Annotated in this window: 59 protein-coding genes and 1 riboswitch (1 of these 60 running past the window's edge); of the genes, 36 read left to right on the top strand and 23 right to left on the bottom strand. The window is 36.2% G+C overall.

Annotated elements, in window-relative coordinates; all coding sequences use genetic code 11:
* The 6 genes from hppD to AC3A54_RS00270 form a co-directional block, all read left to right on the top strand.
* On the top strand, positions 1-833 hold the 3' portion of the coding sequence (gene hppD / locus AC3A54_RS00295) for a 4-hydroxyphenylpyruvate dioxygenase (RefSeq protein WP_335531513.1). Its footprint begins 283 nt before the window's first position; the window shows 833 of its 1116 coding nt (coding positions 284-1116); its start codon lies beyond the left edge, outside the window; its stop codon occupies positions 831-833.
* Between the two features lie 111 nt (positions 834-944).
* Positions 945-1553, top strand: coding sequence for a flavin reductase family protein (locus AC3A54_RS00290; RefSeq protein WP_335545521.1), 609 nt, complete (start codon positions 945-947; stop codon positions 1551-1553).
* A 16-nt stretch (positions 1554-1569) separates the two neighbouring features.
* A complete protein-coding gene (locus tag AC3A54_RS00285; protein ID WP_487652972.1) occupies positions 1570-2502 on the top strand; it encodes a fumarylacetoacetate hydrolase family protein in 933 nt (310 codons plus the stop codon).
* Positions 2502-3659 (top strand): homogentisate 1,2-dioxygenase, encoded by a 1158-nt coding sequence (locus tag AC3A54_RS00280; RefSeq protein WP_487652971.1) that lies wholly within the window; start codon positions 2502-2504, stop codon positions 3657-3659. The genes AC3A54_RS00285 and AC3A54_RS00280 overlap by 1 nt, the downstream gene beginning before the upstream one ends.
* Before the next feature lie 132 nt (positions 3660-3791).
* On the top strand, positions 3792-4406 hold the full coding sequence (locus AC3A54_RS00275; RefSeq protein ID WP_335545525.1) for an NUDIX hydrolase: 615 nt from the start codon (positions 3792-3794) through the stop codon (positions 4404-4406).
* A gap of 175 nt (positions 4407-4581) precedes the next feature.
* Entirely contained in the window at positions 4582-5943 is a 1362-nt protein-coding gene (locus tag AC3A54_RS00270) for an aspartate kinase (protein WP_487652970.1), read from the top strand.
* A 37-nt stretch (positions 5944-5980) separates the two neighbouring features.
* On the opposite strand, the gene AC3A54_RS00265 is transcribed toward AC3A54_RS00270, so the two are convergent.
* Together AC3A54_RS00265 and AC3A54_RS00260 are read right to left on the bottom strand one after the other, a co-directional pair.
* On the bottom strand, positions 5981-6571 hold the full coding sequence (locus AC3A54_RS00265; RefSeq protein ID WP_335545529.1) for a DUF2238 domain-containing protein: 591 nt from the start codon (positions 6569-6571) through the stop codon (positions 5981-5983).
* A gap of 15 nt (positions 6572-6586) precedes the next feature.
* Entirely contained in the window at positions 6587-7156 is a 570-nt protein-coding gene (locus AC3A54_RS00260; protein ID WP_335545531.1) for a DUF2238 domain-containing protein, read from the bottom strand.
* A 149-nt stretch (positions 7157-7305) separates the two neighbouring features.
* On the opposite strand from AC3A54_RS00260, the gene AC3A54_RS00255 reads away from it, so the two are divergent.
* On the top strand, positions 7306-7923 hold the full coding sequence (locus AC3A54_RS00255) for a GntR family transcriptional regulator (RefSeq protein WP_335545532.1): 618 nt from the start codon (positions 7306-7308) through the stop codon (positions 7921-7923).
* 60 nt (positions 7924-7983) lie between these two features.
* Here AC3A54_RS00255 and AC3A54_RS00250 read toward each other — a convergent pair whose 3' ends face one another.
* Together AC3A54_RS00250 and AC3A54_RS00245 are read right to left on the bottom strand one after the other, a co-directional pair.
* On the bottom strand, positions 7984-9549 hold the full coding sequence (locus AC3A54_RS00250; protein ID WP_487652969.1) for an ABC transporter permease/substrate-binding protein: 1566 nt from the start codon (positions 9547-9549) through the stop codon (positions 7984-7986).
* Entirely contained in the window at positions 9550-10674 is a 1125-nt protein-coding gene (locus AC3A54_RS00245) for an ABC transporter ATP-binding protein (protein ID WP_487652968.1), read from the bottom strand.
* Positions 10675-10856: 182 nt separating this feature from the next.
* On the opposite strand from AC3A54_RS00245, the gene AC3A54_RS00240 reads away from it, so the two are divergent.
* The gene (locus AC3A54_RS00240) at positions 10857-11540 is read left to right on the top strand and encodes a M50 family metallopeptidase (protein WP_487652967.1); all 684 of its coding nucleotides are present in this window, start codon (positions 10857-10859) and stop codon (positions 11538-11540) included.
* 61 nt (positions 11541-11601) lie between these two features.
* On the opposite strand, the gene AC3A54_RS00235 is transcribed toward AC3A54_RS00240, so the two are convergent.
* Both AC3A54_RS00235 and AC3A54_RS00230 read right to left on the bottom strand, forming a co-directional pair.
* Positions 11602-11727: a hypothetical protein gene (locus tag AC3A54_RS00235; protein ID WP_487652966.1), complete on the bottom strand. Its 126-nt coding sequence runs from the start codon at positions 11725-11727 to the stop codon at positions 11602-11604.
* Between the two features lie 126 nt (positions 11728-11853).
* Entirely contained in the window at positions 11854-12801 is a 948-nt protein-coding gene (locus AC3A54_RS00230) for an NAD(P)H-dependent flavin oxidoreductase (protein WP_420489842.1), read from the bottom strand.
* Between the two features lie 215 nt (positions 12802-13016).
* Here AC3A54_RS00230 and AC3A54_RS00225 point away from each other — a divergent pair, with 215 nt between their 5' ends.
* Together AC3A54_RS00225 and AC3A54_RS00220 are read left to right on the top strand one after the other, a co-directional pair.
* Complete coding sequence (locus AC3A54_RS00225; protein ID WP_487652965.1) at positions 13017-14267, top strand: DHH family phosphoesterase; 1251 nt, start codon at positions 13017-13019, stop codon at positions 14265-14267.
* 244 nt (positions 14268-14511) lie between these two features.
* Positions 14512-15519, top strand: coding sequence for an acyltransferase family protein (locus AC3A54_RS00220; RefSeq protein ID WP_487652964.1), 1008 nt, complete (start codon positions 14512-14514; stop codon positions 15517-15519).
* A gap of 56 nt (positions 15520-15575) precedes the next feature.
* Here AC3A54_RS00220 and AC3A54_RS00215 read toward each other — a convergent pair whose 3' ends face one another.
* Both AC3A54_RS00215 and AC3A54_RS00210 read right to left on the bottom strand, forming a co-directional pair.
* The gene (locus AC3A54_RS00215; RefSeq protein ID WP_487652963.1) at positions 15576-16097 is read right to left on the bottom strand and encodes a MerR family transcriptional regulator; all 522 of its coding nucleotides are present in this window, start codon (positions 16095-16097) and stop codon (positions 15576-15578) included.
* 102 nt (positions 16098-16199) lie between these two features.
* Positions 16200-17141 carry a MerR family transcriptional regulator gene (locus tag AC3A54_RS00210; RefSeq protein WP_487652962.1) on the bottom strand — a complete coding sequence of 314 codons (942 nt, stop codon included), beginning with the start codon at positions 17139-17141 and terminating at the stop codon, positions 16200-16202.
* Between the two features lie 205 nt (positions 17142-17346).
* Between AC3A54_RS00210 and AC3A54_RS00205 the strand changes: the two genes are divergently transcribed.
* Positions 17347-18219 (top strand): DMT family transporter, encoded by an 873-nt coding sequence (locus AC3A54_RS00205; protein WP_487652961.1) that lies wholly within the window; start codon positions 17347-17349, stop codon positions 18217-18219.
* A 72-nt stretch (positions 18220-18291) separates the two neighbouring features.
* Here the strand turns inward: AC3A54_RS00205 and AC3A54_RS00200 are convergent, their stop codons facing one another.
* On the bottom strand, positions 18292-19080 hold the full coding sequence (locus tag AC3A54_RS00200) for an HAD family hydrolase (protein ID WP_487652960.1): 789 nt from the start codon (positions 19078-19080) through the stop codon (positions 18292-18294).
* 264 nt (positions 19081-19344) lie between these two features.
* Between AC3A54_RS00200 and queC the strand changes: the two genes are divergently transcribed.
* The 10 genes from queC to AC3A54_RS00150 all read left to right on the top strand — a co-directional run bounded on the left by queC (position 19345) and on the right by AC3A54_RS00150 (position 28636).
* Positions 19345-20004 carry a 7-cyano-7-deazaguanine synthase QueC gene (gene queC / locus AC3A54_RS00195; RefSeq protein WP_335548412.1) on the top strand — a complete coding sequence of 220 codons (660 nt, stop codon included), beginning with the start codon at positions 19345-19347 and terminating at the stop codon, positions 20002-20004.
* A 4-nt stretch (positions 20005-20008) separates the two neighbouring features.
* Complete coding sequence (gene queD, locus AC3A54_RS00190; RefSeq protein WP_487652959.1) at positions 20009-20491, top strand: 6-carboxytetrahydropterin synthase QueD; 483 nt, start codon at positions 20009-20011, stop codon at positions 20489-20491.
* The gene (gene queE, locus AC3A54_RS00185) at positions 20484-21212 is read left to right on the top strand and encodes a 7-carboxy-7-deazaguanine synthase QueE (RefSeq protein WP_487652958.1); all 729 of its coding nucleotides are present in this window, start codon (positions 20484-20486) and stop codon (positions 21210-21212) included. The genes queD and queE overlap by 8 nt, the downstream gene beginning before the upstream one ends.
* 85 nt (positions 21213-21297) lie before the next feature.
* Positions 21298-22026, top strand: a complete 729-nt coding sequence (locus AC3A54_RS00180) for a polysaccharide deacetylase family protein (protein WP_487652957.1) — start codon at positions 21298-21300, stop codon at positions 22024-22026.
* Between the two features lie 54 nt (positions 22027-22080).
* Positions 22081-22902, top strand: a complete 822-nt coding sequence (locus AC3A54_RS00175) for a DUF2935 domain-containing protein (protein ID WP_487652956.1) — start codon at positions 22081-22083, stop codon at positions 22900-22902.
* Between the two features lie 179 nt (positions 22903-23081).
* Positions 23082-23429, top strand: a complete 348-nt coding sequence (locus tag AC3A54_RS00170; protein ID WP_413309629.1) for a hypothetical protein — start codon at positions 23082-23084, stop codon at positions 23427-23429.
* Between the two features lie 181 nt (positions 23430-23610).
* On the top strand, positions 23611-25113 hold the full coding sequence (locus AC3A54_RS00165; protein WP_487652955.1) for an aminotransferase class V-fold PLP-dependent enzyme: 1503 nt from the start codon (positions 23611-23613) through the stop codon (positions 25111-25113).
* Between the two features lie 133 nt (positions 25114-25246).
* Entirely contained in the window at positions 25247-27715 is a 2469-nt protein-coding gene (locus AC3A54_RS00160) for a CoA-disulfide reductase (RefSeq protein ID WP_487652954.1), read from the top strand.
* A gap of 63 nt (positions 27716-27778) precedes the next feature.
* Positions 27779-28042, top strand: coding sequence for a metal-sensitive transcriptional regulator (locus tag AC3A54_RS00155; RefSeq protein WP_308083649.1), 264 nt, complete (start codon positions 27779-27781; stop codon positions 28040-28042).
* Positions 28043-28147: 105 nt separating this feature from the next.
* A complete protein-coding gene (locus AC3A54_RS00150; RefSeq protein WP_487652953.1) occupies positions 28148-28636 on the top strand; it encodes a L,D-transpeptidase family protein in 489 nt (162 codons plus the stop codon).
* Between the two features lie 260 nt (positions 28637-28896).
* Here AC3A54_RS00150 and AC3A54_RS00145 read toward each other — a convergent pair whose 3' ends face one another.
* Positions 28897-31278 carry an immune inhibitor A domain-containing protein gene (locus AC3A54_RS00145; protein WP_487652952.1) on the bottom strand — a complete coding sequence of 794 codons (2382 nt, stop codon included), beginning with the start codon at positions 31276-31278 and terminating at the stop codon, positions 28897-28899.
* Between the two features lie 259 nt (positions 31279-31537).
* Here AC3A54_RS00145 and AC3A54_RS00140 point away from each other — a divergent pair, with 259 nt between their 5' ends.
* Positions 31538-32464: an ATP-grasp domain-containing protein gene (locus tag AC3A54_RS00140; RefSeq protein ID WP_487652951.1), complete on the top strand. Its 927-nt coding sequence runs from the start codon at positions 31538-31540 to the stop codon at positions 32462-32464.
* A gap of 66 nt (positions 32465-32530) precedes the next feature.
* Here AC3A54_RS00140 and AC3A54_RS00135 read toward each other — a convergent pair whose 3' ends face one another.
* Positions 32531-33064 (bottom strand): YceI family protein, encoded by a 534-nt coding sequence (locus AC3A54_RS00135; protein WP_487652950.1) that lies wholly within the window; start codon positions 33062-33064, stop codon positions 32531-32533.
* Positions 33065-34280: 1216 nt separating this feature from the next.
* Here AC3A54_RS00135 and helD point away from each other — a divergent pair.
* Positions 34281-36605: an RNA polymerase recycling motor HelD gene (helD, locus tag AC3A54_RS00130; protein WP_487652949.1), complete on the top strand. Its 2325-nt coding sequence runs from the start codon at positions 34281-34283 to the stop codon at positions 36603-36605.
* Between the two features lie 91 nt (positions 36606-36696).
* Positions 36697-37311: a DUF2238 domain-containing protein gene (locus AC3A54_RS00125; RefSeq protein WP_487652948.1), complete on the top strand. Its 615-nt coding sequence runs from the start codon at positions 36697-36699 to the stop codon at positions 37309-37311.
* An 18-nt stretch (positions 37312-37329) separates the two neighbouring features.
* Here AC3A54_RS00125 and AC3A54_RS00120 read toward each other — a convergent pair whose 3' ends face one another.
* The gene (locus AC3A54_RS00120; protein WP_308083657.1) at positions 37330-37464 is read right to left on the bottom strand and encodes a BA3454 family stress response protein; all 135 of its coding nucleotides are present in this window, start codon (positions 37462-37464) and stop codon (positions 37330-37332) included.
* A gap of 166 nt (positions 37465-37630) precedes the next feature.
* On the opposite strand from AC3A54_RS00120, the gene AC3A54_RS00115 reads away from it, so the two are divergent.
* Positions 37631-38098: a GNAT family N-acetyltransferase gene (locus AC3A54_RS00115; protein ID WP_487652947.1), complete on the top strand. Its 468-nt coding sequence runs from the start codon at positions 37631-37633 to the stop codon at positions 38096-38098.
* 22 nt (positions 38099-38120) lie between these two features.
* On the opposite strand, the gene AC3A54_RS00110 is transcribed toward AC3A54_RS00115, so the two are convergent.
* Complete coding sequence (locus AC3A54_RS00110) at positions 38121-38351, bottom strand: hypothetical protein (RefSeq protein ID WP_308083659.1); 231 nt, start codon at positions 38349-38351, stop codon at positions 38121-38123.
* A gap of 231 nt (positions 38352-38582) precedes the next feature.
* Here AC3A54_RS00110 and AC3A54_RS00105 point away from each other — a divergent pair, with 231 nt between their 5' ends.
* The 4 genes from AC3A54_RS00105 (at position 38583) to asnS (ending at position 43061) form a co-directional block, all read left to right on the top strand.
* On the top strand, positions 38583-39311 hold the full coding sequence (locus tag AC3A54_RS00105; RefSeq protein WP_487652946.1) for an SDR family oxidoreductase: 729 nt from the start codon (positions 38583-38585) through the stop codon (positions 39309-39311).
* Between the two features lie 2 nt (positions 39312-39313).
* The gene (locus AC3A54_RS00100) at positions 39314-40342 is read left to right on the top strand and encodes an S-adenosylmethionine:tRNA ribosyltransferase-isomerase (protein WP_487652945.1); all 1029 of its coding nucleotides are present in this window, start codon (positions 39314-39316) and stop codon (positions 40340-40342) included.
* Between the two features lie 227 nt (positions 40343-40569).
* The gene (locus tag AC3A54_RS00095) at positions 40570-41436 is read left to right on the top strand and encodes an alpha/beta hydrolase (RefSeq protein ID WP_487652944.1); all 867 of its coding nucleotides are present in this window, start codon (positions 40570-40572) and stop codon (positions 41434-41436) included.
* 233 nt (positions 41437-41669) lie between these two features.
* A complete protein-coding gene (asnS, locus tag AC3A54_RS00090) occupies positions 41670-43061 on the top strand; it encodes an asparagine--tRNA ligase (protein WP_487652943.1) in 1392 nt (463 codons plus the stop codon).
* Between the two features lie 208 nt (positions 43062-43269).
* On the opposite strand, the gene AC3A54_RS00085 is transcribed toward asnS, so the two are convergent.
* The gene (locus AC3A54_RS00085; protein ID WP_308083664.1) at positions 43270-43437 is read right to left on the bottom strand and encodes a hypothetical protein; all 168 of its coding nucleotides are present in this window, start codon (positions 43435-43437) and stop codon (positions 43270-43272) included.
* 163 nt (positions 43438-43600) lie between these two features.
* On the opposite strand from AC3A54_RS00085, the gene AC3A54_RS00080 reads away from it, so the two are divergent.
* Positions 43601-43819: a helix-turn-helix domain-containing protein gene (locus tag AC3A54_RS00080; RefSeq protein WP_308083665.1), complete on the top strand. Its 219-nt coding sequence runs from the start codon at positions 43601-43603 to the stop codon at positions 43817-43819.
* A 98-nt stretch (positions 43820-43917) separates the two neighbouring features.
* Here AC3A54_RS00080 and AC3A54_RS00075 read toward each other — a convergent pair whose 3' ends face one another.
* Positions 43918-45399 (bottom strand): amino acid permease, encoded by a 1482-nt coding sequence (locus AC3A54_RS00075; protein ID WP_487652942.1) that lies wholly within the window; start codon positions 45397-45399, stop codon positions 43918-43920.
* 108 nt (positions 45400-45507) lie between these two features.
* Positions 45508-45698, bottom strand: a riboswitch (Lysine riboswitch).
* 223 nt (positions 45699-45921) lie between these two features.
* On the opposite strand from AC3A54_RS00075, the gene AC3A54_RS00070 reads away from it, so the two are divergent.
* Complete coding sequence (locus AC3A54_RS00070) at positions 45922-46737, top strand: YitT family protein (protein WP_487652941.1); 816 nt, start codon at positions 45922-45924, stop codon at positions 46735-46737.
* A 45-nt stretch (positions 46738-46782) separates the two neighbouring features.
* Here the strand turns inward: AC3A54_RS00070 and AC3A54_RS00065 are convergent, their stop codons facing one another.
* Positions 46783-47397: a PH domain-containing protein gene (locus AC3A54_RS00065; protein ID WP_487652940.1), complete on the bottom strand. Its 615-nt coding sequence runs from the start codon at positions 47395-47397 to the stop codon at positions 46783-46785.
* Positions 47398-47567: 170 nt separating this feature from the next.
* On the opposite strand from AC3A54_RS00065, the gene AC3A54_RS00060 reads away from it, so the two are divergent.
* Complete coding sequence (locus AC3A54_RS00060; protein ID WP_487652939.1) at positions 47568-48536, top strand: DMT family transporter; 969 nt, start codon at positions 47568-47570, stop codon at positions 48534-48536.
* Between the two features lie 63 nt (positions 48537-48599).
* Here AC3A54_RS00060 and AC3A54_RS00055 read toward each other — a convergent pair whose 3' ends face one another.
* From AC3A54_RS00055 to AC3A54_RS00045, 3 genes are all read right to left on the bottom strand, one after another.
* Positions 48600-49460: a DUF421 domain-containing protein gene (locus tag AC3A54_RS00055; protein WP_335548814.1), complete on the bottom strand. Its 861-nt coding sequence runs from the start codon at positions 49458-49460 to the stop codon at positions 48600-48602.
* Between the two features lie 16 nt (positions 49461-49476).
* Positions 49477-49683: a DUF1657 domain-containing protein gene (locus AC3A54_RS00050; RefSeq protein ID WP_487652938.1), complete on the bottom strand. Its 207-nt coding sequence runs from the start codon at positions 49681-49683 to the stop codon at positions 49477-49479.
* Positions 49684-49751: 68 nt separating this feature from the next.
* Entirely contained in the window at positions 49752-49955 is a 204-nt protein-coding gene (locus AC3A54_RS00045; protein ID WP_335531612.1) for a DUF1657 domain-containing protein, read from the bottom strand.
* Between the two features lie 177 nt (positions 49956-50132).
* Here AC3A54_RS00045 and AC3A54_RS00040 point away from each other — a divergent pair, with 177 nt between their 5' ends.
* Together AC3A54_RS00040 and AC3A54_RS00035 are read left to right on the top strand one after the other, a co-directional pair.
* Positions 50133-50471, top strand: coding sequence for a YmaF family protein (locus tag AC3A54_RS00040; RefSeq protein WP_487652937.1), 339 nt, complete (start codon positions 50133-50135; stop codon positions 50469-50471).
* A 211-nt stretch (positions 50472-50682) separates the two neighbouring features.
* A complete protein-coding gene (locus AC3A54_RS00035; protein WP_487652936.1) occupies positions 50683-51288 on the top strand; it encodes a hypothetical protein in 606 nt (201 codons plus the stop codon).
* A 44-nt stretch (positions 51289-51332) separates the two neighbouring features.
* Here the strand turns inward: AC3A54_RS00035 and AC3A54_RS00030 are convergent, their stop codons facing one another.
* Positions 51333-52586 (bottom strand): erythromycin esterase family protein, encoded by a 1254-nt coding sequence (locus tag AC3A54_RS00030; RefSeq protein ID WP_487652935.1) that lies wholly within the window; start codon positions 52584-52586, stop codon positions 51333-51335.
* A gap of 113 nt (positions 52587-52699) precedes the next feature.
* Complete coding sequence (locus AC3A54_RS00025) at positions 52700-53488, bottom strand: GNAT family N-acetyltransferase (protein ID WP_487652934.1); 789 nt, start codon at positions 53486-53488, stop codon at positions 52700-52702.
* A gap of 1251 nt (positions 53489-54739) precedes the next feature.
* On the opposite strand from AC3A54_RS00025, the gene AC3A54_RS00020 reads away from it, so the two are divergent.
* Positions 54740-55609, top strand: a complete 870-nt coding sequence (locus tag AC3A54_RS00020) for a YitT family protein (protein WP_374121073.1) — start codon at positions 54740-54742, stop codon at positions 55607-55609.
* A 386-nt stretch (positions 55610-55995) separates the two neighbouring features.
* Here the strand turns inward: AC3A54_RS00020 and AC3A54_RS00015 are convergent, their stop codons facing one another.
* A complete protein-coding gene (locus AC3A54_RS00015; protein WP_308083679.1) occupies positions 55996-56247 on the bottom strand; it encodes a sigma-G-dependent sporulation-specific acid-soluble spore protein CsgA in 252 nt (83 codons plus the stop codon).
* 120 nt (positions 56248-56367) lie between these two features.
* Complete coding sequence (locus tag AC3A54_RS00010) at positions 56368-57078, bottom strand: class I SAM-dependent methyltransferase (protein WP_487652933.1); 711 nt, start codon at positions 57076-57078, stop codon at positions 56368-56370.
* Between the two features lie 187 nt (positions 57079-57265).
* Between AC3A54_RS00010 and AC3A54_RS00005 the strand changes: the two genes are divergently transcribed.
* A complete protein-coding gene (locus AC3A54_RS00005; protein WP_487652932.1) occupies positions 57266-57541 on the top strand; it encodes a hypothetical protein in 276 nt (91 codons plus the stop codon).
* Positions 57542-57671: the final 130 nt, after the last annotated feature.

Below are 57671 nucleotides of genomic sequence, written 5' to 3'. Positions count from 1 at the left end.
AAGACGTAGCGTTATTGGTTGATAATGTAGAAAAAGCATTCGAGGAAGCTGTAAATAGAGGGGCAATTGCTATAGCTCCCCCATTTGAAATGAAAGACGGTCAAGGGACTATTAAGAAAGCCGTTCTTGGTACATATGGTGACACCATCCATACGTTAATTGAACGGAAAAACTACCAAGGTGCTTTTTTACCAGGATTTGAACCATATTCAGTTGCATTGCCAATTGAGGATGCAGGATTAATCGGTATTGATCACGTGGTTGGCAACGTTGAAAGCATGGAGGAGTGGGTAGAGTACTATTCAAAAGTAATGGGCTTCAAAGAAATGAAGCATTTCTCTGACAAGGACATTACCACGGAATATTCTGCTCTAATGTCAAAGGTTATGCACAATGGTGGTCGGATTAAGTTTCCTATCAATGAACCTGCGGAAGGGAAGCGAAAATCACAAATTCAAGAGTATCTAGAATTCTATAATGGACCAGGAGTGCAGCACTTAGCGATTTTAACTGAAGATATCGTTTCAACAGTAACCACCTTAAAGAAGAATGGTGTGGAGTTCCTTAAGACACCTGCTACTTATTATGAATCATTAGGTGAGCGGATTGGAAAAATTGATGAGGAGATAGAAAAGCTAAGGGAGTTAAATATCTTAGTAGACCGTGATGATGAGGGATATTTACTGCAGATCTTCACGAAGCCAATCGTGGATCGCCCTACATTATTTATTGAAATCATTCAACGTAAAGGAGCTAGAGGCTTTGGGGAAGGAAACTTCAAGGCACTATTTGAGTCGATTGAGCGTGAACAAGAACGACGGGGCAATCTATAACACTAGAAAATAAATAATATAATGTATTTTTAGGAGAAATATGATCAGAGCAAGGGAGATGTGTTCTCCCTTGTGAAACATATGGTTATCTGAAAGAGTGGTGGACAGGAATTGGAAATCTCACCAGAAACACTTGAATGGAAAGAAGCCTATAAACTTTTAGTCGGATCGATTTTGCCACGTCCTATTGCTTTTGTATCAACAATAGATGCAAATGGCATCGCAAATGCAGCACCCTTCAGTTTTTTCACCGCTATTTGCGCGGACCCCATGCTCATTTGTTTTTCCCCAATGAGGAAGGGTACGGATGGAGCGAAGAAAGATACGTTAGTCAATATTGAAAGTACAGGTCAATTTGTGATTAATATTGTCAGTGAAAGTATGGCTGCACAAATGAACGATTGTGCCATTGAGTTTGCTTCCTCTGTGGATGAAATAGAGGAAGTGAATCTAACAAAGGAACAAAGTATTAAAGTAAAAGTACCGCGAATCAAAGAATCACTCGTTCACTTAGAATGTGAACTCTATCAAGTATTGCATTTTGGTGATAAGCCTGGTGCTGGCAGTCTTGTGATTGGAAAAGTAATACATGTCCATGTAAACGATGAGCTTTATGATAAAGGGAGAATTGATACATCTAAATTACAGCCGATAGGCCGAATGGCTGGTAACACCTTTACTAACCCATTGGCAAAAATATTTGATATGATTCGAAAATAGATAATAGGTGAGTGCCATGAAATTTGTAACCTTTGAAAAAGCAGACAAAACAATTAGATCTGGGTGGCTGGATGGTGACTTTGTGGTGGATATGTACGAGGTATCTGATGGCAAACTGCCTGAAAGCCTGCTGGAGTTTTTAGATAATAGCGAAGAAAATATGAAATTGGTGATGAATCTCGCTCCAGTAACTAGTGAACAAAAAGGAAGGTATCCATTAAGTGAAATTCGGTTAAAAGCACCTCTTCCCATGCCTAGGAGCTTTCGTGATTTTTATGCGTTTGAACAGCATGTTAAAACAGCAAGGGAAAACCGAGGTCTTGAAATGATTCCAGAATGGTACGAAATCCCTGTTTTTTATTTTTCTAATCATCTAGCATTTAAGGGTCCAGATGATGCTATCATGAAGCCAAATGAATGTGAATGGCTTGATTACGAGTTGGAAATTGGCTGTATCATTGGGAAAAAAGGTAAAAACATTCGCGCTGAAGACGCCGATCACTATATTTTTGGTTTTTGCATATTAAATGATTGGAGCGCAAGGGACCTTCAAAGGAAAGAAATGAAGGTGGGGCTTGGTCCGGCAAAGGGGAAGGACTTTTCAACTTCTATTGGTCCATGGATTGTTTCGAAAGAAGAATTGGAGTCGTTTAGGGCCGGCAAGGGTTATGATCTACCAATGAGGGCGCGTGTGAATGGTACCTTGCTTTCGAATGGAAATATGAAGGAACTTCATTATTCTTTTGGAGAGATGATAGAGAGAGCCTCAGCGGGCGTTACACTTTACCCTGGAGAAATGATTGGTTCAGGAACAGTAGGTACTGGATGTATTCTCGAACTTGGTCAAACGGTACACAGATGGCTTTTACCAGGTGACCTAGTAGAATTAGAAGTTGAACATCTCGGTATCCTTTGTAATAAAATTACGGATGGAAATGAGGTGAAATGATGTATTATCGTCAAATGGGAAAAATTCCGCATAAACGGCATACGATGTTTAAAAAAGAAGATGGGAGCCTGTATCGTGAACAGGTAATGGGGACGAGAGGGTTTTCAGGAACCCAATCTATCCTTTACCATCAGTACATGCCAACGGAAATAGTAAAGTCAGAACTAATTAGTACTTATTTGCCTGAATATGAAGAACAGCAGTCTTTGAAGCATCGGCACTTTTTTACTAGTAAGGCGGATAAGCAAGGGGATGGTCTAACTGCTCGAAATTATCTTTTAGGAAATCAGGACTTACTAATTGGAACGGCACAAGTGACTAAACCGATGAAAAGCTTCTATCGAAATGGTGATGGGGATGAAATGCTGTTTATTCATCATGGTACCGGGAAGTTGGAGACAATGTTTGGTACCATTTCTTATCGACCAGGGGATTATATAATTGTCCCCATTGGAACTATCTACCGTGTAGTGCCTAATGAAAAAGAAAAAACACAAATGTTATTCGTGGAGTCCTTTAGCCAGATTACTACCCCTAGACGTTATCGGAATGAATATGGTCAGCTTCTCGAACATAGCCCGTTCTGTGAACGTGACATACGCGGACCTGAAACACTTGTTTCTTATGATAAAAAGGGTGAATTTGAAGTATTAACGAAATCAAGAGGGGCCATTTCTTCTCATATTCTTGGTCATCATCCACTTGATGTAATTGGCTGGGATGGATATTTATATCCTTGGGCGTTTAATATAGAAGATTTTGAGCCTATTACAGGGAGGGTTCATCAGCCACCTCCCGTACATCAGACATTTGAAGGAAATAATTTTGTTGTTTGTTCTTTCGTACCACGCCTGTATGACTATCATCCTGAAGCCATTCCAGCACCGTATTATCACAGTAATGTGAATAGTGATGAGCTACTTTATTATGTGGAAGGAAATTTCATGAGTCGTAAGGGAGTCCAGGAGGGTTCAATCACACTCCATCCAGGTGGTATACCCCATGGTCCACACCCTGGTAAAACGGAGGCAAGTATTGGAAAAAAAGAAACGCTTGAGCTAGCTGTTATGATCGACACCTTCCACCCTCTTAAGATCGTAAAAACCGCACAAGAGATAGAAGATCCCGGCTATATGTTTACTTGGAATGAGAATTAATGATGAGGCTGACTCAGAGTCCTTTGAGTCGGCCTTATTTTTTTACTGTATACGTAAATAAAAAGCGCTTATACTTATAAAAATGGTATGGTAGAAATATCTAAATAGTACAAAAGGAATAGAGGTGAACTCATGGAGCTTGAAAGAATTATTAAGAAACTAACGAGTCATACTCCAACTATTTTAGGCAGTGAGAAGTTTTCGAAATATGCAGTTATGCTGCCGCTCGTACAAAAAGAAGATGAAATTCATGTATTATTTGAAGTGAGGTCGCTTGAATTAAGAAGGCAGCCAGGGGAAATATGTTTTCCAGGAGGAAGGATTGATTTACAAGATATTGATGAAAAGGGGGCAGCCCTTCGAGAGACGGTTGAAGAATTAGGAATTAGTCGTTCAGAAATCACAAACATTTTTCCGCTGGATTATATGATCTCCCCTTTTGGAATGATTGTTTATCCGTTTGTCGGATTGATTACTAATCCTGAAAACATTCACCCAAATCCGTCAGAAGTAGGGGAGGTCTTTACAGTCCCAATTTCTTTTTTTATTCATCATTCTCCATCTATTTACCACATTAACTTTAAAGCAGAGCCTGAAGAGAATTTTCCTTATGAGCTAATAGCGGGTGGAGAGAACTATAATTGGCGGACGAGAGATCTAGAAGAATATTTTTATCTTTATCATGATAAAGTGATTTGGGGGCTAACTGCCAGAATCCTCGCCCATTTTATTGAAATGGTTCGCTAGACAATTAATATAATAAAAAACAGTGAGACAAGTTTAGTTTGCTATTCTCACTGTTTTTTTTGGTTTGTTTTTCTAGAGTGGACAAATGTACGTGTAGAAGGGAAAAAAACACTTGATTATTTTCAGAATTGGAATAAAATTAAGATTATATTTTCGGAGGATAGGGAGATGTAACATGAAAGTAGTTAAGTTTGGAGGTTCCTCATTGGCTTCTGGAAAACAAATGGAGAAGGTATACCAAATTGTAATATCAGACCTTGAGCGAAAAATTGTAGTTGTTTCTGCACCTGGAAAAAGATTTACAAACGATGAAAAGGTAACAGACTTATTGATAAAGTGTGCTGAGGCCGCTTTACAGAACCATACCATAAAGGAAAAGGTAGATGCAGTGATTGAGCGTTATGCTTTTATTGCTGAGGAACTTTCCCTATCGGATACTGTTATTGAAGAGATTCGTGATGATTTAATGGAAAGACTACAAGCAGACAAAGAAAACCCTGATCGGTTTATGGACCGGGTAAAAGCAAGTGGAGAAGATAACCAAGCTAAACTAACAGCAGCCTATTTTCGGAAACAGGGACTTGAAGCCCATTATGTTGACCCTCTTGAGGCGGGGCTCATTGTCAGTGATGAACCAGGAAATGCTCAAGTATTACCAGAGGCTTATGAGAATTTACACTTACTTAGATATCGGTCGGGGATATTGATCTTTCCAGGTTTTTTTGGTTACAGCAAGGAGGGGGAAGTGTTCACATTTTCACGTAGTGGATCGGATATTACAGGCTCTATCCTAGCAAATGCAGTAAAAGCCGACCTTTATGAAAATTTTACTGATGTGGATGCGGTCTATTCCGTAAACCCAAATATTGTGAATAAGCCAAGAGAAATTAAAGAATTAACCTACCGTGAAATGAGAGAACTATCATATGCAGGGTTTACCGTATTGCATGATGAAGCACTAGTACCGGCCTTTCGGGCTGAAATACCTGTTCAGATTAAAAATACTAATAATCCAGCAGCTCCTGGTACAAGGATTGTTAATGAGCGGCACAACACAAATGGTCCGGTAATTGGGATAGCCAGTGACAAAGGATTCTGCAGCATTTACGTAAGCAAGTATTTAATGAACAGAGAAATTGGCTTTGGACGGAAGCTATTGGGTGTGTTGGAGGACTTTGGTCTTTCTTATGAACACACACCTTCAGGAATAGATGATATATCAGTTATTATGAGAGAGAATCAACTAAATGCTAGCCTAGAAGAAAAAATTATCCATCGTATTAAGACAGAATTGCAGGCTGACGAGGTGAAAGTTGAACATAGCTTAGCACTCATTATGGTTGTCGGTGAGGGGATGCGTCATAATGTCGGTACGATGGCGAGAGCATCTAAGGCATTAGCAAGGTATAGTGTTAATATCGAAATGATTAATCAAGGATCATCAGAGGTTAGCATGATGTTTGGAGTTAAGGAAGTGGATGAGAAACGAGCAGTTCAAGCACTTTATGAAGAGTTTTTTGTTCCAGTGACAGTATAATGGAAATAAAAATTAAGGCTGGCTCTTTTACTTTGAGTCAGCCTTCATGAAAATTTTTCTTCTTTAACTTCGCTCGAGTTCTAATACCCGCCACGATTGCTATTACAAGACCACCGATAGTATCTGCAATCAAATCTGTCATGGTGTCTTTGTTACCTCCACCCTGTAGGGTCATATCGAAAAATTGATCAGAGCTAAATTCATATACTTCCCATAAAACCCCCCCAAGTGCTGCAAAGGATAAGGTGAATAAAAAAACAAACCAAGGGGAAATTTCATCCCCTGCATTCCTATGGATTAAGCGTTCGTATAAGGCGATTCCTGAAAAAGCAAGAATGGCTCCACTTACTAAGTGCATAAATGTATCCCACCACCCTAGCCCGTACCAGCCTAGGATTGAACCAAAATATTGGGAGCCAACTAGAAATACTAAATAAGAGATAACAATTGGTAAATTAAATTGAAGTTTGGTGAATAAGGCTAACAATAACGGGACTGCACCACAAATGATTCCACCTATTGCAACTGTTCCTTTAAAGCTCACATTATGAGTAAAATAGTAAACAGCTAATGCTGCCATAAAGAGTACATAAATCAAACTTAAAAGGATAACAAGTTTTCGATTCATTTTCTTCACCTCGCACTATACATTTTGTTTTTGTGTTAAGGAATAAATAGCAACTAAAAGTCCGCCCACTAATCCACAGAGTAAGTCCAGCATGGTATCTGTATTTCCTCCTCGCTGCATGGTATGTGTAATAGGCGTCAAATCCCCTAAAAATTCATAAACCTCCCAAATGACACTTGCTAAAGCAGCAAGTGAAAGTACAAACAAAAAAAGAATCCATTTTGAGAGTGCATCGCGTACCTTTTCAGGGATACAGATTTTATACAAAGTAACGCCGGCGAGAGCAACATACAGCCCTTTATAGAAGTGAAGGGTAGAATCCCACCATTTATAATGAAGATAAAAACTAGATATCGATCCGAGAAACAAGGAACAAAAAATGAAGAGATAATATCCCAATATTAGTGGGACATTAAAGGGATTGTGTTTTTTAAATAACAGTAGAAGTGGAATTGCACTTACGAATATGCCCCCAAGAGATACCTGCCATCTGGAAGAATCTCCTTTTATTAAGTAGAAAACTACCAGGGAAATCATAAAAATGATAAAAACCACACTTAACCCTACGATTAATTTTCGTTTCATGTGTTCACCTCATAATAAAACGCTCTTTACAATTATGTCCAATTAATAAATTTGAAATCATTGATTTAATTCTCGCATCCAAATCTATAAAGAGGTATATTGAATGAGACGATAGAAACAAGTGTGTAGAATGAATAGTGGAGGTTTCTATGCAAAAAGCACAAATACCAACATACGAACGTATTGCAATTGATTTGGCAAATAGAATATATGATGGAAAGTTTAAAGTAGGAGAAAAAATTCATGGAAGATCGACGTTAGCGAGTGAATACAAAGTATCTCCTGAAACAGTGCGGAGAGCGATAAAGATATTAGAGGATGTTGAGATTGTACAGTCCACTAAAGGCAGTGGGATTGTGATCTCATCAAGGGAGAATGCCTATAAATATATTCATCGTTTTTCAAATCTAGAGAGTATTAAAGATCTTGAGAAACAAATGAACACACTTATAGATGAAAGAGATAAACTGGATGAACAGTTATTTGAAACATTAAGAAAAATTATGGATTACTCAGGAAAACTTCGTCATACGAATCCATTAGCCCCTATTGAGGTAGAGGTTTTTCCGGGTTGTACTCATATAGGTCAAACAATTTCGGAGACAAAGTTTTGGCAAAATACTGGTGGAACTGTCATTGGTTTGAAACGAAAGGGTGAATTGATTATTTCACCAGGGCCCTACGCATTAATTATGGAGGGGGATATACTCCTCGTTATAGGTGATGATCAAACATATGATAGGGTGCTTCATTTTTTACACGACTGAACCAAAAAGAAGAGACAGTCTCCTAAGGGACTGTCTCTTCTACGTAGATAGAATGAAATTTTATTTAAGTAAACCTTCTTCTTTCAGGAATTCTTTGGCTACTTTTGCAGGTGACTGTTTGAGACTGTCAACCTTATAATTCAACTCACGCATTTTTTCGTCTGTAAGTTTCCCTGAGAGAGAGTTCAAGACTTTTTTAAGCTCTGGGTGTTCCTTTAAGGTTTCTTCCTTAATAATAGGTACTGCGTAATATGGAGGGAAGAAATTTTTATCATCTTCTAATACCTTTAATTGGAAGGCTTCAAGTAAGCCGTCTGTAGAAAACGCATCAATTACATCACTCTTTTGGTTCTTGAGAGCGGTATAGCGTAATCCACCATCTACTGCTTTCACATCTTTAAATGACATATTATAATTCTTAGAAAGTCCAATTAACCCATCTTCACGATTAGGAAATTCTATCGTTGGTCCCATGATCAATCCGTTGCTCACTCTAGCAAGGTCGGATATGGTCTTTAAATTATATTGTTTAGCTGTGTCTTGTCTCACTGCCAAAGCATAGGTATTATTAAATCCGATCGGTTTTAATAATTCTATATCATATTTTTTCTTAAATTCTTTTTGAACATAATTATATACTTGATCCGGATTACTTTCAGGAGGCTGGTTTAAAATATTAACCAAGCCTGTTCCGGTATATTCCACATATAAATCAATATCCCCGTTTTTAAGTGCACTAAAGGCTACTTGACTACCGCCAAGATTAAGCTTTCTTTCAACTTGGATATCTGTCTTATTTTCGATTAAATCGGCAAGCATGTTTCCTAATATTAATTGTTCACTGAAGTTTTTTGAACCAATGACAATCTTTTCTTTTGCATTTGCTGTTGAATACACTTTAAAGGCGCCAAAAGCTACCAATAGGAAAGACGCAAGGGCAATTATAACTTTTTTTGTCATTTTTCCATTTTTAATAGAATTTGTGGATGTGCTTTTCTTGCTAGTATAAGAAAGTGAAGTTTCAAGTTTTCCGACAACAAAGTCAATTAAGAGGGCTAATATACACGCTGGTATTGCTCCAGCTAAAATCATGTTGTTATCAACAGTTTGTACTCCGGAGAATACTAAATAACCTAGCCCGCCTGCACCTACGAAGGCAGCAATCGTCATTAAACCAACTGCAGTAACTGCTGAAATTCTGATACCCGCCATAATCATCGGGAAGGCAAGTGGTAATTGAACCTTTCTCATCGTTTGACTTTTGGTCAGACCGATGCCTTTGGCGGCTTCCAGAATGTCTCCATCAATGTTTGTTAATCCCGTATACGTATTCTTTACAATAGGGAGGAGAGAATATAGCACGACCATTACAATTGCTGGATTACTTCCAATTCCAATAAATGGTATGAGGAAGCCGAGTAAAGCTAAGCTTGGAACAGCTTGGATAACATTTGTAGTTCCAATTATAGGCTTTGAAAGCTTTGGTTCATTTGAAATTAAGATGCCAAGTGGAATACCGATAATAATAGCAATGAGTACAGAAATGATGCTTAAGTAAAGATGTTGTCCTAGTAATTCGGTAATTTGTTCATAGTTTGAAGTTACATAGTTCCAAAAATTACTCATTTAAAATGCCACCTCCAAATCAATTAATTGGCTGCTTAATGCGGATAATATACTGCTTCTTGTTATAAGACCAGTTAACTGGTTAGTTTGATTAACAACCGGTAAATACCCAATTTTATGTTCATTCATCATTGCTAACACGGAGATTAAATTGGCATCTTGTGAAACGGATAATACCTTTTTCTCCATGACAAGTTCGATTGAAGTGTTCCGATTAAGCAACTGGATGCTTTTTAATGTAACTAGTCCCTTAAGGATGTTGCTTTTGTCAGTGACCATTAAACTATCCACTTTATTTTCTTTCATGATCTCAATCGCCTGCAATACGTTTCGCATTGCATTAATTTTAATTGGATGATGAATCATAATATCCTCTGCCAATAATAATTCAGGATTGTTCCAAACCCTTCTTTTTCCAATAAAGTCTTCTACAAAGTCATTAGCAGGATTTTTAAGAATATTTTCCGGAGTATCATATTGTAGAATATCTCCATCTTTTAATATACAAATTTTGTCTGCTATTTTAATAGCTTCATCCATGTCATGTGTAACAAAGATAATAGTTTTATTAAGTTCCTTTTGCATTTGGAAAAGTTCATCCTGTAGAGAGCTTCTTGTAACTGGGTCTAGTGCGCTGAAGGGTTCATCCATTAAGATGATATCGGAGTTTGTTGAGAAGGCTCTTGCTACACCAACTCTTTGCTGTTGACCACCACTTAACTCTTTTGGGAAACGGTGTAAGTATTCATTTGCTTCTAAACCAACCAAAGAAAGCAATTCCTTTGTCTTTTTCTCAACTGCCTCCGGCTCTTCTCCTTTAAGTTTAGGAATTAATTCTAAGTTCTCTTTAATGGTCATATGGGGAAAAAGCCCGGTGTTTTGAATGACATATCCAATATTCCTGCGGAGTTCTATTGGATTCATTTTTGAAATATCTGTTCCATTGACAAATATATGTCCAGAGGTTGGTTGAATTAATTTATTGATCATTTTAAGCAATGTTGTTTTCCCACAGCCACTCGGCCCAATAAAAACAACTAATTGACCAGCCTCTATATCCAATGAGAAAGGATTAATGATGGTTTTGTTGCGATATTTTTTTACGATGTTCTTAAACTCTATCAAGTTCATTCCCCCTAAATAATTATTACTTACCCAATAAACTAACAACTTAATCATAACATAAAGGTTGTTACTTTGTCGAATCGGGTGGTCTAGTTCTATTTGTTAGAGTTTAAGTTTAGTTGTTATAACAAGTAAATGTTAAAATGAAATTAATATAAATAATTTAGATGAGGGGGATTGTAATGGGCATTATACGTGATAAGTTGAGTATAAAATTTTTTCTTTTTCTATTGTTTGCTTTTTTATTGATTCATGTCCCGCTTTTTGGAAGTTATATAAAAATAATCAATACCCTCATCCATGAATCGGGTCACGCAATGATTGCTTTACTCAGTGGGAAAGTAGAGCGTATTTCTTTATTTATGAATTCTGAGGGAGTTACCTATAGCAGCCAGTCGTCATGGATCGGTAGTTTCGTGACAAGTCTTGCTGGATATATCTTCGCTTCATTTATGGCATTTTTATCCTTTTTACTTATTGGTAAAAATAAACAAACGATTTTAATTGATATTTTGTTAGGGTTTATCTTCTTAAATCTAATTTTTTGGGTACGAAATCCTTATGGGATATTTTGGCTTTGCTCATTCGCAGTGGGTTTTCTTATATTACTCATTAAAGGAAGTCAAAACGTAAGAGATCATTCATTATTATTAATTGCATCTATTTTACTTGTTGACTCGGTCAATAGTGCTTTTGAAATACTATATATAAGCTTTTCTCAACCTTATGCAGCAGGGGATGCGGCAAATCTTGCACGTTTAACGGTGATTATCCCTGCACAAATCTGGGGAATCTTTTTTTTCCTTCAAGCTATTTGGTTTTGTTATTTTGGATTAAAAAGAGGCTATTATAGACTAGGCAAATAAGGAGAAAGCTGACCCAAAAGCTAAGAAGATTCTGGCCATATGAGTCAGCTAATTACCGTAATTATTTCCCTATGTCTTTTTTTGTAATCCCACTTCGAATACTAGTTTCCTTAGAAAATTCGGTGTCTTGTTTCTTATTGTTTGGATATTTATTTTTACGTTCACGGTTATCGTTACGATTTGTCATGATTGTTACCTCCTTTCAGCGTCTTCTGAAATTATTTTTTGCATCGAATGTTTTTTTACTCCCGATTTTTATTTTGTTTCGAAAAGAAAAGCTCGACCGTATCAAAATGATATGGTCGAGCTTTTATTATGATAGTGGTAATATTGAATCCACTTGTGCGGAACGATACTCTTCTGTAAGATTGTCAATAATTTTTTGGACCGGAAGGATGTCTTTAATTTCATCCACCCGGGCTCCAGCGAACACAAGTCCATTTTCAACATCACCCGAAACGGAAGTTAGTAATGAATCTAATGTGCAAAATCGGTAAGAGCAATTTTTTAAACAATCATGGCATTTCGCGATTTTTAATTTATTTGAACCACTAATTAATTTAGTAAAGTTGTTAATTATTGCTCTGCCTTGCAGTCCAACGGTGGTTTTCACTAGGACCAAATCTTCTTTATTTGCGTTTACATACTTTTCCTTAAATGCTAATGGAGCATCACATTCCTCACTCGCTACGAACCTCGTTCCCATTTGTACTCCAGACGCTCCCATGGACAGTGCTTTTGCAATATCATATCCATTCATGATTCCTCCAGCTGCGATAACAGGTATGGATACTGCATCAACAATTTCTGGTAGGATTTCGAACATTGGGCGATCTGTTCCAAGATGTCCCCCAGCCTCAAAACCTTCTACGACCACGGCCGCTGCTCCGAGCCGTTCGGATATTTTTGCTAGTTTTGCTGAAGATACAATGGAAATAACAGGAATTCCAGCTTGTTTTCCCCAAGAATACATATCTCTAGAGATTCCTGCGCCGGAAATAATAAAATCAACCTTCTCTTCTAAAGCGGCTTTCATTTTTTCAGCAAAGTCATTCATGGCAAAAAGGACATTTACACCAATGTACCCTGCACCCTTAATACGTTCCTTGGCTTTACGGATATGTGTTCGCATCTCATCTACGGTTATTCCAGTACCAGATATTATCCCAATTCCTCCTGCGTTTGCGACAGCCGAAGCTAACTTGCTTAGTGAGATACCTACGCCCATGCCACCCTGTAGAATCGGAACCTTTGGCATCATATGTCCAATTTTTAATTGTGGAAAATTCAATTCATTACCTCATTTCAATGTTTAGTTACTTCTCCTGAATCATAACATTCGAATTTATTCATGTCTGTGATTACTATCACCTGGTCATATAAGTAGGTTTTATACTTTGTAAATTTATTTGGATAATAGTAATCTTAAGGTAACAAACTACTAAAAGTTATGGATAGAGATGGGAAGGTGTATATATGGTCAAGCTTTTTACAGATATCGATTTAGACGGACTTGGGTGTGGACTGATTGCAAAAATGGCTTTTGGGGATAAGGTCAATGTATATTATTGTTCATATCGAAATCTCAATCAAAGAGTTGAGTCAGTAATCACAAATCCAGAGAATGCTGAGGAAGAAATCTATATTACCGATTTAGCAGTAAATCAACTTATCGAGAAGAAACTTGAAGAACGTTATCAGCAGGGGAAACAGGTTCAAATGATTGATCACCATGTAACAGCCATGCATTTTAACCAATATAAATGGGGTTTTGTAAAAACAGAATATGAAACAGGAAATCTAACTTGTGCAACATCTTTGTTTTATGATTATTTAATTGAGAATCAAAAAATAGAGCGAAATAATGCTTTAGAGGAGTTTATTGAATTAGTTCGACAGTATGATACTTGGGAATGGGATCAAAACAATAATGTAACAGCAAAACGGTTAAATGATTTGTTTTATATTTTGAATCGGGAAAAGTTCGAAGAAGAAATGCTAAAAAGGATAACTGAAAATAAAGAATCATTTATGTTAAATGAGACTGAAAATTTGCTTCTTGATATTGAAGAACAGAAAATTAGTCGATATATTCATTCTAAAAGCAGGCAAATGGTACAGACCTTTGTTGATGATTACTGCGTAGGAGTTGTTCATGCGGAGCAGTATTTGTCAGAGCTCGGGAATGCCTTAAACAATCTTTATCCCCATTTGGATATGATTGTTCTATTAAATGTGAGTGGTAAGAAAATGGGCTTCCGAACCATTCATGATGAGGTCAATGTGGCAGAATTTGCAAAGAGATATGGGGGAGGAGGTCACCCTAAAGCATCTGGTTCAGAAATGACAAGAGAGGCCTTTAAATTATTTATTGAGAATATTTTTGAATTCATGCCACTTAAACCAGATTCAGATCGAAATGAATACAATGTGAAAAATTCAACATCCGTTACAAGTTATCAAAACCAACAGGGCGAAAATTTTTATGTTTTATCAAAAGAGGATAACGATTTTAGCATTTTACATAATGGAAAGAAATTGGAGGGAAGTTTTAACACATTTACGGAAGCAGAAAGGTTTCTTAAACGAAAAAATTCATGCTGGCTTCGTCCAGATCATGAATTTCTTAAATTTCTTTCGAACGTTCTTGGGGAATCACTTGAAGAGATTAAGGAAAATTACGATGAGATAATAAGCAGCAGAATAATGGATGTTATTGAACATTGAGGAAGAGAGCTTAGTTTACTAAGCTCTCTTTAATATTGGTAAATTTATCGTAGGTATTTCGAATTATTATTTCAGAATTGTAATTGGTGTGCAACAAAATGTAAATTGAACAACACAATTCTGTAATCTTAGAAGGGTAGTATAATAATTAGACCAATATGCTTAATAAATGAAGGTCTACGTTTAGTGGGTAATAAATTTTTTGTATACCTTTAGGGTCAACTATACACAACGGGGTGATAAAATGGCTTCTACTTCAAAAAGGAGTAAATATTTTGATAATGCAAAATTTATTTTAATATTTCTCGTTGTTTTTGGACATCTCATTAGTCCTTTAAAGGAACAGGATGGTTTTCTATTTACTTTATATACAGTCATATTTCTTTTCCATATGCCAGCTTTTATCATGATATCAGGGTATTTTGCAAAAGGTTTTAAAAAGAAAGGCTATTTATCCAAATCAGTAAAAAAAATATTAATACCTTACTTTATTTTCCAAATTATTTATTCCATTTATTATTACTTTAATGGCCAAGAAGAAAGGTTATCTTTTGATTTTTTACATCCCCATTGGTCGCTATGGTTTTTGTTAAGTTTGTTTTTCTGGATTTTACTGTTATATCTATTTGCGAAATTAAAATGGATGGGATTTGCTTTAGCCATTGTAATAGGTATTTGTATAGGTTATGTGGACCAAGCCGGAAGTTTTTTAAGCTTATCAAGAACATTTGTATTTTTCCCATATTTCTTATTAGGATATTTACTTAAAGAAAATCAGCTTAAACGCCTTATTCGAACCAGGTATTCTCTTCCAATTGGCTTAATAATAATTGCTGGAACTCTTATATACTTTGGAGTTGTTTTTCCGAAAGATGCTGTCCCATGGCTGTTAGGAGATACTTCCTATGCGAACATGGGTGGAAAAGAGATTTCAGATGGATTAATTAGAGGTATCCAATATATACTTACATTTATTGTTATTTTCGGATTTATGATGTTAATTCCATCTGGCCAATTCAAAGTAACGAAAATAGGTGAAAGAACAATCTATGTTTATTTATTTCATGGATTTATCATAAAATCCATACAATCCATTATTCCTGAAGAAGTTGTAGATCCTATCATTGGTAATTATTTTCTTCTCATCTTCATCTCACTGATTATTTGTTTAATACTAGGAAGTTTTTTAATAAAGAAATATACGCGACCCTTGGTTGAACTTGAATTTCCCCTTAGTAACAGGGGGGGATAACTAGAAATGAGGCTGACTCAAAAGTAAAGAGTTCAGCCTCATTTTTATTGAATTGATCAGAAGCCAAAAAGGGAACTGATCATATTTTTTCTTTTTCTTCTCTCTTTAGACGAATCAATAACCATTGTTTTTTCCTTTTTGGCTTGGTTTCTCTGTTCAGCCAATTGCTCTTGAAGTAGTCTAAGTTGACTAGTTAATTCACTTACCTGACTCTGTAATTCCTCAATATCGCTGCGATGTTGTAAAAGTTGATAGGAGGCAACAGAATCGGCCTTAGAATTTATGCTAAGTTCTAATTCGTTTACCTTCTTCCACACTTTTTCAAGGGTCTCCTCATTCTCAACTGCTTTTACCGCTCCCTTTCGAGCACTCTTCTTTGTTCGTACCGGAGTAATATCATGCAGGAGAGTACCAGTTTGAAGTTCTTCATGAATTTTTTTTAGTAGGTTAATATCTTCGTTAGAAAAATGATAATGTCCCCGATCATTTTTTTCCATCGGAAGCTCGAGCTGTTTCACCCACCTTTGAATAGTACTAGAGGATACCCCTAATGATTTTGCTACTTCACTTGTATTCATGTCAAAACCTCCTATTGATTAAATAATCCCAAACCACGAGTGACGATAGGCTAAGTAAAACGATTATGAATAAAAGGAGCTTTAACATTTAATGAATGTTCCTTAATTAGCCCAAAATTTCCACCATTTCTTTTCTTTAGCAGCAGCTACATCTCTGAAACCTGTCAGCATTTGTTGGAAAGCTAATTCTCTTTGGGTCACTTCATGACGGTATTGATTGCGCTCCTCAATGAAAAATTCACGGTCTTTTGTTATAGCATCAGTGAGGCTTGAGATTTCGGTATTGGTTACATCAACATAATGTGCTAATTCTTCGGTCGTCTCAGATAATTGCTTTGAAAGTGTAAAAATTTCTTCTGAAGTATCTATGGAAACGTTAGCAATACTTTTGGAAAGGTATTGTAATGATTGTGAGGTATTCTCCGATGTTCTTTCAAGTGACTCCGATAATTCTTGTATATCAGCTTTTGTCGTTGCTGAGGATTTATAAATAGAGTCAGATATGGATTTAACCGTATGATATGTTCCTTTATATATCTCTTTTTTTACTTCTTCAACGACTTCCTTCCGAACTACATTCCTGATTTCTTCTTTTACCTCATTTAAGAAATTTTTCTTATAAGTTTCCATAGCTTCAAAAAATAGTTCTGTATTATTAAAAACATCATCATGGACAGCTACAGGTGTTAGGGAATCAGCAATTACTTCTAATGGTACTTCACTTACAATAGTCTCACTTTCAGGTTCAAATTCTTGTGTTTGCTCTACTTGTTTTTCACTTAGCGGTACCTCGGCTGTAATTGTCTCCATTTCAGCTTCCGAACCTTTCAGTAATTGTTCACGGATAAAAACTTTGCTTAATTTTTTTGAAGCCATTTGTTTTATTTCTAGTAGGAAATCAATTTCTACCTCAGTGTAAATTCTTGCACCTTGTTTTGAACGGGGAATTTCTAATAAATCTTCAAATTCCTTTTCCCATTGGCGTAAGATTCCAGGCGCAACATTTATCTTTTTGGACACTTCTTTTAGGGTATAAGTTTTCATTAAAATCTTTCCTTTCTTTTTGTATCTAGGAAATATTTCTTGATAGATTAACTATTCACCATTAGGCATCCAATTTTCCTGCTACCTGACAAAAGCTATCAAAACAAGACTGAAAACTTGGAAAACCAACATATTTTTGCAAAAGGTGCGCTTTGTTGTAAAAATACTAAAAAAGTGGTTGAGCAAAGAAAAAAAGAGGTTTAATATGGGAGTTGAAATGATAGAAGAGAGAAGGATCTACATGTGGATTGCAGCTGCATTTGTGACAATGGTTAGCTTCGGAGTTAATAATACTATTTTTAAGTGGAGTACTGGACGTGGCCTGTCAAAGGTACATATTCAATTCTTTTTCTATTTTGTCGCCTTTATATTAACACTTGGTTTTGGAATGGTTCATGACGCTGTACATATGAATCTGATAACTATATTACTTGGTTCTCTGATAGGGATATTAAATGCAAACGGAAATATTCAAATGTCAAAAGCATTTGAAAGGGGACCAGCCAGTTTAACTTCTCCCTTAATTGGTATTAATGCCATATTTCCGATACTGTGTGCTGGATTTATTTTTCATGAACATATTACTGTTATCCAGTGGATAGGAATAATTATTATGCTTGTGTCTGCCATGATTATCCAATATTCATCTGATAAGAATAGAAATATAAATTATCTGCCATGGATATTGCGAGTTGGGCTAGCCATATTATCTTTTGGTTTACTCGGAATCTTAATGAAGACGACTTCTTATTTGCATATTAATTCGTTAGAAATCTTAATCGCTATGTATGGTGGGGGAAGTATATATTTAGCAATAAGTAGTTTTACAATGAAGGAAAAATGGAATGGTCTAGTAGTAAATGTGGGTGCACTCGTTGGCCTAATAAGCATTTTAGGCTACAGCAGTTATTTTTTTGCATTAAGAACGGGGACGGCCAGTATTGTATTCCCTATTGTGAGTTTAAATTGCTTAGTAGTTGTCCTTTCAGGCTATTTCATTTATAAGGAAAAATTAAAAAGATATCAGCTCATAGGTGTATTTTCAGCATTAATTGGAATTATTTTTACGAAATTATAATTCAAAATGGGCAAAGAGGTTGACCCCTTTGTTTTGAGTCAACCTCTTTTGATTTAAAATTATTCTTCATATTTATTTTACTAGTTTAAGCTTTTTTAATCCATTATATATACCAGAGTTGGTCACATCTGTGGTTTTATGTTTCGCATATTGAAAAAGCTCTGGATGACCATTCCCCATAGCAAAACTCTCTCCTACATTCTGAAGCATTTCTTTATCATTCATTCCATCACCAAAGGCAATAGAACTTTCTTTATTCAAGTCGAGACGCTTTAAAACCATTTGAACCCCATAGCCTTTGTTCACTTTGTCTCTAATCACATCATAGCAATGCCTCATGCCCTCTACATTGACTTGGGATAAATGGATTCCTTCCTCACTGTTATAAAGAGACGCCTCATTTTCTTGGAGATTGACCAATGTCATCCCTAATACACTGTTGTTAATAGAAGGAGAATAGATTTCATTCTTATGTAAATGGAATTTTTTTATAAATTCATTCATCATTTGTGAGTTTAAATCTGTATAGTAGTTCTTTTCATGCGTATACAGAACTGCCTGATGCTGGTTTGCTGCGGCAATGTCTAGAAAATGTCTCACGGTTTCGCTGTTCATCGGTTCTTGAAAGATATCTTGTCCTTGATATATTGCGTATGCTCCGTTATAGCCAATAAAAGAGTTAATATTCAATTCCTTCGCAAGGTCATCAATTTCGTGAAGCGGACGACCAGTTGCTAGAAAAACTTCTATTCCTTTTTCCTGAATTTGAGAAACAGCCTCTTTGGTTGATTCTTCGATCGTGTCCTCTGGTGTAACTAGTGTTCCATCGATATCTAAAAATAAGATTTTGTAATCGGTCATAAATGGTCTCCTTTTTGTAATCATACAACTAGTTTACCACTTATTTCTTATTTCATAGATATTTCATTCAACGGTGGATAAAAGATAGTTAGAAAAATTTTTCTCTATGAAAATTTATAATTTATGGTATAGTTAGTAGCGGAAAATAAAAATAAAATTCGCTTTTTGCGAAAGAGGTTCTAGCACCCCTCTCAAAAAAAACTAAGAGAAACAGCACTGCTTTCTTAGTAGTGCTGTTTTTCCTATTTAAGGAGAATGAAGGATATGAAAAACAGCAAAGCTTTAGTTGTCTTTAGTGGTGGTCAGGATAGTACTACTTGTTTATTTTGGGCATTAAAAAACTTTAATGAAGTTGAGGTAGTGACCTTTGATTATAACCAGCGTCATAGCCTTGAAATTGAGTGTGCAAAAAGTATAGCAATTGAGCTTGGTGTCAGGCACCATATTTTAGATATGGCTCTCTTAAATCAATTAGCTCCTAGTGCGTTGACGCGGGATGATATAGATGTAAAGGATGGAGAAGAAGGTGGATTGCCATCTTCATTTGTTCCTGGAAGAAATCTAGTGTTTTTAACGTTTGCCGGTATTTTAGCGAGTCAAATTGGCGCTAAACATATTGTCACTGGTGTATGTGAAACGGATTTTAGCGGTTATCCGGACTGTCGAGATATTTTTGTAAAATCGTTAAATGTAACACTTAACTTATCAATGGATTCACAATTTGTCATTCATACTCCACTTATGTGGATCGATAAAGCAGAAACTTGGAAATTAGCCGATGAACTTGGAGCGTTAGAGTTTGTCAGAGAAAAGACACTAACTTGCTACAACGGAGTAATTGCTGATGGTTGCGGGGAATGTCCTGCCTGTAAGCTAAGAAAAAGAGGCTTGGACGAATATCTTAAAGTAAGAAAGGAGTTATAATCTCATGTATGGCTTTCGAATTGTCGATAAACTCCAAAAGATTGATGAAGATATTAAAAAAGAACAGCTGAAATATCATCATAAGCGAGTATTAGTAAGTAAGGAATTTACTTTTGATTCTGCACATCATTTACATTGCTACGAGGGAAAATGTAAGAATTTGCACGGTCACACCTATAAAGTAGTCTTCGGATTAAGCGGGTTTGTCGATGACCGTGGTTTAATGATGGACTTTGGTGATATAAAAGAGATTTGGAAAAATGAAATTGAAATTCACCTTGACCATAAATATTTGAATGAAACACTCCCCCCTATGAATACAACGGCAGAAAATATTGTTGTTTGGATTTATGAAAAAATGGCAGAGGCTCTCCTTAAGGAAGGAAGACAGCAGCAATACCTTGGTGCAAGAGTAGAATTTGTTCGTTTATTTGAAACACCTACTAGCTATGCTGAAGCTAGAAGGGAGTGGATGGAAGTTGAGTAAAATACCAGTAATGGAAATCTTCGGTCCAACCATTCAAGGAGAAGGAATGGTCATTGGTCAGAAAACGATGTTTGTGAGAACGGCAGGCTGTGATTATTCATGCAGCTGGTGTGATTCCTCTTTTACATGGGATGGGACCGGTAAAGATGACACAAAGCTGATGCTGGCAGAAGAAATATGGGAAGAGCTAAGAAATCTTGGTGGAGCTGGATTTTCCCATGTTACTATATCAGGCGGTAATCCTGCTTTATTAAAGAATTTAGCTAACTTAATCGCTCTTTTAAAGAAAAACGATATTAAAATCTGCCTTGAAACTCAGGGGAGTAAATGGCAGGATTGGTTTTTAGAAATTGATGAATTAACCATATCTCCAAAGCCACCAAGCTCAACAATGGTTACAGACTTCACGATTCTAGATTCCATTATAAAGAAGTTGGAAGAGAAGGATTCGTCCAATCGTGTTAGCTTAAAAGTAGTCATATTTGATGAGCGTGATTATGAATATGCAAAAGGTGTGTACCTCCGATATCCGACGATCCCTTTTTATCTACAGGTTGGTAATGATGATATCACAACATCGGATAATCAGGAGCTGATAAGCCGTCTATTAAGTAAATATGATTGGCTAATTAACAAGGTGATGGAGGATCAAGAATTTTCCAATGTAAGAGTGCTACCACAATTGCATACCTATTTGTGGGGAAACAAAAGAGGAGTATAGTGATTAAAAGCTGCAGCATGCAGCTTTTTTTTATAGGATTTTTCACATATGGGATACTATTAAAAAAGAAAAAGTGAGGAATTCTATGAAAAAGTTACTATTCCTGTTCCTATGTTTTTATGTGTTCAGACATGAGGAAATCGCGTATGCTGAGAAAAAAGTGCCAATCTTAGTTTATCATTCTATTGCAGAATACAATGGACATGGATCAAAAGAGCTGTATGTAACCCCTGAAAATTTTGAAAAACAAATGGCGTTTTTACGTGACCATGGGTACACTCTCTTAACATTTGAACGGTGGCAAGAAGTCGATCATGTAACTAAACCCATTTTTATTACCTTTGACGATGGATACAAAAATAATTTAAATGCCTATGCTATTTTTCAAAAATTAAAAACTAGGCACTTTAAACCAATGGGAACTATTTTTGTTATCTCTGATTTTATCGGCAGGTCCAACCGTCTTTCTAACTCAGACTTAAAAATGATGGCAGATTCCGGATTGTTTTCAGTTCAATCACATACAGTCACACACCCTGATTTAACGAAGACAGAGAATGTAGATTATGAATTAAAGAATTCTAAGGATAAAGTCGAGAAAATAACAGGAAAACCAGTAATTGTCCTTTCTTATCCTTATGGAAATACCAATGACAAAGTAATTTCAGAGGCAAAGAAATATTATAGATTTGGTCTTACCACCACACCAGAAGTTTTTTTCCCGTCTGGAATAAAGAATGAGCTTTATTTATTACCAAGAATATATGTTAAGTATTCAACTACCCTTGACGAATTTATTAATTTAGTAAAGTAACTTGATATAGTCGAAGATCCTCTTGAATATGATTTTTTAAGAGGGGGGGAAGCGATGACTACAATTAGTGTGTGGGAAGAGCATTTTTTTTGGTTGGAGATATTACAGGATCATGCGATTTTTGTTCGTGATCATTTGTCTGTTGAAGAACAAAAGGAAATATCAATTGCTGAAAGATTTATCCAATCTTTTGGGATAGTACTTAATAACCTTAGGCAGTTACATTCTGGGATTGAAATTTCGTCTGAAGAACAAATTGCATTGGCAAAGCAAGCATATTCAGTAGCATATGAGTATTACCGGTTTGAAGGCCATATGCAAAATCTAAGAATCCAAAATCAAATTAACCTAAACTTGTCTCCAACGTATTTAAATGGGACATTGAATGAAAATCAAGAATATTTACGTTTATTGTCATACTTCGTAAATGGTCAAATTCCGGAGCCACTAAGGCTTGACCAGCTTTTAGATTTATGGCTGGAGGATCAGTTAGGGCATATCATTTTATTAAGGAATGTACTAGACCCTATTGAAATAGCGATAGAAAGACAATCGGAGGCATTCGCACAGAAGTTCCAAATGTTTATCTTGCAAAATCACCATATAAAAGGTTATTTACGATTTACCGAACAGGGATTCCCACGACAAAAAGAACTTGCATTAGAGGTAGGAAAAGCTGTTATTGAAATGAATTTGTTTGTTAGGTCTTCCGTAGAAAAATACAAAGGGGAAAGAATATTAAATAAAACTACTTTACGGTTTATTGAACATCACTTTCCCGAAACTTGTTATTTTATAAAAAAACTGGCGGATTTTGCCCCAGAACTTCATACAGAGGGTTCTCAATGTTCGTTAAAAAAACCATCTTTTATTTAAATGAATTGGAAAAATGCATCTATAAAATGATGCATTTTTTTCACTAGTGCATCTTAAACTAGTGAATCTATTGAAATGTTCGATTGATAAAACTTTGTAAACTGTCCGACATCTCTATGTAACCTAATATCATTATAATAGTGTAAACGTTATGTAGACTTTAGAAGGCAGGTGTTAATATGGAAGAGACCATAGCAAAATCATATTTGCAAAAGTCACTGGACGAGTGGAAGGATGATATCTCATTAGTCTTAAATGAGATAGCTAATGAATATGATGAAGTTGCGCAGGAACTGAAGGTTTATTCATATAAATATGGAATTACGAAGCAAGTAATACAATCAACGGTTAATGAAGAAATAATAGAAAATATTCGCCAAATGTACCATAAGCCATTTGAGGAAAGTTATAATCAGTTGAAAGAATACATAAAAGATTTAGAGGAAAAAAGAAGAGTTTTTCAAATGTTTATTCAAAAAATTGAAGAAGTAACAAGAAAAGAAACAGCTAAAATTACTACATTTTAAGATAAGGAATCTTATCATTAATCCACTTACAACCCACTCATACCTTGATTGGGTTGTTTTTTGTCTTAATTAAGATTCGTAAGATTTAAAGTCGCAAACTGTTTGGCGGCTTTTTATGAACAAGTGGTTAAGTGTCATGCATATATTGAATAACAGAATTTTTTTGTGAGGTGTGAAACAAATGATCACCGCAACGATTGGAAGTAAAACCTACACAATACCGGATAACCTTGAAAAATATTTTCAAAGATTTCGTTCTCATGTCATTGGGATGGATCAGGAGTTTGATGCTCCTTACGGAAAAAAGAAAATCATCTATGCAGATTGGACGGCAAGTGGAAGACTTTATCGTCCCATTGAGCAGAAAATCTCGGAGATTTTTGGACCTTTTATGGCAAATACACATACCGAATCAAACATTACCAGTTTGATGATGACTGGAATCTATAAGCATTCTAGGAAAATCATAAAGGAACATGTAAATGGGGATCAGCATGATGCGGTTATCCTGGATGGATTTGGAATGACATCAGTAATCAATAAGTTGCAGCGTTTATTAGGTATTCGAGTACATGAGAAATGGAAGCATCGTTTGAACCTAACCGAAAAAGAGCGACCAATTATCTTTCTAACCCATATGGAACATCATTCAAATCAAACATCCTGGCTTGAAACTTTGGGCGACGTGGTTATATTAAGTCCAGATAAAGACGGGGAAGTGGATGTGCAACAACTCGAACAACTGCTTTATCAGTATAAGGACAGACCACTGAAAATCGGTTCGTTTACAGCATGTTCCAATGTCACGGGGATTCAAACACCCTACCACCAATTAGCAAAAATCATGCATCAACATGGAGGTGTGTGTTTTATTGATTTCGCTGCATCTGCACCATATGTAACGATTGATATGCATCCCAAGGATCCATTAGAGAAACTCGATGCAATCTTTTTCTCTCCCCATAAATTCTTAGGGGGACCTGGAACAAGTGGGGTATTAGTTTTTGATACAAGATTATATTTCAATCATGTTCCAGATCACCCAGGAGGAGGGACGGTAACCTGGACGAATCCATGGGGGAAGCATCAGTATTATAAGGATATCGAACTACGTGAGGACGGAGGGACCCCTGGAATATTACAAGCAATCCGAACGGCCCTATGTATTAACTTGAAAAATCAAATGGGGATAACCAATATACTCAAAAGAGAAAAAGAACAGCTTGATAGTTTACTACCTCAATTAGCAGAAATACCTGGACTACATGTTTTAGATGGTCATATAACAAACCGTTTGGGGATTGTTTCATTTTACATGGAGAATATACATTACAATTTAATGGTTCGCCTACTGAATGATCGCTATGGAATCCAAGTACGGGGCGGATGCTCTTGTGCAGGAACCTATGGTCATTATCTATTTGAAATTGATCAGGATTCTTCAAAGGAGATTACTGAAAAAATAAATCTTGGAGATTTATCTGGTAAACCCGGTTGGGTGCGCTTTTCCTTACATCCTATTACGACAAATGATGAAATTATTATGTTTGTAAAAGCTGTGAAGGAAATATCAATAAACATAAATGAATGGAAAAAAGACTATTTTTATGACTCGACGAGCAATGATTACTTCTTTGTTAACCACAAGAGAGAAGACATGGGGAATCTTTTTCGATTTGAATGATTTTATTAAAAATGGTCAATTTATGACCATTTTTTGAACGTTTACCTATACCCCTATACGTACCTATAGTTTGTGCTATACTTCACATATAGTATTAAAAAGTAACTATTCATTCGAAAGAAGGTAATCATAGATGTCTAAGAAAATTGTTATAGTAGGTGGGGTAGCAGGGGGAGCAACAACAGCAGCAAGAATGAGAAGATTAGATGAGCAAGCTGAAATCGTCATGTTTGAAAGAGGGGAATACATTTCCTTTGCAAACTGTGGTTTGCCTTACTATATTGGTGGTACGATTTCAGAAAGAGACAAGCTGTTAGTTCAAACAGTAGAGGGTATGTCTAAAAAATTCAACCTTGATATTCGTAACTTAAGCGAAGTAATAAAAATTAATCGAGAAAGAAAGACAGTAGAAGTAAAACATGTAAGGACGGGTGAAACATACGAAGAATCGTATGACGTGCTTGTTTTATCACCAGGTGCAAGTCCTATTAAACCACCAATCACAGGAATTGAGACAGCGGAATCTCTGTTTACTTTAAGAAATATTCCAGATACAGATAAAATTAAGTCCTATGTTGATACAAACAAACCGAAGAAAGCTACTGTTGTCGGCGGAGGATTCATCGGAATTGAAATGGCAGAGAACCTATGGGATTTAGGAATTGAAGTAACTTTAATTGAAATGTCTAACCAAATTATGGCCCCAATTGATTTTGAAATGGCTACAATTTTACATGGTCACCTTCGTGAAAAAGGTGTGAACTTAATCCTTGAAGATGGTGTAGAAGCATTTGAACAAAATGGTAAAATCGTAAAGTTAACAAGTGGTCAAAAAATGGATACTGACATGATTATCCTAGCTATAGGAGTTAAACCAGAAAATCAATTAGCTATAGGCGCGGGATTACAAGTAGGCGGGCGCGGTGGCATTCAGGTGAATGAATACCTTCAAACAAAAGATCCAAGTATATATGCGATTGGGGATGCCATTGAAGTGAAGGATTATATCAATGGGCAACCAACTCAAATTCCATTAGCATGGCCAGCCAACCGCCAGGGAAGAATTGTAGCGGATCATATCAATGGAATTGCAGTACGTTACAAAGGAACACTGGGAACATCCATCGCAAAGGTCTTTGATATGACCGTTGCCGCTACAGGAAATAACGAAAAGACGTTAAAACGCTTAGGAATTCCTTATGAGGTTGTACACGTACATCCTGGTTCACATGCTGGCTATTATCCAGGAGTTTTTCCAATCGCACTGAAGCTAATTTTTGAAAAAGAAACTGGAAAAATATTTGGTGCACAAGCTGTTTCCTATGATGGGGCAGACAAGAGAATCGATGTGATTGCAACAGCAATTAAAGGCGGGTTAACCATATTTGATTTGCCAGACCTAGAACTTGCTTACGCACCTCCATTTTCATCAGCGAAAGATCCAGTTAATTTGGCTGGCTATGCAGCAAGTAATATTGCGGAAGGAAGAGTTGAAACCGTTCAATGGCATGAAATTGATGAAATTGTACAAGATGGTGGGTTATTAATTGATGTTCGAGAGCCGATTGAAAGAGAAATGGGTTATATAGCAGGTTCCATTAATATCCCTCTTGGAGAATTAAGGGATCGTTTAGAAGAACTGCCTAAGAATCAAACTATCTATTTAACTTGCCAGGTTGGTCTACGCGGTTATTTAGGTGCACGTATCCTCGCGCAAAATGGATTTAAAGTAAAGAATCTTGACGGCGGATTTAAGACTTATTCAAGTGTGTTTGATGATAAGCAAAAAAGTAATGAGGTCAAAATCAATGATTCTGGCATGATCGAGGGGATAAAAGTGAATAAGACCAATGTTGAACCTGTTGATACTATATTAATTAATGCCTGTGGTTTACAATGCCCTGGACCAATCATGAAGGTATACCAAGCAATAGATGGTATGAATGATGGTGAGATTCTGGAAGTTCATGCTACTGACCCTGGGTTTGCTAAAGATATTCAATCTTGGTCAAGTAAAACAGGCAATACGTTATTAAATAGTAAATATGAAGATAAGAAATTTAAGGCTTATATTCAAAAAGGATCGAAGGAAGCGGTGAACCCTGTTCAGGGAACAGCTGTGCCAGCAGCAAAGGATGGAACTACCATGGTAGTATTTAGTGGTGATCTTGATAAAACAATTGCCTCCTTCATCATTGCCTGCGGTGCTGCAGCCATGGGCAAAAAAGTAACCATGTTCTTTACCTTCTGGGGCTTAAATGTTCTGCGACGTAAAGATGCACCTCCTGTACAAAAAGATTTAGTAGAGAAAATGTTTGGTATGATGATGCCAAAGGGTGCTAGTGAGCTTCCTCTTTCAAAAATGAATATGGGGGGAATGGGTGCCAAAATGATTAACCATGCAATGGAAAGAAAGAATGTTGATAGCTTAGAAACATTGATGAAAAACGCAATGGATGCAGGGGTTAAACTTGTAGCCTGCTCTATGTCAATGGACATTATGGGGATTAAACAAGAAGAATTAATCGACGGCGTTGATATTGGCGGAGTGGCTTCCTACCTTGGTGATGCCGAGGATTCTGGATTGAATTTGTTTATTTAATAAGTATTTCGATAGACTTCTGTGGGATTATCGCTTAAAATCTATACAACAGAGGTGAGTATATTGATCTACGACGATAAGGCAATTAATCGTTTGAAACGGGCTGAAGGACAAATAAAAGGCATCTTGAGAATGATAGAGGAAGGTAAGGAATGTAAAGAAGTGATTACCCAGCTATCTGCTGCAAGATCTGCGATTGACAGGACAATCGCTGTTATTGTTAGTTCTAATCTCGAACATTGCATTCGTGAGTCCATGGAAGCCGGCAATGAAGATTCTTCAAAGCTTGTTGAAGAGGCAGTTAATATGCTAGTGAAAAGTAGGTAAATAGGGAAACGTCTATCAATAATTGATAGGCGTTTTTCTTTTTAAAACAAGGCAGGCAACCAGTAACTGTCATGGGCATATGCTATCAGAGAAAGGTGGGATAGCATGATTCATATTGTTAAGCCCGGTGAAACGCTGAGCATTATTTCAGCTAATTACCGAGTAAGTCTCCGCCGCCTTTATGCTGCAAATCCAGGGGTGGGGCATTTGCAGGTGGGGCAGCATATCCAGATTCCTGGTTTGCCAGAGCCAAGCAGCATTCCCTATTCCATCCAAATATCTGTTGGGAAACGAAGACTTACTTTATTCAACAACGGAAGGCTTGTTAAAATTTTTCCAATTGCCGTTGGGAAAATGTTAACACAGACCCCATCGGGTGATTATGTAATTGTTAATCGTCAGTATAATCCAGGGGGTCCATTCGGAGTATTGTGGATGTCATTATCCAAACAGGGGTACGGGATTCACGGAACCAACGATCCAAGTTCTATTGGAAAAGCTGTTTCACATGGCTGTGTAAGAATGTATAACCGAGATGTGATGCAACTCGCAGATATGGTCCCAAATGGTACTCGGGTAATGATTCGTCCATAAGATAAAACGGCTGACTAAAATCAGTCGTTTTAATTATAAGCAACAGTGACAAGCTTCCTTCTTTCATAAAAAGATTCATTCTCAGTGTCCATAGGAAGTAGATTATACCCAGGTTACTATAGAAAAGCCCTCTAATTAGCCGTGTAAAAGTATTGCAAGTAACGCCAATTGACTAAAGCGGTCTCCAACAAAGGAAAAGATTTTTATGTTAAAATTACAAAAAAATCCCACCTTCTAAAAGAAGAGGGTGGGACTGTTAATTATTTATAGATTACAATGGAACCTACGGATTTGTCTTTTGCTTGTCCGTTTACACGAACTTTTAGTCCGTAATTACCGACATTTCGACCTGCATCTGGCATAAATGTATTCATGAAATTATTATTGTCATTAAATAAAGATACAGCTTCCTGACTCGGTTCAACTAGTGTTTGAATACCTGGATAATCAATATTTAAACCAGAAGTTGGATTTAAACCAAAGGCTGCATCTGCAATATGGAAACGAGTACTAGCTTCTACCCCTGTGTTCCATTTAAGGTCGTTAATGTGTGCATCTACAACTCCTAGGAATCCTTCCCCAGGATTAATGCCTGTCCAGTTATTAGTGTAAGTAGGGTCAACATACCAAACAACCAATCCGCCATCGTAGCTCATTAAGGATTGTCCACGTTTAATATGGGCTAGACCTTCATCAACACCATTTTGGTTACGCCACTCTAATAAGTAATAATGGTCAGAATACTTATTTCCGTCTGATTTTTCGAAACCGTGTAATGTAAATGGAGATGTTGTTGCAGTTTCTGCATCATTTTCTAATAGAGTAACATTGTCTGCAGTGACTTTGATGTTATCTACATAGAAACCAGCTTCAGAAGTTCCCCAATCAGTTATATAACGGAAACGAAGCTGTACTTTTTGGCCAGCATAACTAGATAGGTCAAATTTTTCATTTATCCAACCATTTGAATCCCCAGTGAAACCAGGTACAGACGTTTGAACCGTTGGATATGCTTGAGAATCAAAATCTGATCGTGTGTGGTCATTTGATAAGGAATTCCATGTAGCCCCATTATCTGTCGATACCTGCACGAATGCGAAATCCCATTTTTCTTCTGTTTTGTACCAAGTGTCGAATGATAATGTAGCCGAGGTTTTTCCTGTTAAATCCACTGAAGTAACCATATTTGTATCAATTTCATCTGCTTGACCGCCCCAATACTCATAGGAGCCAGTCGGAGTATTAACATAGGTTTTCTTCTGTGGTAGGTTAACTTGGATTGCCTGATTATTTTTTCCAAGTGGTGAATTTGCTTGGTCTAGTAAAAACTGTGTTCCTTTAGTTGAGACATCGTCCCAGTTTACCACTGTTGGTGCTGTCCATTTTCCTCCAAGTGTTGATTGGAAATACGACTTAGCAAAAGGAGAGAAGCCTGTCGGTTCAGCACCTGGAACTTTACCTGCCCATGAGCCGCTTGCCATAATAGACCAATATCCAACAGCTTCACCTGTTCCAGAATAAATAGTATCGTATTCATCAGGAAGACCTAAATCATGGCCATATTCGTGTGCGAAAACACCAGTTGCCCCATCTTCAGGCATTACTGTGTAGTCATAGAATCCTGGTAAACCTGTTCCTAGTCCATCTGGATCGTAGAATACTGCAGAACGGTGAGACCAAATTGCGTCATTCCCAAGTGTTCCCCCGCCAGCTTCTTGACCCATACCAGAGTGAATGATTTGTAGGTGATCTACTAATCCATCCGGCTCCCAAAAATTTCCGTTTCCATTTAAGTCATGGGGGTCTTCTAAATCATAGTCTTGTAAAGGTACACCTTTTGCTTTGGCAGCAATAAGTGCATCTCTGACTAATTGCTTTGCACCACCTGGTGTAACATTGTCATGACCACCTGAAGCTTTATCAGCCCCATAATAGGCAGCTGTACCTGGTACCTTTAACCACCCATAAGCTTTACCTTCAACGGTATAAGTACCACCAGATTGTTCTTCATAAAATTGCTTTTGCGAAACCTGATCTTCTCCTTTAGGTCCTTTAAATTCGCCTTTTTCTCCAAAGATCATTTTTTCAAAATGGTCTGGTGTATAATCTGGATAATAGTTATCTGTTTCAGTGGGTTTAATATTATTGTGTGCAAAGTCAGAGTACTCTACCATTAGGGTTAAAAGTTTACCTTTTTTCTGTATACCTGGAGATGTACCTTCTTGTACAGGCTCAGGATTACCCTTTAACTGTCCAGTTTTATTTCCGTTTCCTTTTAGAAGACCATATTGGAAGTCTTTAAATTTCTTTTGTTTCTTTGCTTCTGCAGCTTTAACCTTTGCAGCTAGAGGATCAACTTCTGTGGCTTTATCTTGTTTTCCCTTTAACTCTAAGTAGCTATGTAAAGCTTTTTGTTGTTCAGCAGTAGAGGCATTTTTAGAAATAACACCTTGCTTAATGAGGGACTCTAGTAGTTTATCTTCATTAACGACAGCTAAATCTAGTGAACCATAAGAATGTGAAACTGTGGTTGGTTTTTTCAGGACATCACTAGAAGTACTAGCGTAGTTACCAGGAAAGCCGGCAAACAATGTTCCAGCTAGGACTGCAGTAGAAAGCCCTGTTTTTAATAGTTTCTTCATGAAACTCCCCCTTAAAATATTATCTTGCTTTTCAATAATATTTTGAAAATTAGGACAAGACAATAGGAGGTTTTCCTTAATTTTCTGTAAATTCCAAAAAATATTAGTGAATTAGACTCATTTTTCGACTAAGAATACAATTATTTTAAATTATTTAACCCTTCACAAATCGACAATAGAAAACTAAAATATAAATAGGAAATAGGATAAATTAAGGATAAAATACATATAGGGTTCAGCACGAGGGGAGACTTTTCTTTTGAAAAAAGTTCATATTATACATGAGAATAGTGATTGGACACAGCATTTAACAAAGCGCCTAGATGAAATAGGGGTGCCTTACGAGGAGTGGCATTTAGATAGCGGACGTCTCGATCTTACAAAGGAGCCTCCAGAAGGCGTTTTTTATAATCGGATGAGTGCATCTTCCCATACAAGGGGGCACCGGTTTGCACCGGAATTTACTGCTCAAGTACTTGCTTGGCTAGAAGCGCACGGTAGGAAGGTTATAAATGGTACACGTGCACTTCAGATGGAGATTAGCAAAGTGATCCAATATTTAGAGCTAAACAAATTTGATATCCAGACACCCCGTACAATAGCTGCAGTGGGAAAGGAGCAAATCCTCGAGGCTGCAGTTGAGTTTTTAGATACCCCTTTTATTACGAAACATAACCGTGCGGGGAAGGGGTTAGGTGTACAACTATTTCAAACGTATGAAGGCTTGAAGAGTTATATCGAAGGTCCAGTGTTTGAGGAGCCAGTTGATGGTATTACTTTAATTCAAGAGTACATACAAGCACCAGAAAGCTACATTACTCGCTGTGAATTTGTAGGTGGAAAGTTCGTTTATGCAGTAAAGGTAGATACTTCTGAAGGCTTCCAATTATGTCCTGCGGATGCATGTCAAATAGGTGATTTATTCTGTCCTGTAGGGGAAGAAAAAGAAGAGAAACCAAAGTTTGAAATTATTGATGGTTTTTCAGATCCTATTATTAATAAGTATGAGAAGGTACTAGATGCCAATCATATTCAGGTGGCCGGCATTGAATTTATTCACAATGCAGCGGGTGAAATATATACGTATGATATTAATACAAATACAAACTACAATTCAGATGCAGAAGCTAAGGCGCAGAAATTTGGTATGCTAGAGCTGGCCCAATTTTTGAAGTCACAACTTTAATTTATTGAATATAAACATATGGAAAAAGAGGCTGGCCAAAAGGCCAGCCTCTTTTTAGTCTTATAATTATTCAGCTTTAGCTGCTTGGATCTGTAAATTGATTTTAACTTTATCTCCAACTAAAACGCCGCCCGTTTCAAGTGCTGCATTCCAAACTAAACCGTAGTCAGAACGATTGATAGACCCTGATGCGCTGAAACCTACTTTTTCATTGCCCCATGGATCTTTTCCTTGGCCTTCAAATGTAACAACAAAAGTTTCAGGTTTTGTTACGCCGCGAAGGGTCAGATCTCCAGTTACATTGTATTCACCTTCGTCTGTTTTCTCAATCTTTGTTGCGCGGAAGTTCATTGTTGGATGATTTTCGACATCAAAGAAATCTGCAGAAACTAAATGACCATCACGATCCTGATTACGAGTATCTACACTACCAGTCTCGATTGAAAATTCAATTGTTGCATTTGTTAAGTCAGTAGGATCTGCTTCAATTGTTGCGTTAAAGTTATTAAAGCTTCCTTTTACGTTCGCAATCATCATATGGCGAACTGAAAAATCTACGCTGCTGTGTGCAGTATCTAGTGCCCATTTTGTTTTTGTCATTAGTAAATCTCTCCCTTTTTGTTTTGAAATCATTTATCTTGAAGTTGAAATAACTTAATTCAAGATAAATTATATGATGGAAATGATTTGATTGTCAATTGTTTTTTTTATTATGTTTTTTCATTTTTATCGAATACTACTTATATACCTAATATGGGGGAATGAAATTGAATGAGGAAAATAAAAGGAATGAACCTTCCATTTTTGTTATTATGCGTGATTCATTCTTGTCTTCTTGGAATAACCTTTTATAAAAGCAAAAATAGAAAAAACATATTTATTTTGCTGGTATCCAATATAGGACTTGCGTACCTGTTTGAGTATTTTGTATTTAATTTATTTAAGTTATATAAATATAAACCGAATATCATTAGGAATAATTTTTTTGATAATATTTTTGGAGCTGTTTTATCCCAAGCGGTTTTTGTCCCATTTACATCTGTTTTTTTGACGGTTTCAAACTCGGGATGGTTAAAGAAGGTATCTGCTAGCATTTATTTTTATATTATAGAAATGTTATTTTTACGTTTGGGAGTATATAAACACACCGGATGGAAAACTATTTATACATTTGTTTTAATTCCTTTTTACTTTAAATGGAGTGATGTTTGGTATCACCTGCTTGAAAAAAAGAATGATATAGTACGATTTATTTCCTTCTTCTTAATGATCATGGTTACAGAGACAAATCTGTTTTTAATATTGGCTCTATTTCGAAAGATTAGATTTGGGATGGGAAGACACCACACATGGAAGGAACATTTTATTATCTCACCGTTATACTCTATTTCAGTGTCTTTATTCACTGCATTTTCTTTAAAAAATCATAATACTCTTGATGCCAAGCTAAGGGTCGTCATATTTTGTACTCTTTTAAAGCAATTCTTTATAAAAATTAAGCTTTTAAAAAATAATATAAAGTTTTATCCATATGTATTAAAAAGGGTCATAATGGTTGCATTATACGGAAAATACAGGAAGTGGGTGTATGGAGAAGGAGAAATAGAAAAGGAGTCTTAATGTACAAAAAAAACGCCTAAACAGGCGTTTGCTTTTTGTATAAAAAATCCTTGAAAATTATGTAAAGTGATGATAAGATGAAAATTGGCACAAAAAAATCATTATAATGTATTTAAAAATAACCTACTATAACATTATCATATAGGTTATTGGTTGTCAAGTAAGTAGAATAAAATATTATCTGGAGTGTGATTAAATGAGCGATTTACAAAACAAGGACTGGCAACAAGAACAAGAAAGAGTTAGTGCAGTCGTAGAGGAAATCGACCAAAAGGTAGCGAACCTATTGGGAAATACCAGTAGGGTTAGCTCAGACGTTCTAGAGCTTCGTAAGACCTTTTGGGAAGATGTAACTGTAAATTTCGAAGAGCCAGATGATATTATCGAGACCGCAGCAAGTATTAAGCAACAGGCTGAATTGCTGTCGGAACGAGAACGAACACATAGACAATTGGATCAACAACTTAAAATCTTAGCTAAATTAAAATATTCCCCGTACTTTGGTCGAATTGATTTTTTTGAAGAAGGAGAAAAGTCCGCCGATCAAGTGTATTTAGGGATTGCTTCATTAATGGACCAACATGACGAAAACTTTATAATTTATGACTGGCGTGCCCCAATCTCTAGCCTTTATTATGATTATGCTCCAGGACCTGCTGAATATAAAACCCCTGAAGGCGACATTAAAGGGGAAATGTTATTGAAGCGACAATTCATTATTAGAGCATCCAAAATTAAAGGTATGTTTGATACAGGTGTAACAATTGGTGATGAAATACTTCAAGAAGTCCTTGGCAACAATGCAAGCACACAAATGAAAAGTATCGTGGCAACCATCCAACGTGAGCAGAATGAAATTATTCGAAACGAGAGAAGTAAGATCCTTATTGTTCAAGGGGCCGCAGGTAGTGGTAAAACATCAGCTGCATTACAGCGGGTTGCATACTTGTTATATCGTTATCGTGGAATATTAAATGCCGAAAATATTATGCTTTTTTCACCTAATCCGTTATTTAATAGTTATGTGGCAACCGTTTTACCTGAGCTTGGTGAAGAAAACATGCAACAATCCACCTTTCAGGAATACTTAACGCATAGACTTGGGAAGGAATTTGAGGTAGAAGATCCCTTTACACAAATGGAATATTTACTTCGTGCATCAGAAAATCCTGAATATCAAACAAGAGTCCAAGGAATTCGTTATAAAGCGAGTCTTGAGTTTAAGAACAAAATTGATCAGTACGCAAAAGAGCTATCAAGGAAGGGCATAATTTTTAAGGATTTAACTTTTAGAAAAGATGTCTTGGTTTCTAAAGAAGAAATTCATAATTATTTTTATTCATTGCCTGATAGTTATTCCATTCCAAACCGAATTCAGCTAGTAAGGGATTGGATATTGAAAGAAATAAAACGTGCAATGAAACGTGAGCGTACTAGAAGCTGGGTAGAGGATGAGTTGCAATACCTTGAAAAAGAAGATTTTATGGAGGCATTCAAAAAACTACAGGAGAAAGATCGTTTTTCAGATAATACATTTGATGATTTTGAACGGGAGCAAAAATTATTAGCAGAAATGATTGTCAAAGAAAAATTTAAGCCCTTATTTTCACGGGTGAAGAGTTTAAAATTTATTAATATGCCGGAAATTTATCTTCAATTGTTTAAGGGCTTGGAAATAATTACAGAAACACACCCATCTAATTGGGAACAGATCTGCGGTCTCACAATAAATAAATTAAATAATATGGAAATTGCCTATGAAGATTGCACACCTTATGTGTACCTCCAGGATTTAATAGAAGGAAGAAAATCAAATACTGCCATTCGCCATATTTTTATTGACGAAGCCCAGGATTATACACCGTTCCAGTTTGCTTTTATTCAAAAACTTTTTCCTTATAGTAAAATAACACTTCTAGGCGATTTCAATCAGGCTATCTTCTCTGGAGCGACGGGTTCCGAAACGGTGTTAACAGAATTAGACATCAAAGGAAAGGAAATTGAAAGGTTTGTATTAACAAAAACGTATCGTTCTACAAGAGAAATTGTTCGCTTTACCAGTGGTTTACTTACAGATGGTGAGAAAATCATCCCCTTTAATCGTAAAGGTAGGAAGCCGGTTATTGAAATGGTTAATCACGAAAAAATTAATCATTTGGTTCTTGAAAAAATTAAAGAATGGAAAGCAGATGGACATCAAACGATTGCAGTAATTTGTAGGACTGCAGAAGAAAGTAAAAATGTTTTTGAAGCACTTAAACAAGACGTACCACTGCACTTAATCGAGAAGGGGACAGTTTCTTATGAACGCGGAAACCTTGTCATTCCATCGTATTTAGCTAAAGGTATAGAGTTTGATGCGGTCATTCTATATGATTGTTCCCCTTACATTAGAGAAAGTGAACGAAAACTATTCTACACCGTCTGTACTCGAGCTATGCATGAACTGCATATATTTGCCACGGGACAGGTTTCGCCTCTATTAAAGGTTGTACCAAGGGATGCTTACGAGTTAATTTAAACTGTTTAAAAAAGCTGTAAGATCCTCTAGTGAGTCTTGCAGCTTTTTACATATACTATTTGCTAATAATGACTGAAAATGGGGAGTCTCAATGTTAAAGGAACATCGATTATTGATTGTTTTTTTACTACTTTTTTCAACAGTGCTAATTTGGTCAGCCATACACCCCTCTGATCGTTTTACCTGGTGGTTGGAGGTCATCCCAGCATTAATAGGTATGTTAATTTTGTTTTTCACTTATCGCTTCTTCACCTTTACAACTCTGGTCTATTTTTTAGTCTTTATCCATTCGTCAATATTATTTATTGGCGGACATTATACATATGCAGAAATGCCATTGTTTAATTGGTTTAAGGACATTTGGGGATTGGACCGTAATTATTATGATCGGCTAGGTCATTTTGCACAAGGGTTTATTCCAGCCATAATTATTCGAGAATTACTCATACGGACCTCGCCATTAAAAAATTCTAAATGGCTGCCTATTACAGTGGTGTCTATGTGTTTAGCAATAAGCGCAGTTTATGAATTAGTTGAATTTTTTGTGGCTGTTTTAACTGGAGAAGCTGCCGAAGCGTTCCTTGGTACTCAAGGAGATGTATGGGATACTCAGTGGGATATGCTATTAGCATTAATTGGCTCAATTATTTCTTATATAACACTGTGTAAAACTCATTCACAACAGCTAATGAAAATGAAAAAATAAAAACAGCCGCCGGCTGTTTTACTTTTTCCATTGCTTTTGTACTTGTTCATATGCAAGGCGGAGGATCTCTTCATTTGAAGTTTCAGGATTTGTAATCACGTTGGTTAAATAGCTTCTTCCTTCGAATGTAATAGTTACTTCAATTTGTACCATAAGTTATCACCTTTCTTTTTTTTATTGCTATTGGTGTTTATTTGTTGGATAAAAAATAGACAACATTTCAGTGTATGACTGCTGCCTTATGCGTATGACAGTAAGTGTTAGCGGGCATAAATTTTGATATAATTGTTCCATAAAGTGATTTGTAGGGAGAGTAAGCATGTCAATCTATTTTGAAGAAGTATCAAAAGAAACGCTGTATATTGCTTTAGAGATGGTTAATTCAAATCCAGAATATAATGTATTTGAGAACGGAAATGAGGTAAGGACACTTGTAGAAGTAGAGGAGGAGTTCTTAAATCCTCATTCAACGAGTGCATTTATTAAGCTTGATGACACCTATATAGGAGTAATTGATTACTTGATGGAAAATCCAAAAGATCATCATCCATGGCTAGGACTATTAATGATTCATGGCGATTACCAGGGTTATGGCTTCGGCATGCAGGCCTATTCAATATATGAAAATGAGATGCTAAAACGAGGTGTCAATAAAGTTCGTATTGGTATTTTGAGTGAAAATAAAAAAGCGATTCGCTTTTGGGAATCCTTAGGATTTGACTATTATAATACAGTTATTGCACAAAATGGAAGTGGAATTTTATGTTATCAAAAACAATTGGGCTAAAAAAAACTTCCAAAAGAAAGCTCTAAACTTCAATTACCATAAATTCCTCTGCAAACAACTGAACATCATTTTTATTTATTTTATTTTTCTTCAGTAAAGATTCTGCTAAAACGATGTGCGCTTGAATAGAAATATTTCTTTTTAAATCACGAATAGATACCTCGCCATTCAATAATTGAATGGCTTTTTCTTTGATGTCTTGATTCTTAGATGATGTGTAAAGAAGATAAGCAATACAAGTGATCTTGTCCACAAAGTAACCTCCTATCAAGAATCGAGTATCTTTTGTTTAGTACATATTCGACGAGAAACCAACTTTTTCCTTCTACAAGTTATAATGATTATTGAAAATTCCGACAAAAAAATAAGAAGTTATCTCGGACCAAAGTTGTAGAAAGAATCAAGCTTCTTTACGAGGAGAAAAAAACAAATATTTCTTAAGATAGAAGCATAGAACATAAATTGATCTTAAGGAGTTTTGGAAATGGAAAACAAACCAGTTGTCATGATTACAGGAGCTTCAAAAGGGCTTGGCAGGGAATTGACGCTAGCCTTCGCACAAAAAGGAGCATATTTGGCTATTTGTGCAAGAGGTGAAAAGAACTTACAAGAAGTAAAAAAAGAAGCAGAAGGGAATGGGGCCTCATATGTGCTTGCAGTCACAGGGGATGTATCTAAATCAAGGGATGTAGAGAGATTTGTTGCTATGACAGAAGAATTATACGGGAAAGTTGATGTCTTAATAAACAATGCGTCAATTCTCGGTCCGAGCCCAATGCCACTGTTACTGGATTATCCTGAAGAAGATTTTGTAGAGGTATTAAAAGTAAATGCGGTGAGCCCGTTCTTAGTGACGAGAAGGATTCTTCCGGGAATGATTCTAAACAATAAAGGGTCAATCATTAATGTCACATCAGAGGCTGGGAACACAGGCTATGCTGGATGGGGGGCATACGGGATATCAAAATTTGCACTAGAAGGTTTAACAGAAACATGGGCAGATGAGCTCAAGGAAACAGGAGTTAGAGTAAATATGGTAGATCCAGGTGAAATGGAAACAGAGATGCATCAATTGGCAGTTCCAGACTGCGATTATGAACTGGCGAATCCAAAAGATGTAATTAATGTTTTTCTTTATCTAGCCTCCGATTCATCCAAGCATATCAATGGTCAGAGATTTCAGGCGCAGGAATTTACAGAAAGGGAGGAATAAGTATGCATGTAGAGACACTTAACTTTGAAATCCCGCCTTTCTTAAATGCCAAAATGCCACCTGAAAGAAGGGGGTTACGAAGAGATCATGTTAAGTTAATGATTCAGGATCGGCAAACAGGGCAAACAAATCATGATATATTTTTTAATCTTGATCTTTATTTATCAAAGGGAGATGTAGTTGTATTAAACAGTAGTAGAACTGTTCCTGCTATATTATTAGCAGACTTATATCGTAACAAAAATTGTATCCAAAAAGGGATAGAAGTTCGCTTAGCAAGACGGAAGAATGGTCATACTTGGGAAGCGTTAGCAGTTTCTGCTGGAATAAAGAATGGAGATTTTCTAGTCTTATCTTCAACTCTTCATGGGGTTGTGTCACGCGCTTCAACGAATACCCCTTTTATTACGATTCAATTCTCAAAGCAAGGAACAGCTTTGTATGATGAAATTTACGCACTTGGAGAACCTGTTCGATATGAATATATTAATAATCCTTGGGAGCTAAACTACTATCAGACTGTCTTTGCTACCCAGCCTGGTTCTGTAGAAATGCCATCCGCAGGTAGGGCATTCAGTTGGGAGCTATTATTTAAGCTCCAAAAAAAGGGGATTCATCTTGTATTTATTCAACTTCACACGGGGCTTAGCTATTTATTGGATGACAAGTGGGACCACTCCCCAACAGAAAACTACGAGGAATATAACATTCCAAAGGAAGCATGGGATACTATTTTAAGGGCAAAAGTGGAGAGGAGAAGAGTGATTGCAGTGGGAACGACAGTGGTACGTGCCATGGAAACAGCAGCTTTGGATGGCTGTCTACAGGGATGGACCAATCTTTATATAAAGCCAACATACAACCTAAAGATTGCAGATGGGATAATTACGGGATTGCATGAACCAGAAGCTAGCCATCTAGATTTGCTCTCAGCCTTTACTGAGGAAGATCTTTTATGCAACGCCTATCAAGAAGCACTAAAAGAAGGATATTTATGGCATGAGTTTGGTGATATGAATCTCATTTTATAACATACTAGAATTTCTTTAACCTTGACTCTACGGTCGAGGTTTTTAATTCTTCTATCACCATGGTAAAATAAGTGGGAAGCTGTTTTTAATAGGTTTTATTTTATATATAGTTTGTGCCGCTCACATGGAATGCAATCTAAAAAATTTAAAATTTCTACTATGGTAGTCTATTTTACAGAAAATTCAAATAAATTAATTTTAAAGATTCTTCTTGGAGGCGGTGTACAATGTTTCATTTCAGAGAAGATCATTTAACAGGTGTTGAAGTTAGGAAGTCGATTATAAAAGAAGGATATTCTATTAGAGAGGTTTATTTTGAAAGCCCTTACAAAAGGTGCGTGAAAGCCTTTCTTATTGTGCCTAAACAAACAAGTTCTCATCCTGCTGTGATTTTTATGCATCCTGGCCAAGAGAATAGAAAAAGTTTTTATAAGGAAGCTCAATTGCTTGCTGAAAAGGGGTTTGTTTCTCTTATTATTGAATCTCCGTTTTTGGTAGGCTGTCAACAAGAAGGGAAACAGTATAAAAAATTCATTCAAACAATAGAGCCGTTGGTGGATATTCAAAATTACACTCAAATGATAATGGATATAAGGCGGGGGATTACTCTTCTTAGTAAGCTAGAATTTGTAGACGCGAATCGAATGGCCTACGTCGGACACGGCTTCGGCGCTACATGGGGAGGAGTGCTTGCAGGCATTGAAAACCGAATTAAGGCTTTTGTTTTAATAGCTGGTGCCTCCCAAACCTCATCCTGGCATATGACGAGTGAACATCCAATGGCTGTTTTAATTCGGAGTTTTTTGCCACCAGAACGGTTTGATTTTTTTATTTCAAATTTACGTAAATTCGATGCCACCCATTATATAAAAAATGCAGCCCCTGCTTCAATTTATTTTCAATTTGCAAAAAATGATGAATATGGTGATTGTGACCAGGCAACCTCCTTTTATACTGCAGCAAGCTCACCGAAAAAAATAAGTTGGTATCAAACAGACCATGGATTTTCACAGTGTGAAGAAGCCTTTTTAGATCGCCATAATTGGCTTCTTGATAAGATTGGACTACCCAATGACATTTTGGTAACGGAATAAACAGTAAACAAAAATTAATTCGCTTACAAACGGGAATTTTGTTGAAAATTGCTTCATTGAATGGTATTTTATATAATATTGAAGGGATAAAAGAAAAACGAGGATAGTCAGTGAATTTTACCTTTCGTCCCAATGGGATGGGAGGTTTTTTATTTCGTCACCTAGTCCATTGGTGGAAAACAATGCCATTGGCCAATTGATGACCATATACATATGATTTAGGAGGAACTACTATGAAACAGGCCTTAATCAAGGATTTGTACAGAAACACAGAAAGTTATGTGGAACAAAAGGTGAAATTATCAGGATGGATTCGTACCATCCGCGATTCCAAAACATTTGGTTTCATTGAATTAAATGATGGTAGCTTCTTTAAAGGAGTTCAAATCGTTTTTGACGAGCGATTAAATAATTTTAAAGAAATAACAAAGCTTCCGATAAGTTCAACGATTAAAGTAGAAGGAGATTTTATTTATACTCCTCAAGCAAAGCAGCCATTTGAAATTAAAGCAACTGAAATCACTATTGAAGGTACCTCAAATGTAGATTATCCGTTACAAAAGAAAAGACATACATTTGAATACCTTAGAACGATTGCCCATTTACGACCAAGAACTAACACATTTGCGGCTGTCTTTCGGGTGAGATCATTAGCAGCATATGCCATCCATAAATTCTTCCAAGATAAAGGATTTGTAAACGTCCATTCGCCGATTATCACTGGGAGTGATACGGAGGGTGCGGGAGAAATGTTCCGTGTGACGACATTGGATTTGGAAAATCTTCCGAAAAATGAAGAAGGAAAAACGGATACATCAAAAGATTTCTTCGGTAAAGAGTCTAACTTAACTGTTAGTGGACAGCTTTCAGCAGAAGCATTTGCCTTAGCTTTCCGTAATGTTTATACCTTTGGACCGACCTTTAGAGCTGAAAATTCTAACACCGCTCGACACGCAGCGGAGTTTTGGATGATTGAACCAGAAATCGCTTTTGGGGAGCTTCCTGATATTATGGATCTTGCTGAAGAGATGGTTAAGTCTGTTATTGGTTATGTTATTGAACAAGCGCCAGAGGAAATGAACTTCTTCAATAGTTTCGTTGAAAAAGGCTTATTAGATCGCTTAAATAATGCCTTTACGGCGGATTTCGGCAGAGTGACGTATACAGAAGCAATTAACCTGTTAAAAGAATCCGGTGAAAATTTTGCTTATCCTGTTGAATGGGGAGCAGACCTACAAACAGAGCACGAGCGATATCTGTGCGAAAAAGTGTTCCAAAAGCCAGTATTTGTTACTGACTATCCAAAAGAAATTAAAGCCTTCTATATGAGATTGAACGAAGATAATAAAACAGTTGCTGCCACAGACTTACTAGTTCCAGGAATTGGAGAGTTAATTGGAGGTAGCCAGCGTGAAGAGCGTGAAGATATTTTAGCTGGAAAAATTAATGAACTTGGTATGAATGAGGAAGATTACTGGTGGTACTTAGAGCTAAGAAAATACGGCGGAACTAAACATTCTGGTTATGGCCTTGGATTTGAACGTTTAATTATGTACTTAACTGGTATGACAAACATCAGAGATGTCATTCCATTCCCAAGAACTCCAGGAAATGCAGAATTTTAAGTCAAAAAAGACCAATTCATTCAGTGAATTGGTCTTTTTGTGAATTTTTCACATTATAGACAAGCATAAAATTCGTCTTCGAGAATTGTCCAGCTCCAGCGGCTAGCCCCTCGGGTCAAATAACCTTCGGCAATAAAAGTCAAAAGGCGGACTTTTCTTGCCGAAGAACATTTGCCTGTCGGGGCTGACCAAGGCGCTTGCGCTTTTCTTACTGTAATTCTTCTTCAAAATAAAATGTACCTGGGTGCTCTTTAACGGTATAGGAATATCTCTTCATATTTTTTACATATTGCCATTTTAAGATCGTGACATTTTCACCAGTTTCTTTAATGTTTACAGTTTGGCCGCTACTATATCGGTTGTTTGAATTCTTCATTTAATTACACCCCTTCTATATTACAACTTAAGTATAACACAAATTAATTTATTCTATTTGTCCTTCATTTAGGTTATACTATAAAGTTAAAAATTGGAAACACTGCCTTTTCCTTTCATTTTTAATGCTACTATGATATGATGGTTAAAAGTGAGGTGTCATTTTGACAAATTATAAAGCAAAAAAGAGTAACCTCAAGGCCTTATTATCAAAAAACGGCATGGACTTGGTTGGTTTGGAAAAGAATACTAATATACCTAGAAGTCAACTCAATGACTATTTATCCAAGAAGGTAATGAGTTTAAATTCTGCAATGACCATTTCCAAAGAATTGAATTGCAAGATTGAAGATTTATATGTATGGACTGCTGAAGAAGCATAATCTTAAAGAAAAAAACAGACTCAAATGTGAGTCTGTTTTTTTAGTTTTTACACAATTACATATACAAAACACGCAAAATGCTTGTTCTTTCAAAAGATTTAATTGGATAAATCGCATTTATCTAAAGGAATTACTTTAGTTTTATTTTTAAATTTGTATCCCAACCATAAGATAAGGAAAAGCGGTAATCCAATATAGGAAACCAACACACCATTCCAATCGATAGTGCTTCCCATAAAGGCTGAATAGTTTTGTCCTAAAACAACGAATCCGCAGACAGCAAAAGCGAAAATAGGACCGAAAGGGAAGAATTTTGATTTATATGGTAATAAACTTAAATCCATTCCTTGAGCTATAAAGGCTTTTCTGAATCGATAGTGACAAATTGCAATTCCAAGCCAAGCGATAAAGCCGGACATGCCTGAAGCATTTAATAACCAGACATAAACCGTGCCATCTCCGAAGAAAGAGGCAAGAAAAGCCAAAGTACCGACTAAAGTTGTTGCAAATAGAGCATTGACAGGTACACCATTTTTATTTAGTTTCCCTAGAAACTTGGGAGCTTTTCCTTCACGTGCTAAGTCCCAGAGCATTCGGGTAGAAGCGTACATACCAGAATTACCGGCAGATAAAACTGCTGTTAAGATAACCGCGTTCATTACTGAAGCAGCAAAAGCAATTCCAGCCTTTTGAAAGACAAGAGTAAAGGGACTAACCGTAACATCACCATTCGCTAAATTTGCATTTGTAAAAGGAATTAGAAGTCCGATTACTAAAATAGCTAGTACATAAAATAAAAGAATTCGCCAAAATACTTGTTTCACTGCTCGTGGAATAGCTTTCCTTGGATCTTCCGTCTCACCAGCAGCAACACCTAAAAGCTCTGTTCCTTGGAAGGAGAATCCAGCTGCCATAAAAATTCCCAGCATTGCCATAAAACCGCCATGGAAAGGAGCATCACCAACTGTGAAATTTTTGAAGCCGATTGCCTCATCTCCCATGATACCGAAAATCATTAGTGTACCAATTATGATAAAGACAATAACCGTTACTACCTTTATTAAGGAAAACCAGTATTCTGCTTCACCAAATCCTTTAACAGAAAGATAATTTAATAGGAACATAATGACTAAAAAGATTCCACTCCAAATGAAGGATGGTGTTTGTGGGAACCAAAATTTCATGATCATCGTAACAGCTGCTAACTCGGCTGCAATGGTAATTGCCCAGTTATACCAGTAATTCCAACCTAGTGCAAAACCTAAGGAAGGATCGACGAATTTAGTTGCATACGTACTAAAGCTTCCAGCAACGGGCATATAGGCTCCCATCTCTGCTAACCCCTGCATCAAAAAGTAAACCATTAGACCAATAATAATATAGGAGAGAATAGCTCCGCCTGGTCCTGCAGAATGTATGGCCCCGCCACTGGCAAGGAATAAACCTGTACCAATTGTTCCTCCAAGAGAAATCATGGTAAGGTGACGAGATTTAAGGCTTCGTCTTAACTCTGAGGGTTCTTTTTTAGGTGATAAATCACCATTATATTCATTTTCTTTTAATACTTTTGCTGTTTGCATTATCTTTACTCCTTTTTTGTTTTCTTTCTTTTTTCGAGAAGGAGTTTGGAATAAAAAATGCCATCGAAGTAGAATCGATGGCATTATCAATACCCCGCATCATACCTTCCGAAAGATAGCTCAACACGAATGGCTGGTAGGTCCAATTCGTGACAGTTCTGTTCCTATTTGGAGACAGCCCCAGCATGCATTGTCAGAGAGTAAAGCACACTTCGGCAGTTTTTCCTTTCAAACGGGGTCAAAAATGTCTCTGCATCTCATCCGCTTTACTAATAAAAACCGCGACCTCTACCTCATCGGTTTGATGAGGATTTAGCTTATGAAATTAATATATTTCTAAAGTATAAATAATATTGTACATTTGTCAATATGTTTTTCTTGAATAACTTTTTTACTCATTCAACCTAACCGTAATTGACAGATAATTAAATCTTTTGGAAAAAAACTATTAAATTTACTTTAAAAATGATAATCGGTATTATTTTTAAGTATAATGATGGCAGGTATTCGGAGGTATTTTCCATGCGGATTTTTGGGATTATTACGGGATCACTAATTGTTGTACTAGCATTTAACCTTTTTTTAATACCTCACGAAGTGTTAAGCAGTGGACTGAGTGGTATTTCCATGATATTAGGTATGGTTACTCCACTAAATACTGGATTAGCAAATTTCCTTTTGAATTTTCCGTTACTGGTTATTGGGTACAAAATGTTAGGCAAAAAATTTATTATGAACTCGATCTTTTCAGTGCTTATTATATCAGTTGGGCTCTATGTAATACCTGTCTATGAAATTGCAAATGATAGGATATTGTCCTCCATTTTTGGCGGCGCTTTAACAGGTCTTGGGGTGGGTATTGTCTTCCGAAGTTCTGGTTCTACAGGTGGCTTTGATATTATTGGTATGATCGTTTCGAGAAAAAAGGACTTTCCAATAGGTACACTTTTATCAGGTATGAACGCAGTTGTTATTTTGATAAGTGGATTTATGTTTAACTGGGATGCTGCACTGAATACCTTAGTATCTATTTTTGTAACAGGTAAAGTAGTTGATGCCATCTATACAGACCATGCTAAGCTAACGATAATGATCATCACTGATAAAGGTGAAGAGATGAGATCACATCTATTAACTAATCTTTACCGAGGATTGACAATTATGGATGGAGTTGGCGGCTACTCCAATAATAAACGAAATGTATTAATAACAGTGATCTCACGATATGAATTAAATGAAATTAAAAATCTAATTGTTGAAGTAGATCCTACAGCATTCGTCAATATAACTGAAACGATAGAAGTTATGGGACTGTTTCATCGTCCCAGTCCCTCATAATAAAAAATGGGCCTGCACTATACTTATAGTGAGGCCCATTTTTTATCAATTATTAATGTATTTTTCAAATACAAAACCAAAATCTTTCACACAATACTGTTTTTTACTATCTTCTAACCATTGAAAAGCTGCTTGGTTCAGCATTTTAAATTGAACAACTAAATTGCTATCTGGACTTGTTATTCGACCTAGAGTGGTAGAGGCAACATCAAGGCTTTGTTTGGCAAATTGAAGACTAATTTCATTTTCATGAGATATTTCAGCAATTTTTATTAAAGCTTTATATAAATCTTTCACTTCCTCAATATGCTTCTTATGAACGTCAATCGAGAAAGGCTGTGAACCAATTTTAAACTTAATTTCAACATCAAGGTCTACGGTCCCAGCTGTTTCAAGTTTAACTTCAGAAATCCGATTGGTTGCATAGCTATATCGATGCAGCATGCGCTTCTTACTTGTAGCACTTGTACCATCAAGGTGAATTAGGGCATTGTTTGTAAAACAATATTCATCCGATTTTGATTTAATTAGAAAATAAATCTTCTCATTATCTTCGTGCATAACATAATCATCAGCATCAACCTTATCATAATTCTCTGGCTTGATAACAGAACCAACATCACTTAATCCTAAAATATCAGCAGCTACTTTTCCAAACATTCTCTCAACCTCACTTTTTAAGAATCTTGACATACATATGTACGAACGAAGATTCATAAAGTTTCAGATAATTATTTTTTTGATAGAAATCACTTGATGGTTTCCCGTTTTTATTGGAGAATACAAATATAATTTTATTTGAATTTTTAGTAAAAGGGGGTATAGGAGCATTGCGGCCTATCATTTTAGGTGTTTTTGCAGCTTTCTTTTTTGCATTTACATTTATATTAAACAGATCAATGGACTTGGCTGGTGGAAGCTGGATATGGAGTGCATCACTCAGGTATTTTTTTATGGTACCCTTTCTTTTATTGATTGTACTTAGTAGGAAGAACCTTAAACCATTGCTTGTAGAGATGAAAAGTCGTCCAACATCATGGATAATTTGGAGTACAGTGGGTTTTGGATTGTTCTATGGCCCCATTTGTTTTTCTGCTGCCTATGCACCAGGTTGGTTAATCGCAGCTACTTGGCAAGTAACCATCATATCTGGTTCCCTACTAGCCCCGCTTTTTTATGAAACAATCCTAACTAAAAATGGACCTTTAAAAATCAGGGGGAAAATTCCTTACAAAGGCTTACTTATGTCAATGATTATATTACTTGGAATCATTCTCATACAGCTTGAACAAGCTAATCATTTATCATTTCTTACAGTTAGCTTAGGTGTGGTTCCTGTTTTAATTGCTTCGTTTGCCTATCCATTGGGAAATAGGAAAATGATGGAGGTATGTGGTGGTCGTCTTGATGTTTTTCAACGCGTGTTAGGAATGACTATAGCCAGTCTGCCTTTATGGATTATCCTATCCATTTATGGAGTGATAGATGGTGGATTACCGAGCATGGGACAAACTATTCAGTCAGGGCTGGTTGCTATTACCTCTGGAGTCATTGCAACGATACTATTCTTTCGAGCAACAGACTTAGTGAGAGGGAATATGCAAAGGCTTGCCGCTGTAGAGGCTACTCAATCGATGGAGGTTTTATTTGCACTTATTGGAGAGGTGTACATACTAAATTCTGAACTTCCAACTTTGTTATCGTGGATTGGCATTTTGTTAGTCATGGGTGGAATGTTACTTCACAGCTATGTGTCACAAAGAAGAGAATTATCTAAAGACCAAACCGTTAGCGTATAAGTTAGTATAACCACAAAAATCCTTATCAATATGAATTGATAAGGATTTTTGTGGTTCCTGCTATTAACCGTTAAGATAGGGGGTGAGTTTATCAATTGTGGCTTGTAAGAGTGCTGCGTTTTTTTTGTACATCGCTTTTGATTTTGCACAATTAGTTTCAAGTGAAAAAATTTCTAAATCTGCCTGTGCTTTTTTTAAGGTTGCCAGTAATAAAGGACGCTGGGCGGGTTCTGGCACTTGTATCTTATCATCATATAGATCAACAGTCAGTTCACCATAGGAATCCACCTGACCTAGAAAAACATTATCAAGTGTCACACCTAGTTTTTCTAACTCGGTATATAACCAGCCTCTACCTTTCCCTGCACATCTTAAAGGTTCATCAACAATGTTCCCGTCCATAATGACTGTTTGTGGTTCTTTTTCATTCGGCATTTTCATTTGTAAATCTTTGGGTGTCAAAGGTCGGTTTTCTCGTTTTAATAAGGTGCTTAAATTTCCTCGAGGTTCTAGAACGGCAAATTCAACATCAGCAATTTTAAAGATATCTTTTTGTCGAAGTAGGGCAGATAATTCATCAATAGTGTATTTCTCTTTTTTTAGATTTTCCTCTAAGATCTTTCCGTCTTTAATTACGACAGTCCCTTTACCTTCTGCAAAGTCACTAAATTTTTTACTTTTTATTGCTAAATAATTCACTAAAAAGGTAACAAATCCAAAAACAATGAGTGCCAATACACCGTGAAACATGTTACTTTCAAGTCCAGTAACTACTTCACCCGCAATACTTCCTATTGTAATACCGGCAACATACTCAAAGAAAGAAAGCTCAGATATTTGCTTCTTTCCAAGTACTTTTGTAGTGATAAATAAAAGCAGCAAGAAGAATAATGAACGCCCTATAATAAAAAGCCCATCTGGCATAATTTATCACCTCATTTTAGGATCCGCTGTACTGAGGCTCATTTCGTTCAAGCTCCAAAACTCGATACTGAAGATCCTTCCTTATTTCTTCAATAGTTATCGTAGCTTCATGAAAAAAAACTTGTGCTTCTGTATCAAGTGAATTTAACGCCATGGAAGATAATTGTGCCTCAATTCCTTTCATGGTAGAAAGACATTGTTTAACGTTTGAAGCAATGGTCACATGAACAACTTCCTTTCAGAAATCAAAAAATGAAAAAGGGGTTGGCAGATATGCCAACCTATTCTATCTTATTGATTATATTGCGGCTCTTCACTAAGAATCTCTTGAAGACGTGGTTCAAGACTGTCAAGAACGGATTGTGTTTGTTGAGCGGCTTGTTGATATAGCTGTTTTGCATTTTGGTTATCTGTAGCTAAAGCAAAGGTTTCAAAGCTTGCCTGAGCACTTTTTAGCCCTGCCAATGCTTGTTTTACTTGTGTTCCAACTGTCATGTTTTATCCTTCTTTCGTGGTAGTAATTGAATTACAAAAATAGTATGTGAGTTTTTTACTTGCTTATGTATTTTAACTTATTAACTTGAGACTTAAAAATTTTCCAATTGATGAAAAGTACTTATAACTCCTGCATATAGTTTTATCATTAATAAATTTATTTGAGGGGTGAATTGTGTGAGGCAAAATAGCAAAGATGATTTTGTCCTAGGATTTGTGGCTAACCATAATCACGGATCTGTAGATTATACTGGAGTAAGCTCTGGTCATGTACATCAATGTTTAGATGTCACTTCACCACCTATTATGACCCAGGATGGGGGACATGTGCATTTTACTGAAGGGTATGTATTATTTGAAAATGGTCACACACATCACTATCGTGCGTACTCAGGTCCAGCCATTCCAGTAGGAAATGGGATGCATGTTCATTTCTATGATTTTTTTACTTCAGAAGATAATGGACATAGCCATCATGTAAAAGGAGTTGACCAGCCTGCTCCAGGATCAAATTAATTTTAAAAAAACCAATCTTACATAAGGTTGGTTTTTTGAGTTTTTTTCTAAAGGCTGTGTTAAAGAACATTGTTGATTTTTATACCCTGTTAATTGGACCGGAAATCAACAGGCAAGTTTAAAAAAGCCTTTCTAAAAAATGTAAGTAAAAGGTTACAAATAGTAAGAATTTTAAGGTAAAATTAGAGTAAATTTATTTTGGAGTGATTTGGTGATTTTATCTAGAAAGAAAATGGAAGATGAACAAAGTCAAGCTAAACTGGTTGCATACACAATTATATTATACATATGTAGTTTCATCGCACCATTTGTTTTAGTTTCTTCTTATCAAAGTATGGTGTATTTTTCACGGACGTACTGGTTTTTTTCAACACCTTTCTCAGCCTACATAACCTTTATGAGTGGAATGCTTTACATAGCAGTTATTATCACACTTTATCTCATTTTTAGGCAGAAGTGGGAGGGAGCTAAGTTAAAATGGATTACTGGTTTTTTACTTCTTTTCAGTATTCCTGCCTTTATTTGCAGTTTAACCAATTATTATTATTTGGATGATGTAGGTATTCATTACAATGCTTTGAATGGAATAGAGGAAAAGGAGTATAGTTGGGAAAAGATAGATAAGGTTCATATTGTATACAGGAACCATTCTGGAACAACAGGACTCTATCAATATAAATTTGAAATGTTAGACGGAACACTAGTCACGATTCCTTATAATGATAAACTTGCGGAACATAAATTTAAAATAGAGGAAATAATTAAAAATAATAAAATCACTGTTGTGGATAATTTTAAAAATCCAGTAGTAGATTAAAGGAAAGGTCATCCCACTTGGACAGTAGGATGACCTCTTTGGTTTTACATATTTGTTGGCTCTAGAACCAGTGGATGCAAGGCATTCGTTTGGTCAATAAAAATAAATGAATCGTATCTCTGTCCCATATTCGAGGGAACATAATTCCCGAAATGCTCATACTCGGGTCGGTAAACGACACCAATTGCTCTATGACCAATGGTCGTAGTAAACTCTTGGCGATTCTCGTCTGTAAATATCAAATATTTATTCACTGGATCACTTTTATGCATTAAGGATTCCCAGCTTCCATATTGGGCTGGGGGCACATTCATTATTTGAAAATCTTTTCCCCATTCTGTGGAGGCAATTACCGTTCCACTATAGGTCCCAAACCCAACAATATAAACAGAATCATGAGCGTTTGCCTCTCTAATTAATTGACCGACATTAACCATACCATCATCCTTCATGTCTGTTGCTCGTGCATCCCCAATATGAGTGTTATGCTCCCAAATAATTACCTTAGCATCATCACCATAAAAACTCATTATTGCATTAAGAGCTTCGACCATGTGTTTGTCGCGGATATTCCAAGATTCTGAGTCACTTGTCACCATTGTACGATAATAATCCTCAGCATTTGCTGTAACTAGAGCATTTACTTCCATATTCAAGCTGCTTTCAGGTTCGGTATCAAATTTCCATTTATTTTTTCTTATAGATGCAAGGAGGTCAAGTGCTTCTTTTATGCAGTTTTCAGATAAGTAGCCAGCAGAAACAGCATAGGATTCATGATTGCGGTTATATGGCTCAAAGCAGGAGAATGCTTTTTTTGCTACAGCTAGTTCAGTTGAATTTGTCTTTTCTAAATATTTAACTATTTCATCCATACTCTCAAAAAGGCTATATACATCTAATCCGTAAAAGCCCACTTTTTGCTTGCTGATATTTTGCTGGTTATAATCCTTTAACCATTCAATCAAACCAGTGATTTCCTGATTTGACCACATCCATGTTGGCCAACGATTAAAAGCCTCAAGTACTTCTTTAACATCTTTAACTTCATGATTAAATCCCTTTACATATTGGTTGATATTCTGACATGATGGCCAATCACCTTCAACTGCTATAAATGAAAATCCTTTTTCCATAATTAATCGTTTTGATATATCGGCACGTAGTGAGTAATATTCAGAAGTTCCATGTGAAGATTCACCAAGAAGAACATATTTTGCATCACCAATCTCATCTATTAATGGATTTAGATCATCAACCGATTCGAAAGGTTTAGCATATTTTTTTATTGATTTAAGCATTTATGTTATGGCACCCTTTTCTTTTATTTTTGATTTCAGATAATGTTCCCTTTTTAAACTGGTTATAGTCCATTGAAAAATTGAAAAAACCCCCTAACAGGGGGATTATTAAACTACCTATGCATTGTCCACATACCAATATCTTTAAAACCGAGTCTTTTATATATACGTCCAGCGTCTGGATTATCATAAAAAAGACAGAGGACCTTTCCCTCAGCTAATACATCTTTAAAAAGCTTTTTCATAATAGCTGTGGCAAGGCCTTTTCGTCGATAATCGTTTCGTGTGCATACCCCAACAATCATGGCAGAATGTGAATTTTCTGCAGTGGTTGATACACAAGAAGTAAAAACTCCATTTTCTTCTGTATAGTAGGTTCTAGCAGTATTAGTTTCCATTGATTTTACTAGCATATCTCGTGCGTCACTTCTAATATGAAACTCCTTAATTGTAGAGCGAAGATCAATTACTTGATTTACATCGTCTAAACCAGCTTTTTTTATCTCCAGCTCAACGTTGTTTATGTTTAGATGGATGTCTGTACGGCACTCAGCAAAATAGGTTATTTTTTTTTCTCCAAGGTTAAGGTCCTCAAATTGTTCGAATTTTTCTATGATATCCGATTTTCCAGAGAGATAAATAGGTTGTGAATAACTTTTTATGATAGAAACAAAGCCATGGACATCGAATTCTCCTTTTGCATAAGGTATAAAGGATTGATAAAAGCGAAGAAGGACGGCTTTAATTCTTCCATCATGATCAAATTCACCCCAAAGTTCTTGAAAATCGGTTCCGAAGCCAAATGCCTCTATATCACCTAGAATAAATAAATTTATTGAAGGTTCCACACTTAAAAAGGTGAGGACCAGTTCTTCATCATTTTTAGTAAGCTTTCTAATCATATGAATCCCCCTTGTTTTTACCTAGATTAATGAAATGATTGATGAATTTCAAGACTTTTTTAAATAATCGTAAATGTTTGCGCCATAAAGAGAAAAGTACCTTATTATAGAAACAATAACTCTTAAAGGTTCACTAGTTCGTCACAAAGTTTCCGTAAATTCTAAAAATTCAATGTTATAATCAAATTGTAAAGAAAATACAAAGATAACATCTTAGGAGACTCAACCATACGTGTTCGTTCCGTTCGCGAACGAGTAGTAAGGTTATTCCTATTCAATTAATTGGTAGGTGGAGCGAAGGGATCTTAAGAAGAAAAAGCTAAATCTTAACTACCTTAGTATTTAAGAGCAAGTGGTATTGGTTTCCTGGAAATGAGAAACATATTCTACTTATTCAAAAGGCTTGGTTAAAGAACAGTGTTGATTGGAGCGGAAGGCTCGAAAACTCCTGTGGGAGTAAGGTTCAGGGGAGACCCCGCAGGCGCAAGCGCCGAGTAGGTTCGCCGAAACGCCCACGGAAAGAGAAGAGCCTGGAGCTGAAATCAACAGACAATTTTAACAGAGCCATTCAAAAAATACGTAGAATACAGCTCACACCAAAATGTATTCTTTCGAAAAAAGAATCATGAAACCCAGTAACACTAAAACAGCCTTTACCTTTTAAAGAACTATTGCCATGAGGCCGTGATTTAATTGAGAGAATAATGAATAATGAGTCCCATCGGTATAAAACCGAGAATTTGTTTCTTTTTAGGAATTTGAATTCCATTACATTACATGTGAATTAATTCCTTCAACGGAACAAACACACATTTTGCTGACTCTTCAATATTCCTTTAGTTCAATAATATGAATGGAAGGAAATGAAAAGGTTGATGTAGTTTTGCTAATGTCATGGTTGGGTCCCCTAAGGTGTTATTCACATTAAGGAGTTGCTTCAAAAGGAGGCAGCTTCTTTTTATTTGATTTGTTTTTTAGAGATTGAGCAAAAACCAACGGCAAGAATAACAGGATTTAAATGAAAGAATATTATAGGAGATATTTGGGAAAATAGTTTCGAAAAGGAATTTAAACTGCCTAAACTCAGGAAGTTTTCCTGTTTTCGTAATGTAAAGTGCATGGAAACTAGAGGCAGTAAAATATAATTAGTGGAGAAAATTCGTTATAATGTAAATAGAAAATAAATCTGAAAGGGGAAAGATAATGTCAGGTATTCAAGAATTGAATATTATTGAACAACAGGAAGCGATAATGGCAAAAATTGAACACCGAAGATTAACTAAAAGAAAGATATTTCAACGAATACTATTAATCACACTTGGTGCTGCCTTAATGGCAGTAGGTCTAGAAATATTTCTGGTTCCCAATAATGTAATCGATGGTGGAATTACGGGTATTTCCATCATGCTGTCTTATATTACAGGATGGAAACTAGGGGTATTTATCTTTATTCTTAACATCCCTTTCTTCTTTATAGGCTATAAACAAATTGGAAAAACCTTCGCATTGTCCACTCTTTATGGGATTATAGTCCTTTCAATTGGAACAACCTTGCTTCATCCGGTTCCAGCCTTCACACAAGATATCCTCCTAGCTACAGTATTTGGTGGGATTGTACTTGGTATGGGAGTAGGAATGGTTATTCGATACGGTGGCTCGCTGGATGGCACAGAAATTCTTGCCATACTCTTTAATAATAAACTCCCATTTTCCGTTGGCGAAATTATTATGTTCTTTAATCTCTTTATCTTGGGGTGTGCCGGTTTTGTGTTTTCTTGGGATCGTGCAATGTACTCTCTCATTGCCTATTTTGTTGCTTACAAGACTATTGATATTACTATTACTGGACTCGATGAATCCAAATCGGTATGGATTATTAGTGACAACGCGAAGCAAATTGGCGATGCGATTTTGAATCGACTTGGTCGAGGTGTAACCTATATTAATGGTGAAGGCGCTTATTCGGGGGATGATAAAAAAGTTATCTTTTGTGTGATTAATCGGCTAGAAGAAGCAAAATTAAAAGAAATTGTCACAGAAAATGATGATAGTGCCTTTTTGGCAGTAGCTGATATTGCTGAGGTTCGGGGTGGACGATTTAAGAAAAGAGACATTCACTAATGAAATGAATTATGAACTAAAATTGAATTTTGTCGCATCAAGGTAGAGGAATAACGAATCATATACCAACTATTGTAGTTTTTATGTATTTCATGTCGGTTATTAGGGAAAAGATTCTTTTTTGAAGTTCATGTTTTGTCGTACTATGCGCTTACCTAGGAAATAGTTGCGCGAAAAATGAAATATTTCCTAAAAAGATGGCAGAGTTTTTCTGCCATCCTTTTTACATTAAAGGAAAGTATAAAATTCATCTTTGAGAACTGTCCAGCTCCAGCGCCTAGCCCCTTGGGTCAAATAACCTTCTGCAATAAAAGTCAAAGAGCGACTTTTCTTGCAGAAGAACATTTGCCTGTCGGGGCTGACCAAGGCACCTACGCTTTTCTTAATTAAAATAATAATTCAAAAACCTCGTTTAATTGGGATGCTCTTTTTTCATCCTGCTCCTCTTTGGCGTAGTTAATTTCTTTTGGCAGCATCTTATTTAAAAAAGCAATCTCCCTTTGACTTAAAGCTTGAACAAAAGAACCTTCAGAACGATAATTACCTTCCATGAGTTTACGGTAAATATGTCTTCCCTCTGAATGGTCGTCAGTATAATTCGATAATATTTCTCTTAGGTATCCTAAAGTTTGATCCATGCATTCATCCATCCCTTCACACCTTTATTTTTTGACGTAACGATAATAATATACGTTAGAAGAAGGAAGCAAAATAAAAAGGACCTCACACTTCAGTGAAATGAGGTCCTACAGTATATTTTATTTAGTACAACTAATAATCCGATAACTCAAAATATTTTGATATTTAACAACTATGCTTCCGTGTTCATTTAGAATGTGAAAAAGTTCAGGCTCGAAGTTTGCAGAGAAATTAAATTCTGGTGCCTGGTTTCCGTGACTAAGAGGCTGTTTTTGCGTTTTTAATAAGATATTTTTAAAATTTGCGGCGTCTAATAAATTTTTCCAGTCATCTTCTAATAATAATGAATCTATTGCGTAAAATTTTTTAATTTCGGATTCTTCCTGCTGACTTAATTTTGAGTTAATGGTCATTTCATTTGCAATTAGGCGACCACCTTTTTTTAATACTCTATAGAATTCCTTTAAGGCCTTCGGTTTATTGACAAAGGCTAAAACTGATTCAGATAATATAAAATCAAAGGAATCATCTTCAAAGGGGATCTCTTCAATGGACCCTTGAATTAACTGAATAGGAAGCTTTAAGGACTGAAAACGGCTTTTGGCTTTATCAACCATTATTGGATTGATCTCCAATCCAAACACCTTGGCTTTGTATTGCTGATATAAATAGGCAGCCGTTTGGCCAGTACCACATCCAGCATCTAATATAAATGAGTTAGTTGAAATATTTTCTCCAGAAAGTATATCTTTTGTTAAAAGGATTCCACCAGGATGGGCTCCTCCAACGCCAAATTTAGCTAAGAAATCAAAATAAGTTAAGCCTCCCATAGACACCACCCAATTTATCTTTTTTGCATTCTATGTAAAAATGGGGATAGAGGTTCTTTAGCTTTAACGTGCCAAGAAATGACAAAGAACGTATTGTTTCCTAGGCATATTCAAATTTATTAAGCACAAATTAAGTAAATGGAGGGGAGATATTTACTTTCCATACCATTCTTAAGGAGTGCTACTCATGCGAAAAATGAATAAAATGCCGTTTCTCAATTTGTTCATGCCTAAACGGAAGAGTAGAGGAACTATGTGGGCCTCACTTTTAGGATTAGGAATAAGTGCTGCTGTTTTTGGAATGAAAAGAGGAAAACATAGTGACAATACACGTCCGATTCAAAATGCTGTAAGAACTTTCACACCTAAGGCAAACATTAATTTAATGGACAATGCGGCACTAACCGAATTCTCTGAAGAATTACTAACAAGTGCCCTAAATAATACTAATAATAAGGAATAAGAAAAAGTCCGCTAACTATGATCTGCCCCGTAAATGTTAGACACCAAACTAACATTTACGGGGTGTTTTTATGACCAAATTTACATTCGAAAAGAAATTAGAAATTGTTCAAAGATATTTAAATAATGAG

This window comes from Neobacillus sp. Soil_C_43, from assembly GCF_057656715.1.
The sequence above is the reverse complement of the archived record's forward strand: the minus strand, read 5'-3'. Positions and strand labels throughout refer to the sequence as shown.

Bases quoted from the DNA above. Each gene is read 5' to 3' on its own strand.
- AC3A54_RS00015 (WP_308083679.1), bottom strand. From the start codon at position 56,247: ATGGATCAAACTTTAGGATACCTAAGAGAAATATTATCGAATTATACT.
- AC3A54_RS00260 (WP_335545531.1), bottom strand. From the start codon at position 7,156: ATGAAACGAAAATTAATCGTAGGGTTAAGTGTGGTTTTTATCATTTTT.
- AC3A54_RS00115 (WP_487652947.1), top strand. From the start codon at position 37,631: ATGTCAATCTATTTTGAAGAAGTATCAAAAGAAACGCTGTATATTGCT.
- helD (WP_487652949.1), top strand. From the start codon at position 34,281: ATGAGCGATTTACAAAACAAGGACTGGCAACAAGAACAAGAAAGAGTT.
- AC3A54_RS00225 (WP_487652965.1), top strand. From the start codon at position 13,017: ATGGTCAAGCTTTTTACAGATATCGATTTAGACGGACTTGGGTGTGGA.
- AC3A54_RS00135 (WP_487652950.1), bottom strand. From the start codon at position 33,064: ATGACAAAAACAAAATGGGCACTAGATACTGCACACAGCAGCGTAGAT.
- AC3A54_RS00100 (WP_487652945.1), top strand. From the start codon at position 39,314: ATGCATGTAGAGACACTTAACTTTGAAATCCCGCCTTTCTTAAATGCC.
- AC3A54_RS00020 (WP_374121073.1), top strand. From the start codon at position 54,740: ATGGCAAAAATTGAACACCGAAGATTAACTAAAAGAAAGATATTTCAA.
- AC3A54_RS00230 (WP_420489842.1), bottom strand. From the start codon at position 12,801: ATGATGCCAAAGGTTCCGATTCTACAGGGTGGCATGGGCGTAGGTATC.
- AC3A54_RS00120 (WP_308083657.1), bottom strand. From the start codon at position 37,464: ATGGTACAAATTGAAGTAACTATTACATTCGAAGGAAGAAGCTATTTA.
- AC3A54_RS00065 (WP_487652940.1), bottom strand. From the start codon at position 47,397: ATGTTTGGAAAAGTAGCTGCTGATATTTTAGGATTAAGTGATGTTGGT.
- AC3A54_RS00085 (WP_308083664.1), bottom strand. From the start codon at position 43,437: ATGAAGAATTCAAACAACCGATATAGTAGCGGCCAAACTGTAAACATT.
- AC3A54_RS00285 (WP_487652972.1), top strand. From the start codon at position 1,570: ATGAAATTTGTAACCTTTGAAAAAGCAGACAAAACAATTAGATCTGGG.
- AC3A54_RS00215 (WP_487652963.1), bottom strand. From the start codon at position 16,097: ATGAATACAAGTGAAGTAGCAAAATCATTAGGGGTATCCTCTAGTACT.
- AC3A54_RS00235 (WP_487652966.1), bottom strand. From the start codon at position 11,727: ATGACAAATCGTAACGATAACCGTGAACGTAAAAATAAATATCCAAAC.
- AC3A54_RS00095 (WP_487652944.1), top strand. From the start codon at position 40,570: ATGTTTCATTTCAGAGAAGATCATTTAACAGGTGTTGAAGTTAGGAAG.
- AC3A54_RS00150 (WP_487652953.1), top strand. From the start codon at position 28,148: ATGATTCATATTGTTAAGCCCGGTGAAACGCTGAGCATTATTTCAGCT.
- AC3A54_RS00170 (WP_413309629.1), top strand. From the start codon at position 23,082: ATGGAAGAGACCATAGCAAAATCATATTTGCAAAAGTCACTGGACGAG.
- AC3A54_RS00205 (WP_487652961.1), top strand. From the start codon at position 17,347: ATGGGAGTTGAAATGATAGAAGAGAGAAGGATCTACATGTGGATTGCA.
- AC3A54_RS00280 (WP_487652971.1), top strand. From the start codon at position 2,502: ATGTATTATCGTCAAATGGGAAAAATTCCGCATAAACGGCATACGATG.
- AC3A54_RS00265 (WP_335545529.1), bottom strand. From the start codon at position 6,571: ATGAATCGAAAACTTGTTATCCTTTTAAGTTTGATTTATGTACTCTTT.
- queC (WP_335548412.1), top strand. From the start codon at position 19,345: ATGAAAAACAGCAAAGCTTTAGTTGTCTTTAGTGGTGGTCAGGATAGT.
- AC3A54_RS00255 (WP_335545532.1), top strand. From the start codon at position 7,306: ATGCAAAAAGCACAAATACCAACATACGAACGTATTGCAATTGATTTG.
- AC3A54_RS00075 (WP_487652942.1), bottom strand. From the start codon at position 45,399: ATGCAAACAGCAAAAGTATTAAAAGAAAATGAATATAATGGTGATTTA.
- AC3A54_RS00145 (WP_487652952.1), bottom strand. From the start codon at position 31,278: ATGAAGAAACTATTAAAAACAGGGCTTTCTACTGCAGTCCTAGCTGGA.
- AC3A54_RS00200 (WP_487652960.1), bottom strand. From the start codon at position 19,080: ATGACCGATTACAAAATCTTATTTTTAGATATCGATGGAACACTAGTT.
- AC3A54_RS00025 (WP_487652934.1), bottom strand. From the start codon at position 53,488: ATGATTAGAAAGCTTACTAAAAATGATGAAGAACTGGTCCTCACCTTT.
- AC3A54_RS00250 (WP_487652969.1), bottom strand. From the start codon at position 9,549: ATGAGTAATTTTTGGAACTATGTAACTTCAAACTATGAACAAATTACC.
- AC3A54_RS00055 (WP_335548814.1), bottom strand. From the start codon at position 49,460: ATGCCAGATGGGCTTTTTATTATAGGGCGTTCATTATTCTTCTTGCTG.
- AC3A54_RS00165 (WP_487652955.1), top strand. From the start codon at position 23,611: ATGATCACCGCAACGATTGGAAGTAAAACCTACACAATACCGGATAAC.
- asnS (WP_487652943.1), top strand. From the start codon at position 41,670: ATGAAACAGGCCTTAATCAAGGATTTGTACAGAAACACAGAAAGTTAT.
- AC3A54_RS00030 (WP_487652935.1), bottom strand. From the start codon at position 52,586: ATGCTTAAATCAATAAAAAAATATGCTAAACCTTTCGAATCGGTTGAT.
- AC3A54_RS00105 (WP_487652946.1), top strand. From the start codon at position 38,583: ATGGAAAACAAACCAGTTGTCATGATTACAGGAGCTTCAAAAGGGCTT.
- AC3A54_RS00070 (WP_487652941.1), top strand. From the start codon at position 45,922: ATGCGGATTTTTGGGATTATTACGGGATCACTAATTGTTGTACTAGCA.
- AC3A54_RS00180 (WP_487652957.1), top strand. From the start codon at position 21,298: ATGAAAAAGTTACTATTCCTGTTCCTATGTTTTTATGTGTTCAGACAT.
- AC3A54_RS00275 (WP_335545525.1), top strand. From the start codon at position 3,792: ATGGAGCTTGAAAGAATTATTAAGAAACTAACGAGTCATACTCCAACT.
- AC3A54_RS00240 (WP_487652967.1), top strand. From the start codon at position 10,857: ATGGGCATTATACGTGATAAGTTGAGTATAAAATTTTTTCTTTTTCTA.
- AC3A54_RS00125 (WP_487652948.1), top strand. From the start codon at position 36,697: ATGTTAAAGGAACATCGATTATTGATTGTTTTTTTACTACTTTTTTCA.
- AC3A54_RS00270 (WP_487652970.1), top strand. From the start codon at position 4,582: ATGAAAGTAGTTAAGTTTGGAGGTTCCTCATTGGCTTCTGGAAAACAA.
- AC3A54_RS00175 (WP_487652956.1), top strand. From the start codon at position 22,081: ATGACTACAATTAGTGTGTGGGAAGAGCATTTTTTTTGGTTGGAGATA.
- AC3A54_RS00160 (WP_487652954.1), top strand. From the start codon at position 25,247: ATGTCTAAGAAAATTGTTATAGTAGGTGGGGTAGCAGGGGGAGCAACA.
- AC3A54_RS00010 (WP_487652933.1), bottom strand. From the start codon at position 57,078: ATGGGAGGCTTAACTTATTTTGATTTCTTAGCTAAATTTGGCGTTGGA.
- AC3A54_RS00210 (WP_487652962.1), bottom strand. From the start codon at position 17,141: ATGAAAACTTATACCCTAAAAGAAGTGTCCAAAAAGATAAATGTTGCG.
- queD (WP_487652959.1), top strand. From the start codon at position 20,009: ATGTATGGCTTTCGAATTGTCGATAAACTCCAAAAGATTGATGAAGAT.
- AC3A54_RS00045 (WP_335531612.1), bottom strand. From the start codon at position 49,955: ATGACAGTTGGAACACAAGTAAAACAAGCATTGGCAGGGCTAAAAAGT.
- AC3A54_RS00220 (WP_487652964.1), top strand. From the start codon at position 14,512: ATGGCTTCTACTTCAAAAAGGAGTAAATATTTTGATAATGCAAAATTT.
- AC3A54_RS00005 (WP_487652932.1), top strand. From the start codon at position 57,266: ATGCGAAAAATGAATAAAATGCCGTTTCTCAATTTGTTCATGCCTAAA.